Below are 57,121 nucleotides of genomic sequence, written 5' to 3'. Positions count from 1 at the left end.
GTCCACGTCCGCAGCACACCGGCCGTGAAACGCCGGGCCGTACGGGCCGCAAGGATGTCACGGTGGAACTCCTGGATCGCGACCTGAAGCCTGGCGTGTCCCTCGTCCCACTCGTCGTTCGCCCACGGCCAGGCGCAGCCGTCCGGAAAGACCTGGTCGAGAGTGGTCAGCCAGCCGTCCCAGCCCTCGCTATCGGCTTCTGCCACGGAAGCGGTGTCTGTCCGATAACCAGTCATTTTGGGAGCCCTATGAGGTCGATGTCGGCCATGTGACGGGATCACTCGAGTTAGTCATACTGCCGCTAATGATGTTGCTGTGCAAGTACGGATGCACGTGCAAACGCACAGCGTCGTATTGTGACCGGTAAACCGGAAGTGAGGCGCAGATGACCGCCATCTACAACGGAATGCCATCGTCCCTGTTGGGGCAGGTCGCGTGGCGGAAGAGCCGGCACAGCAATCCGAACGGCAACTGCGTGGAGCTCGCGGAGCTGCCCGACGGCCAGGTCGCCATGCGGAACTCGCGGCATCCCGGCGGTCCCGTTCTCATCTACGCCCGGCAGGAGCTGGCGGCCTTCGTGCTGTCCACCAAGGACGGCGAGTTCGACGATCTCATCCGTGGCTAGAGGATTTGGTCCTTGACTGATCACCCCACTTGCGCGAAAGAGCCGTGCGGGTATCGTGAACCTGGCGTAAATCGTCCGGTGCGCCCCATAAGGACTCATATGACTGCGGCCTCCACAGAGGGCGCGCCACGCCCCCGCTATCTCCACGCTCAGCTCCGTCGCAGTTCTTCGACAGTCCTCCGGATCCTCCTGGGCACACAGCTGCGCCGTCTGCGCGAGCGCAGGAGCATCACGCTGGAGGAGGCCGGCCGGGCCATCCGCGCGTCGCACAGCAAGATCAGCCGCATGGAGCTGGGCCGTGTCAGCTTCCGCGTACGGGACATCGGCGATCTCCTGACGTTGTACGGCGTGACCGACGAGGCCGACCGTGAGGCGCTGGTCTCGCTTGTCTCCCAGGCCAACACCCAGGGCTGGTGGCACAGCTACGACGATGTCCTGCCGTCCTGGTTCGAGACGTATGTCGGTCTTGAGCAGGCCGCCGGAAGCATCCGGAACTATGAGGTCCAGTTCATCCCGGGCCTGCTTCAGACCGAGGACTACGCGCGTGCGGTCGTCCGGCTGGGGCATCCCGCCGCACCCGCGGATGACGTCGAGCGCCGCGTCCGGCTGCGCATGGCCCGGCAGGAAGTGCTGACCCGGCCGGACCCTCCGCACATCTGGGCGGTCGTCGACGAGGCCGTCCTGCGCCGCTCGCTCGGCGGCCCGGACGTGATGCGCGACCAGATCCAGCGGTTGCTGGAGCTGGTCGCCCTGCCCCATGTGACCCTGCAGGTGGTGCCGTTCAGCGTCGGCGGCCACGCCGCGGCGGGCGGGCCGTTCAGCATCCTGCGCTTCTCCGAGGCCGACCTTCCCGACGTCGTCTACCTCGAACAGCTCACGAGCGCCGTCTATCTCGACAAACCCGAGGACGCCGATCGCTATCTCGCGGTCATGGAGAGCCTGTGCGTGGACGCCGAACCGGCACAGGAGACCGGCAGAATCCTCGCCCAGATCATGACGGAGCTCTGAACTGTGTCGTAGCATCCTGACCAGCCTCGTTACCGCATGTCCGTCATCCTGTCGCGGCCTTCGGCAGATGCCGCACCAAAAAAGACGTGTCAGGTGCGTATCGGGGGTTAAAGGAGTAGTACCACTGTGGCGAACGCGGGAAGGCGGTGATGACGTTGACGGGCAGCCTGCTGAGCCTGGAGTTCGATCGAAGCTCGATCACCCGGGTGCGGCATCTCGTCACTGAGTCGGCGCAGGACGCCGGGCTGAAGGGCGCCGCCCTCGAGGACTTCGTGCTGGCTGTGCACGAGGCGGTGACGAATGCGGTGCGGTATGCCTCGCCGCCGCGCGGCATCGCGATGTGGACGGAGCCGGGGCGGCTGGTATGCGAGATCACGGACATGGGGCCCGGCATCCCCACCGAGGTCCTGGAGCGTGAGGAGCCGGCCACCCGGTTCGACTTCGGGGGCCGGGGGATCTGGCTGATGGAGCGCCTGGCCGGCGCGGTCGTCCGTACCGGCCCCGAAGGCACGACGGTCAACCTACGCGCGACTCTCCCCTGATCGCTTGGTACGGCTTTGTTTTGACGCAGTTTGATCCATTTTTGTTTGGTTTCAATGGCTTCCGCTTATAGCGGAGTCGAGGGTCCGGTGTCCGAAACCACCCCCCACCACCGGCTCTCCCGCCGCTCTTCCCAGGGGTTAGCGCCGCGACGACCTGGGCACTTCTGATCTCATCCACCAGCCACGCGAGCCGTACGGCAGGCCGGACAGGCGGGCCGTATCGGCAGATTCGGCGCGACCGATTTCCGAGCTAACGGGGTCACGGGCCGAACCCTTGCTAGGCTGCAGGGAACCGTAGAACCGGGCGTTGTCTCACCCGGCAGGTGAGACCGTTGAGAAGTGGGGTCACACCGTGAAGAAGCTGCTCGTTCTCGCGCTGGTCGCTCTCGGGGGGCTGCTGGTCTGGCGCAAGGTGCAGGCTGACCGCGCCGAGCTGGACCTGTGGACCGAGGCGACCGGTAGCGAGAACTGACCATCCGGGATGGGTCGTGATCGTGGAAAAGGTGCGGGAATGACACCCGTCAAACTGGCCTGCCTGGACCTGGCGGGTACCACGATCGGTGACATCGCCATGGTCGAGAGGGCGTTCGCCGAGGCGATCGCCACGCAGGGCATCGTTCCCGGGACCAGTGCGTATGCACGTGCCATGGTGCATGTGCACAGGTCCCGGGGATGTCCCAAGATCGAAGTGTTCCGCGGCATCTTCCCCGGCAACGAGGCACAGGCGCAGGCGGCGAACCTGACGTTCGAACGTTCCTATGAGGGGGCGATCGAGCGGACGGGGCTCATCCCCCTGCCCGGAACCGTCGAGGCGCTCGACAAGCTCCGCAGCGCCGGAGTGAAGATCGCACTGATCACCGGTTTCAGCCGGTCCACCCTGGGCCGGGTCCTGAGCACGCTCCCCTGGGCCGACAAGCTCGATCTCGCCCTGTGTCCCCAGGACGCCGGGCGCGGCCGTCCCTATCCCGACATGGTCCTGACGGCGGGCCTGCGGGCGGGGATCGAGGACGTCCGGCACGTCGCCGTGGCCGGCGATTCGGAGAACGACATGCTCTGCGGCAGCCGCGCCGGCGCATCCATCGTCGCGGGCGTGCTGACCGGAGTCCACAGCCGTGAGCGCATGCTGAGCGGCGGCGCCACGCATATCCTGGACTCGATCGCGGACTTCCCCACATTGATCCTCAGCAGCGAGCTCAGCACCCAGAAGGTGGCCACCTCCGTCTGGTGACCTCGTCTGGTGACCTCGCACGCCCTATGAGGCCGCAGTACGGCGGGCCTTTACGGCCGTCGGCTTTCCTTGGCGTCGCCGGTGGTCGGAGGGCCATCATGAACCGGACCGCCGGCACGATGACATCCCCCGCTCGACGTCGGGCGGGGGACACCACGGCCCCGGTCCGGTCGGTTTGCCGCGTGGCTCACCCGCATCTCGGCGTGCTGGATGCGCCGAGTGGCGCGGAGACCGGGCCTGTTGCTACGGTGTACGGACCGAACAGCTGGCGATCTGTGCGTTCGCACAGCTCGTGTTCGCTCAGGGGCCTTAGCTCAGCTGGCAGAGCGCCTGCTTTGCAAGCAGGAAGTCAGGGGTTCGAATCCCCTAGGCTCCACCAGCCAAAACGCCGCTTCTCCGATCATGGGAAGCGGCGTTCGTGCCATTAACGTGCCATTAGCTCTTGCCGGCATCGCGTTCCGCCTCGACTCGCGCGCTGAGGGCATCGGCGATCTTCCGGTCGGCGTCACGCGTGGCGTGCTGGTAGATGAGCGCGGCCCGGTCGCTGTCGTGGCCCATCCGCGCCTTGAGGTCGGCCAGGCTCGCGCCCGACTGCGCGGCGAGCGTGTTGCCCGTGTGCCGCAGGTCATGGAAGTGCAGGCCCTTGACGCCCATCTCCTTGAGCGCTTCCGCCCACTTGGCCTCACGCCGGAAGTTGCCACCGCGGAGGAACGCACCACGCTTGCCGAGAAAGACGAACGCGTCGTCGCCCGTGCCGGTGAACTGGTCGAGGTGGTCGACGAGCGCCGGAACGATGGCCGAGGGGATGCTGACGATGCGCTTGCCGGCCCGTGACTTGGGCGGCGCGAGCACCATGTCTCCGCCGTCCAGCTCGATGAGCTGTTCCCGGACGCGGACCGTGCGCGCTTCGATGTCGATGTCCGAGCGCCGCAGCCCGATCACTTCGCCCCATCGCAGGCTCGCGAAGGTGGTAAGCAGGATCAGCGCCCGGAATCGCCGGTCCGCCATCCGGTCTGCCAGCTCGAAGACCTGGGCGACGGTGAGAATGGGCCGCTCCGGCGTCTGCTCGTTGTCCGCACCCTTGATCCGGCAGGGGTTCTGGCTGATCAGCTTGTCCTCTTCGACCGCCGTCATGAGAACGGCACGCAGCAGCCGGTACGCCTTGGCGGCCGTGGACACCGAGACACCTTTGTCTATGAGGGCGGCTCGCCAGGAGCGGACAAGCGCTGTGGAGAGTTTGCCGACCGGCACTTCGCCGAGGCCGGGAACGATGTGCCGCTCAAGGCGGCGGCGCTGCGCGCCGCCTCGCGGCCCGTCGCCCGCTCGGCGGCCGGGCATGCGGCCTGGGGGCCGGTCCCGGCCGCCGGCAGCTCGGACCGCCTGATCTAGGGACGTAACCAATGCGAGCCAACCAGTGGCATCGCTGCTGATGTCGATCTAGTCTTTTGTGGATCGTCAAAGCCTATGGCCTGCCCATGGAGCGACTATGACTAAGGACCTCGAAGTACGGCAACGAGAGACAGCCACCGCTTTGGATCAGGGGCAAACCGTTCTTCGAGGGCTTAAGGCGGTCCAGCGCCTCCGCGTGATATGGCTGCTGGCAAGTTTGGGAGCTACGGGGTTCCTTGGCTGGGCAATGCTCGTAGGTATATGGGCCAACTATCGTGATACCTTCAGCGTTATAGGAACGATCGCGGCTCTTGTATCAACGGCCGTAGCGTCCATATTTCTGCTAAAAGCAAGACCTGAAATCGATGAGGTCCGATACAAGCTTCACGAATTACAAGCGCAGCACCGCAATCTGGCGGCATCCCAGGAGGCGGATTCCCTGGTTGCCCTTCGGATCTATCGAGTATCCGCTCTTGATGACGTCCATGACCTGGAGCGCCGTGCTAGTCGCAACCGGCGCACAGCAAACCTGTTTCAGTGGGCAATCATCGTAGGCTCAGTTTCCGCCACTAGCCTTACTGGTGCTGCTGCCACTAATCCCAACACCCAGGATTGGTTCAGATGGCTCGCCGCGGCGATTAGCGCGGTGGTCAGTGTATCGGCGGGAGCTACGGGGTTCTTTAAGTTTCGGGAGCGCAGTTTTGGTCAACAGCAAACGGCGGATGCCATCAAGAAACACTATAAAGCTGTTGAGCTTGGCATAGGAGAGTATGAAGGCGATGACGAAAACGTTGCTCTGGGACGTTTCGCTCAAAATGTCGAAGCTTTAAAGGATGAGCAGCGCAAACGTGAGCTTCAATTGGAAGAGTCGACCGAAAGTCGAGAGAACCAGAAGGGATAGCGAAATCATCGCCTTCCGCCCTCCTCGCTGCTCAAGTATCCGGACGAGACCCGCCGACTCAAGGGCGCCTGTGGCGTCGCTTTGCGATCAACTTCGTTGACCCTTGACACGACGGTCTCGTCCTGGGGATCGGCAGATACGAGGAGGACGGGGGAAGACCAGGGAACGGAAGTTGCTGCCCCTCTCGCATGCCCGTGCGCCCGCTCGGCGGCCCGGCACGCCGCCTGGGGCCGGGTCCCGGCAGCGAGATGCGAGAGCGCACGGACAGGCGTCATTTGGGAGCTGGACGATCCGGACTTGTAGTTGATGAAAGCCGAGGATGCTCACTTCAGCCTCTACTGGTAGGTCTCGATTTTGTCACTGACCGATTCAGGCGCGACGCTTGGGCTCCACGGTGCGTAAGACTGACGCGCATGAGCAGCGAAGAACCCCTCCCCGGCTTGATCGCAGACGCAACAGACAGCGCCGACGCGATCCTCTACGAGGGACGAGGACACCTACTGGAACTAGATATGCCTTGTTCCGTTACGGTCACGATGGAATGGTTTCCGCGTCACCAGATTAAGGTTTCACTGACGTCGGATCAGTCAGAATCGAGATGGTTGCAGCTCCACAAGATTCGACCTTTCCGCGTTCGGCTAGAAGATTTAGATGGCTCGAACAACACCATCGAGGTATATCACCGTAGATCGGCGTGGAACATGGCCACAGCGTGGCTGGCCGAGAGAACAATCATGGGCCAAGCATCGTCACCCGTAAATCAGATCTCAGGATCCCTAGTCAACTTTGTCAGCACTCTGGGTTCTCCGCTGGCGACTACTTCACAGCGCGAGTCGTGGGCGTGGGCTGGCCGGCAGCAATGGGTTGTTGACGGGTGGGAAATAACGATCGATGCACGTCCCGATCTTTCCCCTGTGCTGGAGGGGCTGGGTGAATCTGGGGGATTCGCCCGGACCCATGCCATCCGTGTCAGAAAGGCCGATAGTACAGAGTTCGTAGAAGCGAATGTCGCTGAGGTGATGGAGGCGCTACACCTCTCGCTATCCTTTTTGATCGGGCGCTACTTTGCCCCGGTATATGGAGGACGGGATTCAAAGGGCGATAAGGTCTGGGAGGAATGGTCGTGCCCAAAGGTCGATCAACTTACGCAGGGTCGTCAAGAACTCTGGAACGTCAGCATGGGAGTCGAGCTAGAAGAAGTCGCTGTTCCTTTGATGCACAGCTTTCTTACCCCTTCCCGACGGTCGGCCATGAGTTTTCTAACGCAAGCTTATCTTGGTGCTAACGGTACCGCCCTCCTTGAGCAGCGAGTCCTGCTTGCTGTTGCTGCAATCGAACATCTCGCTTGGATTCGTCTCGTGCACGAGCAGGGCATGGATCCTAAAAAAGTCGACAGTGAAAAGGCCGACTGGCGCGTAAGAAGACTGTTGTCTGATGCGGGCATCAGTATCTTCGTTCCTAAGCATCTACCGGCCTTGGCGGCTTATGCTAAGGCGCAGGGCGGTGATGCAGCTAAGGCGGTCGCGGAAGTTCGCCATAATCTTACTCACCCAAAGAATCCGAGCGATATCTACCTTCATAAAGGACTATTGCGTGAATCTTGGCTGATACTATCCCATTGGCTCGGACTCCTGATCTTTTCCTGGGTCGGCTATAAAGGTCGAGTCATCGACACCTCCAACCTAAACAGATGGAGTGGTGATACCATCCCGATGCCACAGAAACCATGAATATCCCAGAGTGCAAGTAAGCCGCCGCTTCTTCATTAAGTCAGCGAGGGCTCCGTCGAGCCTATGAAGGCTGCGCTAGCGAAGTCATAAGCGTAGTTGGTCCGTCAAGTTATAACGATTGATAGGTCGTGCTGATATGGCCTATGTACAGCAGCGAGGCTCTCGCCGCCGATCCAGCCCGGATGATGAGTCCTGATAAGCCCAGCGAGGATTTCGATAGCATCGAGAACTGTATTCTGGCTCGGTGGGATGCCTTGGTGCACCGCAGAATTCCGAGGGTTTAGAATTTTTTCCTTCGTACCCGTGGGAATACTAATGCTGGCATCTTCCGCTGTCTTAAGCAAAGCGCCCAACGTTTTTTTGTGATTCGTGGGCAAGCCTAGTAGCTCCGTATATATCGCCTCGACTGCGGTGCCTATCTCCGATATTGCCTGGCGCCATTTACGTCGTTGTGCGGCCAATTGGGCGGCGCCATGTAATGTTACGGCCATTGGTGCCGTGATAGTCGGATTGTTGGTGAGTTCGACTATTCTAGCGAACTCACCCTCTTCAATAAGGCGTTCGCTCAACGGGTTGGCCCGTTCAGCTACTTCGATCGACAGCGGTCCTGCACTTGAATCGATTTTACTACGGCTGCCCTCCAACTCGGCCCAGCTAAGCATTTGTTCACTAGGGCGAGCGATTACACCGGGAATCGGATCGGTGAGATCTAGGGGTTGGTTGACAATCAGTTGGGTCCATGAGCAGAATCTTTTTACCCAGTCCTGCAATTCGCTTTTGAGTTCATCTGGAGCACTGGCTATGTGATCGCTGAAATCTGACCGCATCTCGCCAGTCCAGTCGTCGGTTGTGATCGTGAAGGCAAGTGCCTCGATGGATACCTGGAAGTTTTCCGGGTTGGTTGGAGAATAGGTAGTCCAGTCGCCCCACGATTTTCGATTTGGCATGCAATTTGAAGCTCTCTCGAACCCTAGGGGCGGGGCAAGCGTTGGCCCTCCTCCCTGGTCAGGATTCCTCCTTTTAATTGGAAGTGACAATGTGCCGTTCAGATTCTTCAGAATGATGTTGGTCGTTGTGCCCAGAAGTTGCGAGCTAATGATCGCTGCTACTTCCAGTGGCAATATAAAACGAAAAGTGGTCGGCTTCTGCTGCATACGCAATCCTCTCAACCCAGGCCGGGGAATAGACGGCCCACCCATCATGCTAGGAGAAGCGTCGTGTTTGACATTGTCCCGTCCTACTCGCTGGTCGAGTGTCCCGAACGTGCCCGCCGAGTCAAGGGCGCCTGCGGCGTCGCTTCGCGATCAGCTTCGCTGACCCTTGACACAGCGGTCCCGTCCTGGGGATCGGCAGCTACGAGGAGGATGGGGGCGGTCCAGGAGACGGACCGCGCCGGCCGCGCGTCTGGGCGGCCCGGAGGCGTGATCGTCGTGCCATTAGCGTGCCATTAAGGGCGGTCAACAGGGGGTACTCACGGTCACTCGCGGACTGCCTCTCGCCCAGGTCGCGGCCGTTTCCCCTGGTGATCAGGCCGATTTGCAAGCAGGATGTCAGGAGTTCGAATCTCCTAGGCTCCACCCAAGGTCAAAGGCCACCTCCCATGATCGGGAAGTGGCCTTTTTGATCTCGTACAGCAGCGAAATTCAGCAACGGCTACGAATCCCGTTGCTCACCGAGCGGACCTTCGGATCGCTGTGCTTCTCTGGCCGACCGCAGCTCTCCCGAGGGGGTGGGTACATGGCTGATCTTCTCAGTCCGCCTTGATCCACTATCTTGACGTGCACGCCATCCTCGCAGAGGATTCGGTCGGGGGGCGACATGGGAAGCGCGTTGATCCACATACTTGAGCTCTTCGGTTGGGTCGTGCCTGTCTCGATAACGGCTTGGCTCGTAGGCTCCGGTCGAATGATCAGCGCACATGGCCGCTTGAGGCGACCTGATCCGGACCGGATCACTGGCGTGGCGGTTCCTGTTGACGCGCAGCACAAAGCACGCATGCTGATCATGTCAGGACGGCGCATTGCCGCCATCAAAGAGATTCGCCAAGCCACTGGTCTTCCCCTCGCACCTGCCATAGATGTCGTCGAGGCGCTCCGTTGCGGAATTGAGTTACCCCCAGCGGTTGACCACAACGATTGACCGCATCAACCCACGACAACCGCCGACGCCCCCCGATCGCCGTGACGGCGAAACGGCACGCCAGCAGCACCCGCCGACGACATCCTTTACGAATCCAGTTGCTCACCGAGCCGCTTGAGCGCCTTGCGCGTCTCCTCTGACGAGACCTCGCTGTAGATGTTCATCGTGACCGAGATCTGGCTGTGCCGGAGGATCTGCATAGCCACACGCGGGTGAACGTCGAGAGCGACGAGGAGGGACGCGCAGGTCTTCCGGGTCGCGTGTACGTGAACCTTCCGCACCTTGGCCTTGGCGCAGGCATTGGCGAAGCTTCGCCGGAAGTTCGACGGCTCGACTGGCCGGCCGCTTGCTGTGGTGAACACGAGTCCCGTCTCGTGCCAGTTCTCCCCAGCCGCAGCGCGGGCCGCACGATGGTCGGCGAGGCGACCTCGGAGAGCCGCGGTGACGATGCCAGAGCAATGCCAATGATCGAGACGACCGTCAGCGAACGACACGACTGGCAGCAGCAGAGCCATGCAGTCCTCGGGCGTCTACTCAATCGCGCCCGCGATGAGGGACTACCCGTGATCGCATGGACGATCACGGATGCTGGAGCCGGACCCTTGATCGTGGGCAATTGCTACGCCCCCGACCCCATCCAGCGTCGTCACGACTTCGAGACCTGGGCTGAGATTCTGCAAGCCACGGCATGGCCGAACGGTATCCAGCGCGACGGCGTTCTTCGCCTGCATGCCCATTCCAACGGGTTCGACGGGGCTGTGTCCGTGTCGGTGTCAGCCGAGTTCGCGGCCGACGAGATGAGCTGACCTGTTACGAATTTCCCTACGTCGTCAAGCCGCCTTCGGCGGAGAGGGAGGGGGAGGCGACGTGGGGGAGGATGCCCGGGAGGGGAAGCGGGCTCGACGATCCAGGAGGAGAGGCGGCCCCCAGGGGGAGGGGGACCGCCGGGGATGGGATCGGCAAAGGGGGGCTGTTTCCTGAGCTGCTTACGGAGACACCGCGGGGGGATCGAGTGAGGGGGATGCACAGCGCAGCCCGATTGCCATTCACGGCCCGCAGTCAACAGAGGCACACGGACACAGGGTCTACCAGTTGGACCGCGCGCCCGCCCGCCGGCGGGCTGCGGCTCTTCGGCCGGTCCCGCCGTTGGCGGCGCGCACCACGCCGACAAGCGGCGTGGGCATGAAGATGGCGGCATTGGCTTGTGCCGATGGAGAGTTCTCTCCCAATGGTGAACGGGTCATGGCCATGAGCAGACACGAAGCCGAGGAGACCCGGAGACCGAACGGGGCGACGCTGGCGGGGAGAGAGAAGGAAGGGGCGAGGAAGAGGCGGGGAAGGCGCAGGGGAAGACCTTGGGGCGCTGCCCCAAACCCCGGGGCGCTCCGGCTCCGAGAGCAGGACCCGCGCACAGGGCGGGCCGTAGATGGTTGCGGTGAAGTCCTGATCGCTCGCCAGCCATCGACCCAGGCAAGCCCAGCAGCCCGACTCCTCCAGGTCAAGCCCAGCCGTGCAGGTAGGGCAACCAGCGGATGTGGAAGGTGACCGGGAACATGTACACAGTGAGAATGGGCCTGCCCTTCCGTCGCCGGCCCGCTGTCCTGCGGATGGGTCGAAGGCAGACGAGAGATCAGGACCGGGTGAAGATGTGCGGGAACGTGATGCTTATTCTCCCTGGCGGACAGCGCAGTCATGGGTGAGACTGTCGACTGGGACCGTCAGTAGGCGAGGTAAAAATGATGGAGTTACCCGACAACGACGTGGTCGAATGGCGGCGTTCGATCCCGAGAACGCTGCTGATACTGCTTCTCGGCATGGTCATGGTCGCCGTGTCCGCAGCCATCGCGTTCGACTGGTTGAGGACCGGATTGGGCATCCTCGCGACGATTGTTGGATGGCTGGGGATGGTCCTTTTCTCAGTCGCCAGCCTCGGATGGGTTTGGCAGCTCACGCGGAAGGATTCGGTCGTCATCCAGGTCGGCCCTCTGGGTTTCCATGATCGGCGCGTGTCGGCGGAGCCGATCCCCTGGGACAGTGTCGACGGGGTCACTACGCACACGAATCAGCGTCAGCGATTCCTGATCCTGCAGATGGCGCCAGAGGTTTGGCGGCGTTACTTGCATTCACGCCCGTTCTCGTTCCTGTCGCGGATTACCGCGATGTCGCACGGAGGAGTGGGCGTCAGTACGAACGGGCTGGACCGCTCATTCGACGAGCTTGTCGCCACTGCGAACAAATGGCACCATTCGGCGCGACCCAACTCAACGGATTCGTAAAGCACGACAGTGGGCCTGTGTACTACAGCAACCGGTACAGCAACGCCGCCTTACACGACCACACCGCACCGGCCCGCATCTACCGGCTGAGCGGGGCGGCGAGCTATCAACGAGGGGCCTGCCCTTCCCTTGTAAGCAGAAGGTGGGGTGCGTGACCAACTGCGTGACGACGACGATGGACAACTGCGGACACTGACGGACGGCAGTGGATGATCCTCGCAGGTCGAGCCCCAGTAAGACCAGTTCGAACACGTGTCGCCGTTGCCTGATAAGCAAGCGTGTCACGGCAGTGCGGGCCAGAATTGCAGGCGGTACGTCTCAAGTCCTTGGGGAGGCTGCTCGTCCGGGTAGCGCGCACCGGGGCCAGGGCGGACATTTGCGCGCACGAGCCAGTTCCGAGCTTGTTTGCGGAGGTCCATGAGTTTGCCGGAGGAACTGCCGAAGGGCCCGACCACACGCAGCTTGCCGGAAGTCAAGTACAGTTCTACCGTCTCACTTCTGGCCCACAGGGCGTCATCGGCCGGCGGTTCCCCATCCCAAAGTTCCAGCATGACCTCAACCCTGTGCCAGTCATCCGCCTCACTGGTGATGATGCCGACGTTCGCCGTGGTGATGAACCAGTCGGTCACGTTCGCCCGGTCCGAGAGTTCCCAGAGGTCCTCGGCCCCTTCCGGTACTCCGTTCGCTCCATCGAGGTCCATAATCATAAATTGTCGATACTCGACTGTGATCACGTCCGTGAGGCGTTCAGTCAGGCGGGGCATCGCTGTCCTTAACACGAGGAGGGGCAGGCTAGGCGCGACGATGCTATCCCTCGTCGATCGCGTCGTAGGACTCACACAGGAGCAGCTTGCATCGTGACTGGCTCTCGTCGAAAAGCGGAAGCCAGGTTTGAGGGCATGACGGAGCCGGGCACTTTGGGGGCACACGGCTCCGGAAAACGCTGGCAAGCGATGACAACGAATGGAAGCGTTTCCGCAGGTCGCTCCAGTTGTAGGGCGAGAGCATGCAGGTAGGGAGCGTGCGGAAATTGAACCCGGCCTACAGACCGACTGGTCCGCATCACCGCGCCCCGCCTAGCTCGGATGCGTGATCAACTGCGTGCCCAAACCGGTACTCAGCGAGGGGGCCGCGTACAGCAATCGGGCTGGTCATGATAGTGAGGGTGATGTGCACGAGCATGCGGTCATTCTGAATAAATTGGCGCAGAATTTTCGTCCAATGTCGTGGGATGTCGTCTGGTTCGAGGGACTAACAGCTGAGGACCAGTTGGTCGTGCTACGCGATCTCGCCAACTACTGCATTCAGGCTGGTGCCGTCGTCGAGGATGGGCCAGAGAGTGTCCTTTTTGCGGGGATACGGCTCACCCATACTCCGGCGGTACTGATAACTCGGGGGCGACTGGCTGAGCAACTGGCGAAGATTATCAATCTGCCACAGGACGAGCGCGCCAAGGCATTCCGTCTTCTGATCGCGCTTCTGACTGTCGCGGACGGGCGCCGACGTGAGCGCTACTGCGCCGGCGGATGCAGCCACGCATGGCACCAACTGAGGAACCAGCGCGAAACGGAACGGCCACTGCCCAATCATGAAGGGGTGTGGAACCCTAAAGGAGATGAAACCTGGTCGGCCTAGTGCTGCGTACAGCAACCGCTACAGCAACGCCGCCTCACACGGCCACACACCACCGGCCCGTAACTGCCTCTTCAGCAGGGCAACGAGCCCTCTACGTCGTGCCTGGCTCCCGTTTGCAAGCAGGAAGTCAGGGGTTCGAATCCCCTAGGCTCCACCCACTCAAGAGCCCAGGTCAGGAGCCGTTTCCCCCGCCTGGGCTTTGATCGTCAAATCGGCCTTCGGCTCTTCCGCGCCCCGTTGCGTGTCCCATTCCCTCTGGAATTGCCCTCGTGCGAGGCTGTCGAGTTGCTTGGCCACCTGGTGCTGTCGCCTGTCGCGCGTGCTCATCCCGCTCTGAGGAATTGCTCAAAGGCTTCCCGCGCCAGCGCGGACACACTCTTCCCTTCTTGCTCGGCGCGGGCCTTCGCGCGTTCGCGCAACTCCTCTGGAACTCTGAAGGAGACTCTTGGGGAATGTGTGCCCTCGCCTGTGAGCGATGGACGTCCGGGGCGGCCGGTAGGCACGGGTACGCGGCCCTCGTCGATCGCTCGATGAACGTCGCTGATTGCATCTCGTACGTACTCGTCCGTGATCAGGTTGCCTTTGGCGTCGTAGATCTCTTCAGAGTCGCTGTCGATATCGGAGTCGTGGTCCAGGGCCAGTTCGATGTCTTCGGGTGGCCAGGCTGCCTCGTGCTCAGTCATGGCGTCCTTCTCCGTAGCGCGGTTGGCATCACGTGGATGATCACTAAAGCTTTGTCGGTGAGGATGCCGATCACCTCCAGCTCTATGCCCCGATCATCGGGGCCGATCCAGACCCATCGGTCCTCCAGCGTCGGGTCGGTGGCCGGCACGATCGCTGGCGGCCCAGATCGGACGACATGTAAGGCATGCGCCTGTCCGATGCGGTGCTTCCGCGCCGACCGGTAGAAGCGCAACTTTTTCATGCCCATATTATGTCGGACACAACCGCTGTAGGTAGGGGCTTCCGGTCTGCAGCGCGCCACCCTTGAAACGGCGGTCGCGTCCTGGGTATCGGCGGCTACGAAGAGGACGGGGCGGACCAGGGGCTTGCGGCCCGTGCCCGCCGGCAGGACGCGAGCCTGATCGCCGTGCCATTAGCGTGCCATTAAGGGCGGTCACCAGGGGGCACTCACGGTCACTCGCGGGCGCCTCCTCGCCCAGGTCGCGGCCGTGTCCGCTGGTGATCAGGCCGATTTGCAAGCAGGAAGTCAGGGGTTCGAATCCCCTAGGCTCCACCCCACGTCAAAGGCCACCTCCCATGATCAGGAAGTGGCCTTTCTGATCTCGTACAGCAGTGAAATACAGCAACTGGTACGACTGAACCGGCCCGCCCTTGTCGAACTACGTCCCCGGCTCCCGCAGTTGAGAATCAACGAAGGCTTCGGCTTCTGACTGGCTCATGTTCTCGTGGCTCCGCACGAGGAACACAGCTTCCTTCCGGCGGCCAGAAGAGACGAGCTTGCGAACTCGTGTGCTCAGGTCGCCTTCCCAGGGCATCGGGAAGTCTGGTAGCACTTGACCGGCTTGCAGGGCCTTCGCTACATCCTCCGCTTCCCTTCGGGACACCTGACTCTCCTTGCGGATCAGCTTGACGGCATCCGCGTGCTTGCCCGCCTCAAGGAGGTCGTGGGCTCGGACCTGTACTCCAATGGGCGTGATGAGCCCCAGGTCGACATGAACCTGCAGCACCTCACGCCTGGATCTCCATGCACGGGTTCCCCACCCAAGGACCACAAGAAATAGGAGAAACAGGATCAGCTGTAACGGTCCCAGGTCGAACACGCGCTGATCATAGTAGGGGCGGCGCCCAAAGGCAGGTCCGGGATGCGGAAGGCCACTCGTCAGGAGTGGCCTTTTATCGTGTAAGCGACGTCTATGAACCGAGATGCTTGCCCAGGCGTTTCAGCGCCTTGCGGGTCTCCTCCGACGAGACCTCGCTGTAGATATCCCGTAGCCGGGCTTTGGCCAGGACGTCCAAGCCCATATAGCGGCGGGCTTCGGTCCACTCGTCAGGTACTTCGATCACTGGCTACACGACGTCTTCCACCACGATCAGTCGTAGCGTGGTGCATCCGCTGGGGGCACTTTCGGGGCACATGGCACCGGAAATTGCTGGCAAGCGATGACAACGAACGGAAGCGTCATCGCAGGTCGCTTCGGAGGCGGGGGCGAGAACGTGCAGGTAGAGAGGGTGCGGAATTTGTACCGGCCTACAGGCCGACTCGAGGACGGTGCGCGAGCGTGCGGAACCGCACAGGTCCTTGCACGGTGACGCAACGTTGAACCCGGGCTGCTCGGGACAGAATAAGGGGCATGAGTGCAGAGGTCGTTGCCGAGAACCTCAAAGTTGGCGATCTTGTTGAGCTGTCGACTCAGTTAGGTCCCCAGGTCGTCCGTTTGACCATGGTCGAACCGCGCGCGAACGGGCTAAAGTTCACCGGTCTTCGTAGCGACGGCGCTCGGTACTCCTTTGGAATGAAGTACGGGGAAACCGCGACTGTTCCAGAACCATAGAGATCAATTACAGCAGCTAGATACAGCAACCCTGGCTCACACAACCATACAGCACCGACTCTCAACTACCGACTGAACAGGGCAGGAAGCCCTCTACGTCATGCCTGGCTCCCGTTTGCAAGCAGGAAGTCGGGGATTCGAATCCCCTCGGCTCCACCGGCCAAAACGCCGCTTCCTCGATCATCGAAAGCGGCGTTCGTGCCATTAGCGCTTAACGATCTTGCCTTTCGGCTTCCACGCGGACCCTCAGCGCGTCGGCGATCTTCTGGTCGGTATCGCGGGTGGCGTGCTGATAGATCGACGCCGCCCGGTCGCTGTCGTGCCCCATCCGTGCCTTGAGATCGGCGAGGCTTCGCCCGTGACTGCGCGGCGAGCGTGTTGCCGGTCTGCCGAAGGTCGTGGAAGTGCAGGCCCTTGACGCGCCCATGCCCATTTCCTTGAGTGCTTCCGCCTACTTGGCCTCCCGACGGAAGTTGCCCCACGCAGGAACGCACCGGGTTTGCCGAGGAAGATGAACGCGTCTCGCCTTCGCCGGCGAACCGGTCAAGGGCGGCGCTCTGCGCCGCCTCGCGGCCCTGCGCCCGCTCGGCGGCCGGCCATGCGGCCTGGGGCCGGTTCCGGCCACCGCGGCTCGGGCCGCCGTGCCCACCCCTGTCCCTCGGAGTACACCGCCGCACCACCGCGAGGGCGAATCACTCATCATCCGGATCAGCCAGCAGCATCACGCGATCAGAGTCGACATCGAACCCGAGCACCGGGTGAACATCAACGCCTTCCGGCATCAGCAGCACCGGTTTCCGCAGGCGCCGCCCGATCACCCGAAACAGATCACACAAGATGTCCAGCCGCTCCTGACCTTGCAACTCTCGCAAGTCGACATCGAAGTCGATCGACTCCGCGCTGAACGGCCGAAAGACCGCCAGCACCTCCGGTACCGGCCAGACCCTCAACGCGACCGCTGCCCCACCAGCAGCCACCATCTCGGCGGCAGGCGGCAGGTCGAGCACCTCGCCATCCTGGGAGTACTCATACGCCCACCCCTGCGACCCGACCAGGTCAAGAAGCGCCTGCCAGTCATCAAGGCCTGTTCCCTCGATAACCACATCAGGCAGCACTCCGTACAGGTCCACGTCGAAGAAGTGCTTCACCTCAGCCCATAGCAGATCAGACACGGCACCATAATCGCCGCTCCAAGGGGCCTCCGGCGGGTGCCTCGGCTCCGGGTGATCGCCCGAGCAAGAGGGGGTTCGTAGCTGGCTGAGGTGGAAGCCTGATCACCCCGCCCGCCACGACCCAGGCGCATCCCAGCAGACCGGCTCCTTCGGAGAGCAAGCCCCGTCTGTGGCCGTAGGGCAACCAGCGGGCGGGGAAGCTCACCGGGAACATGGAGCACGTGAAGACGAGGCTTGCACCTCCGTCCCCGGCCCGCTGCCGCTGACTCGCCCACCCGCCCACCGGCCACTCCGCGTCAGTGACACCCTCCTGTGACAGGCGTGTGGCCCGGAACTGCCCATACGCAAGGGGGATGGCTCAGTGGGAACCCGCTGGGCGGTTAGCCGCCCATAGTCGGTCCGGCGTCGCCCCGCGGCGAGCCGGCCTCGGTAGACGTCGATCTTGTGGTCGATGAGCTTGAGGTTCGCCTGCACCTCAGCGAGCTTGGCGGTCACGTCGGCGCGGTGGGCCTCCAGGAGGGCAAGCCGTTCCTGCTCGTTGCCGTATCCGGCGGATACGAGCTGGGCCTAGCGCCGGATGGTCTTGATGGGCATGCCGGTGGCCCGCAGCCTGGTGCATACGACGATCCAGTCTCGAGATCGAGCTGGTGGTAGCGCCGCCAGCCGCCGTTGGTGCGGTCGACGGGGGCGACGACCCAGGCCGACACGTTCGTAGTAGCGGAGGGTGTGCACGCTGACCCCCGTGCGGCGAGTGGCCTCAGCGATGCCAGGCCCTCCTGAGGGTCGGAGCGAGCGGGCCCGGATTCCGGCTGTGGCTCGTGGGTGTTGCCCGTGATGCCTGCCAGCACGGGTGTGGCGACTGCTCTGCCAACCATTGGCGGCGGGTGCTGCCACCACGTGTGGTGCGCTCGGTTCCTGACTGCTGAGGCTTCATGGTTTCGGCTCGAATCGTCCGGACGTCTCCTGGCTCTAATCGGGCGGGCGGGCGTGTGGAGTGCCAGCATGGTTTATCAACCGATGGACCAACAGAGGCGGAGCGTCGTGGAATCTCTCGAAAAGCTGGGCGGAAAAATCGCACTGGCCGGGGTCGGGGCGCTGGCGTTAGTGGCGCTTGCATTGGGTGGAATTGCCGCGACGCACCAGTTCAGCGGGCCAGAGGTGACCATGGTGAAGGAGACGAAAGCGGTCAGCGGTCCGGGAATGCTGTTAACGAACGTGGTGTGTGGAAAGGGCCTGAGGGCCGTGGGCGGAGGCTATGCCTTTCGGGGGTCCCATGACCCGAGGAAGCCGGTGACGTTCCCGGTCAGCGCACCCAGCAGCACGAGCGACACTCCTGGTGCTGTTCAGAACGCCTGGGACTTTGTCGTGGTGAACTCCATGAGCGAGAAGATCAGCGTCGAGCTGTACGCGATGTGCGTCCCCGCGGGTTGACCGTAGGCCACCATCCACTCCGACCGGCTTCGTGCCGACCCCTACGACGTACGGCCGAGCCGCCTGGCCACGAAGGCGGCCGCGGGATGACGGCGCGGGCCGCCGTACAGTACGGCGACACAGCAAGCAACGTGTCCGTCGTCTCTTGGCCGCTCTTGACGAGCTCGAAGAGGCCGATGTCGAACCCGTAGAGCGTTTGATCCACCGGCTTCGCCAATAGCCCAGATGATCCCACCCCCTCGCTGTTAAGCCCTCCGGACGAGGCCCCTCCTGCGTGCCCGCTGCGTGGCCGATGGGGCGGTCGCCAAGGGGAAGCGAGGGGGAGTAACGGGAACGCGATCAGCGGCCCGAACAGCAGGAACGCAGGAGAAGCCAGATCGGCTTGCGTGTTCGCAAGCAGGAAGTCAGGGGTTCGAACCCCCCTACGCTCTGGAAGTGCAGGCCCTTAAGCCCATGACTCCTCGGATGGTGTTCGCGCGTGCCCGGGTTACGGCACCGTGTAGCCGCCGTCGATGGGCAGCGCTACGCCCGTGATGAATCCCGCCTTGTCGGAGCAGAGCCATACCACGGCGTCCGCAATCTCGTTCGCGCTGGCGATTCGCCCCAGAGGGTGGGCGGCGATGATCGACTTCATGGGTTCCTCGTTCGGGTCCACCGTTGCGATCATCGGAGTGTCGACCAGGCCGGGGCACAGAGCGTTGACGCGGATACCGTACGGCGCGGCCTCGAGCGCCGAACTCTTGGTCATACCGATCTCAGCGGCTTTGGTGGCCGTGTACCCGGAGAACCCGGGCACGCCTACCAGGCCCGCGCCGGAGGACATGTTCACCACTGAGCCGAAGCCCTGCGCCGTCATCTGCCTGAGCTCGTACTTCATCGACAGAAACACGCCGCGCACGTTGACGGCGATCATCCGGTCCAACATCTCGGTCGAGTAGTCCGTGGTGAGCTGGAATTCGCCGTCGTAGCCGGCGTTGTTCACGGCGAAGTCCAGCCGGCCCGTGTCCCCGACCGCCGCCTCCACCGCGGCCTGCACTGCGGATTCGTCGGACACATCGGTCACGACGTGGCGGGCCGAGCCGCCGTCGGCTTCGATCAGGCGCACGGTCTCCTTCAGGGTCTCCGGCGTGCGACCTGCGACGGTCACCAGCGCGCCCTCGGCTGCGAACGCCAGGGCTGTCGCGCGCCCGATACCGGATCCGCCTCCGGTGACGAATGCGGTCTTGCCTGCGAACTGCTTCATCATCTCGATCTCTCCGTGTGTTCTCTTGCGTCGTTGTTGGGTTGGGCGCTCAGTAGCGGGCGTCGCTGGACCGCAGCAGCGGGGACACGATCGACGGGCGCCCGTCCACGGTGGCTCCGGCGAACTGGAGCATCGCCGCCAACGTCCTGTTGTTGTCGGCTGGGAAGTTCAGCGTGGGAGCCGACACCTCATCCAACGCGCCGCGCTGGGTGTCGGTGAGGGTCACGTCCAGGGCGTGCACGTTGGCCTTGAACTGGTCCATGCGGCGGGCGCCGACCAGGGTCGAGGTGATCCCGGGGCGGCCCTGGACCCAGGCCAGGGCCACCGCGGCGGGACTGGCACCCACCTCGCGAGCGACGGCGTTGAGGGCGTCGATCACCACGTAGTCGGCCTCGCTGGGGGCTCCGACGAGCTGCGTGCGGGTGCTGTCGACCGGGCCGGTGGTGGTGCTGGAGTACTTGCCCGACAGGAACCCGCTCCTCAGCGGCCCCCACGCCATCACTCCCATGCCCATGGCCTGGGCCATCGGGATCAACTCCCCTTCCGAGGTCCGCTCGAGCAGGGAGTACTCCAGCTGCAGCGCGATGATCGGAGCCCATCCGCGCAGGCGCGCGATGGTGGCAGCCTCGGCGGTCGCCCACGCGGGCACGTCGGAGAACCCGACATAGCGGACCTTGCCAGCGCTGACGAGGTCGTCCAGTGCGCGGAGGGTCTCCTCGACCGGCGTGGCCGGGTCGAAATTGTGCAGCCAGTAGATGTCGACGTAGTCGGTTCGCAGGCGCCGCAGCGAGTTCTCCAGCTGTTGCACGATCGCCTTACGGCTGGGTCCGCCACCGTTGGGGTCGTTTGCGTAGAGATTGCCGAAGAACTTGGTGCCGATCACGACCCGGTCACGCAGTGCGTGCTGTCCGGCGAAGTAGTCGCCGATGATCTTCTCGGAGTGGCCGTTGGTGTAGATGTTGGCCGTGTCGATCGAGTTGCCGCCCCGGCCCAGATAGGCCGCGAGGATGCTCTTCGACTCGTCTGGGCTGCTACCCCACCCATGGTCCTCGCCGAAGGTCATCGTGCCCAGCGTGAACGGGCTGACACGCAGTCCCGAGCGGCCGAGCGTGACATAGGAATCGAGCGACATCGCGGAGCTCCTGTTGGTAAGTCTTAGAGACGCCGCGGAGGGCGTCCCTCTGTGCTCCTCCAGCCAACCCCGATGCCCGATGATCTCCTAGACCGATGCGCGCGGATCGTTGCACGATCCGCGCAACGTCGCTCGGATCATGTTGGACTGCCTTACTCGTTCCTGGTTCACTGACGTGATGCGACACCTGAACGAACTGCGCAGCCGGATCGCCCGACTCGCCGCGGGCAGCCCGCGCCCGTCGTGGATCGAGGGAATGACGGTGTTCTCCGCCGAGCGGGTGACCGAACCGCTGGGCACTGTCGCCGAACCCATGCTTTCCCTGGTCGCTCAGGGAGCGAAGCGCTCGGTACTCGGTGACCGCATCTTCGATTACAACGCGGGCCAGTATCTCGTCGTCACCGTCGACCTTCCCCTGACCTCGCAGATCACCCACGCCACACCCACCGAGCCGTTCCTGGCGTTCGGGCTTCCGCTTGAACCCGCGCTCATCGCGCAACTGCTGGTCGAAGCCGGCCGGTTCGTCGCCCGCCCGCACGACGGACCGGGCATCGCGACCAGCGAGGCCGATGAGAGGCTGCTCGACGCCGTCGTCCGGCTGCTGCGCCTGCTCGACGAGCCACGTGATGTTCCCGTGCTGGCGCCCGGAGTGCGGCGCGAGATCCACTGGCGGCTGCTGAACGGACCTCAGGCGGCCCTGGTCAGACAGATCGGCCTGGCCGACAGCCAGCTGACCCTCGTCGCCCGCGCGATCGAATGGATCAAGACCCACTACGACCAGGTGATTCGCATCGACGACCTCGCCCACGACGTCGGCATCAGCGTCTCCTCACTCAACCGCCATTTCCGCGCGGTGACCGCAATGAGCCCGCTGCAGTACCAGAAACAACTCAGGCTCCAGAAGGCCCGCCTCCGGCTCATCACGGCACCGCACGACGTCGCCGCGATCGGCCACGCCGTCGGTTACGACAGCCCGTCGCAGTTCAGCCGCGAGTACAAACGTATGTTCGGCGCCCCGCCCGGGCAGGACGCGGCACGCCTCCAGACCGTGGCGACCGTCCAGGAGTAAATGCTTGAGGGGAGCGGCCCGCAGCCACACTTTGCGAAGCAAAGCAGGAAGTCAGGCGAAAGCGGGCGAGATCGCGACGAAGTTCCCCCCGGTTCCAAGTTCCCCCCGGTTCCAAGTTCCCCCCGGTTGCAGGCTCCTCGCCCAGGCCGAGGCCGTACCTCCTGAAGATCAGGCCGATGCAAGCCGGAAGTCAGGGATTCGAATCCCTAGACTCCGCTCACTCAAAAGCCCAGGCCAGGGGCCGTGTTCCCCCGCCTGGGCTTTGATCGTTATTCGGCCTTCGAGCTCTCCGGCGGGCTCTGTGAGCTCAGGCGCGCTCTCCGTCGGCCAAGAAGGCGGCCAGTGCGGGGGCCAGGGCTTCGGCGGTGACATTGTGCGTCTGGTCGGGCAGGTCGCGCAGGCCGGCCTCGGGGAGGAGGTCGGAGATCGCGCGGGCGGCATTCGCAAGCCAGGACTCGCTCGCCCCGCCGTACATCACGAGTGTGGGGACGGAGACGGAGGACCAGCGGTCCCGCGGGAGGGCACGGCCGGTCATCGTGTCCGCCATGATGCGGCCGTCGTAGCCGAGGGTCGGGGCGACGGCCTCCAACGCGGCCCAGCTCGGATCGCCCTTCATTCCGGCGACGAACTCCGCGGGGAAGTTGGCCGTCGTGGTGAAGAACAGTTCCAGGGCCTCACCGCGGCGTCCCTCGGCCAGGAACGTGTCGAGGCGTTCCAGGTAGTCGTCGGGTACGGCCGGGCGGCTGTCGTCCACGACGAACGGGGGCTCGAACAGGGCCAGCCGGGTGATGGGCAGCCCCGCGGCGGCCGCGTCCAGGGCGAGCACCGCGCCCGAAGAGAAGCCGCAGACGTGGGCCGTTCCGCCCGCCTCGGCGATGAGCGCCGCCAGGTCCTCGATCTCGCGCTCCACGCTGTAGGGGGCGGTGTCGCCGCTGTCTCCGCGCCCCCTGCGGTCGTAGGCGTAGACCGTGTGGGACGCGCCGAGCAGATCGCCGAGCTGGGGTCCGAGCGGATTGAACGCCCGGTACGAGATGGCGCCGTCCACGAGGATCAGCGGCGTGCCCTCGCCGTGCCGTTCGAAGGCGATGGGGGTGCCGTCCTTGGCGGTGACGGTGGTCATGGCTTATCTCCAAATTCTCTGTGGGGATGCGTTCATCCGGTCGGCGGAGTTGCCCGTCACTTCCGGCCAAGCGGCGGAGAACCCCTCGTAGGTGACACGGCCTAGCAGCAGGGCCGAGGTCTCCAGCAGCTCCTCGTCCCGGCGTAACGAGCCGGTCGGCGGCCTCCGTGTGGCATCCAGCTCCAGCACTCCATGACGATCTTGCGCACGAGGACGGCCTTCCCTTGCGGGCCGGCGCACTCCCCGTCATATTCCAGGCGGTGCCTGGCTCGCCTGGCCCGATGGCTGCGATTGGGAGGTTAGTGAAAACGAGCGCTCGGGTCTTGTACAGAAGCGACAGCGGCTCCGACGGATCCCGATCGATCAAACGATCTGCGCGTCGCGTCGGGAATCTCCGCGCTCGTCCGGGCGATGGTGAAGGATCACCATGCGTGTGGCTGATGCTGTTCCTCGATGCCGCAACGGGCACTCGACCATCCGGATGACCTTGCCCATCCTCGAAGGGAACCCGCCGGAGTGCCTCAGTGGCAAGGAGGACCCCCTAGATTCCAGGATGCTCGGTGCGGAAAGTGATGTCGGTCACATGCCTGTGGTCGGTGTCACGTTCTGGGGGCGCTGGGGCTCTTAAGCGGTGACACAGCAGTACCTCACCGAATTCCGGAGCTGATGCATGGCGTTCCATCTCGCATACCGAAAAGACGGTCCAAGGCGTGTCACGAGTCGGATGCTGCTGACCACGGGGGCGGTCGTGGCAATGCTGGCCGTCACAGTGTCGCCGGCCTCCGCGCACCACTACTCCGGCGGTGGTTCGTCGCCGAGCTTCACCATCAAGCCCTACAGCTACAACAGTACGTGGATGACCCCGCTGAACCAGGCGTTGATCAACTGGAACGCGTCTCCGACCGCGGCGTACATCACCAAGTCGAGTTCGTCCCCCTCATATCTGGTGGCGGCGTCCTACTCCGCCACCTGGTACGGCCTGTATACGCCCTACATGACGTGGACCACCCGCTCCTTCCGCATCCAGCTCAACGCGCGGACGATAACCCGTGACGCGAGCAACTGGTCGAACTTCGTCACCAGTTCGTTCACCCATGAGTTCGGCCACCGGCTGAGCCTCAACGACATCAACGACGGCTCCCACTGTACTGACGCGATCATGAGCTACTGCCGCAACCGGAACACCATGACCAAGCCGCAGTCCCACGACATCAACGACGTCAACGCCTACTACTAAAGAGAGGACCGATATGAAGACGATTTCGCGGCGGCTTGTCGTGCCTCTCGCTCTCCTGGCATCGACGGCGTTTTTAGGAGCCTGTGCGAACTCCAACGGCGACAAAGTCATCACGTACCACGCTGACTATCCCGCGTACGACTCGGCGGACAACCTGTTCAATACGGCCGACCTCATCGTCGAGGCCACCGTGAGCACTCAGCCGGTCAGCGTCCAGGAGTTGAAGCCTGACACGGCCGGCGCCGATCCGAAACTCAACCCCGCGGCCGGAGCCCCAACGCCGCAGGAGCCGCCCGACCCGGTGGTGATCAGCATCTACAAGGCCTCTGTGACCAAGGTCTACAAGGGCGCCGCGCAGGTCGGCCAGTCGATCGACGTCCAGCAACTGGGTGGAACGCTCAACGGCATCACCTACCAGGAGGAGGAGGAGCACGCCCTCCAGCAGAACCAGGGCTACGTCCTCTTCCTCCAGACATATCCAGATGCCCCCGCAGCCCTGCTCAACCCGCTGCAGGGCCAGTACCCCCTGAACGCCACGGGAGAGCCTGTCAAATTGCAGGAGAACCCAGTCCCTCTAACATCGGACGATCTGAAGCGGCTCAGCGGCAACAAATGAGCCCAGCCGCCAACGCCCGGCCGAGCCGTACTGGCCGGGCGTTGGCGGCTCGATGTGGCCAACGTGCGGAAAGTACGGCACGGCAGCCCCGCTCGGCCGTCCCGCTGCTATCCACCCGTGGTGACATGCATGGCGACCGGCCGGTAGACCAGGCCATCGGTCCAGGTCACCGACTCGGGTGAGGAGATCAGGCGGAGAGTGGGGCGCTGAGTGACCAGGGCTCTGATCGCCTCAGTGAGCTCGACCCTGGCGAGGCTGGCGGCCAGGCAGCGATGCGCACCGTACCCGAATGCCACGTGCGGGTTCGGAGGGTGATCGGTGAAGCGGTGGATGTCGAACCGGCCGGGCTCGGGAAATGCCCGCGGGTCGTGGTTGGCCGCGTTCAGATTCGGCATGACGACCGTCCCCGCGCTCAGTGAGCCGCCGCTGGGGAGGTCGGTGTCCTTCGTCATCCGGCGCATGAAGGCACTGGCGGGCGGTCCGTCGAAGCGGAGGATCTCCTCGACGGCGGTGGCCGTCAGGGCCGGGTCCGCGACCAGCTCCGCCCACTGGCCGGGGTGGAGGAGCAGCCGGAAGACACCGCGGGCGATCATCGACGCCGTCGTCTCGTAACCGGCCGTGATGAGAGAGAACACGGTGTTGACCAGCTCGCCCTCCGACAGCCGGTCGTCCTCGTCCCTGGCCTGGATGAGCAGGTCGATGAGGTCCTCGCCGGGCTCGGCGCGATGCTGCGCGACCAACTCGGCGGCATAGGCCATGAATTCGGTGTAGCCCTCGTAGCGCGCCTGCTCGGTGGCCGTGGAGGTGGTCAGGAACATGTCCGTCCACCGGACGAACCGCTTGTAGTGGCCCATCGGCACGCCGAGCATCAAACAGATGACCTGGCCCGGTAGCCGCAGCGCGTACTCCTGGACCAGGTCGAAGTCCTCGCCCAGGCCGTCGAGGAGGTCTTGGGCGATCTTCGCGATGCGGGGGCGCCACGGTTCGATCTGACGCGGGGTGAATGTTCCGTGCATGATCCGGCGATAGCGGGTGTGCTCGGGCGGGTCCTGATTGATCAGCGCGTCTGGGTCGTCATCGATGCCGATGCCGCTCACCAAACGTGGCAGTCCCGGGATGCGAAGGTTGCGGCTGGAGTGGGGCGAGGCCAGCAGGGCGCGGACGTCCTCGTACCTGACGGCCACCGGGACGCGGTCGCCGCTGGGCATGGTCGCCGGCTCCAGTGTCCCCGACTCCTGCCTGCGGGCGAACTCCGGTGGCGGCGTGGCAAGTGGGCCTGGCACGATGTCTGGCCAAGTCCCGTTCGGATCCAGCTCGGTGGTCATCGCAACCCCTTCCGGCGTGGGGCGCCCACGGGACCGCCCACGCGGAACGTACGAAATGCCGTGCTGCCCGTCAACAGGCGAATCGGTTCCGCTCGGATTCGCTGTCATCACCTGCGCCTGTCGGCTGCCTGGCCAGGGAGGCATGGCGGATCGCCGGTGTCTACCCGAACTGCCGGGGACCGCGTTCCATCCGGCCATTCGGCGCAGCTACACGAAGGTGGAGGTTGCGGATCTCCACCTGTCAGCCGCGGACCATTTATATCTTCGCGACCGAGAAGAAGCGTAACCTCATATGTGTTCCCGCCTGAAGTCGGACGTGGACGGGCTGATTCGCCCGCGCAGGGGCGGCGTCCGCATGGCGTGCCGGCGTGCGGGTCGTCCTTCGCGTCGAGGCACTTACTCCGCACGTACCGCGCGGGACGGTCTCGCACGGGCATGGACTCCCACCTGACTGAACGATTGACAAGCGGGCGGCGGTCCAGGATTCTTCATTCCGAAGTCCGATGGGGGCGGAGTTTGGGTGGAATTTCACGTTCTCGGACCGCTCGGCGTCTCCCGTGACGGCCGGCTGGTTGCTGTCAGCGGAGCCCCCAAGCTTCAGCTCACCCTTGCCGCGCTGTTGTCCAAGGCCGGACAGCCGGTCTCGATCGACTGGCTGATCGCCGCCGTCTGGGGTGATCAGCCGCCCGCGTCCGCGCGGCGCAACATCCACCTCTACGTCCACCAGCTGCGGCGGATGTTCGGCGCCCATGTCCTGCCTGGACGGCCGGGCGGGTATGCGATCATCACCGACGCGCTCGACTCGGCGCGTTTCCGCAGCCTCGCCGCGCAGGGGAGCGCGGCCCTGGACCGGGGAGATCTCGAACCGGCCCGTGACCGGCTGCGCGCGGCGCTCAGCCTGTGGCGGGGGCCGGCGTTCGCGGGGTTCGCCGACTGCGCGTCCATCGCCGAGGAGGCCCGGCGGCTGGAGGAGTCGCGGCTCACCGCTCACGAGCGGCTGGCGGAGGCCGGGCTCGCTCTGGGCCGGCACATCGAGGTGGCCGCCGAGCTGGCCGACCTCACCCGGGAGCATCCGTACCGAGAGAGTCTGCGCGCGCATCTCATGCTCGCGCTGTACCGGTCCGGCCGTCAGGTGGAGGCACTGGAGGTCTTCCGCCGCACCCGCGACCTGTTGAACGCTCAGCTCGGCATCGAACCCGGCCCGGTGCTCCAACGTCTGCACGAGGCGATGCTCCGCGGTGACGAGGACCTCCTCCCGGCCCTGGGCCCGTCGTCGCGGATGCCCGCCACACCTCAGGAGACGGAAGGATGGGCCGCGGGCGACTGCCCGTACCGGGGTCTGATGGCGTTCCAGCCGGAGGACGAAGCATGGTTCTTCGGCCGCTCTCAGCAGGTCGAGCGGCTCCGCGAGCTGGTCGACCGGCTTCCGGTCGTCGGCGTGTTCGGAGCGTCGGGAAGCGGAAAGTCGTCCCTCCTGCGCGCGGGCCTGCTGGGGGCGATCTCCAGCGGTACGGCCGGGCCGTGGCGGGGCCTGGTCATGACGCCGGGCGAACACCCGTTGGACACGTTGGCCGACCTGGTGGCGAAGACGTCCGGCGGCGATCCCGAGGTGCTCCGCGCCGCCCTGTCAGGCGATCCCGGCGATCTGGGCGCCGTGAACGCCGCCCTGGACGGCGCCCTGGACATCGCGCTGCGTGGCGCGGCGAACGGTGGGCCGCAGACGCGCCTCCTGCTGGTGGTGGACCAGTTCGAGGAGACCTTCACGCTGTGCGCCGACGACGGAGAACGCCGCCGTTTCGTCGAGGCACTGCTGGAGCTGGCACTCGGCGCCGACCGTCGCACCGTTCTCGTTCTCGGCATACGAGCCGACTTCCTCGCCCACCTGACCCAGCATCCGGACCTGGTCGAGGCTCTGGGCGGCGAGGCCCAGATGCTCGTCGGACCGGTGTCGTCGGCCGACCTTCAGGAGATCGTCGTACGGCCCGCCGCCCAGGCGGGGCTCACCGTGGAACCCGACCTGCTGGCCACGGTGCTGGCCGACGCCGCCGAGGAGCCGGGCAGCCTGCCGCTGGTTTCGCACGCGCTGCTGGAGACCTGGCGGAACCGCACCGGCCCGAGTCTCACGCTGCCGGCCTATCAGGCGGCCGGCGGCGTACGCGGGGCCATCGCGCAGAGCGCGGAACGGGTCTTCGACGAGCTGGCCCCCTCGGAGCAGCGGGCCGCGCGCAGGATCTTCGTGAGACTGACCGCGCTGGGAGACGGCACAGAGGACACCAGGCGCCCCATCTCCCGGGGGGAGCTCGTCGGCGTGGCCGACCCCGAAGTCACCTCCGCGGTGCTGGACCGGCTGGCGGCCGCACGGCTGGTCGTCCTCGCGGAGGAGACGGTGGACGTGGCGCACGAAGCGCTGATCCGGGCCTGGCCCCGGCTTCACCGCTGGCTCACCGACGACCGCGAGAACCTGTTCGTCCATCGGCGGCTCACCGATGCCGCGCAGACGTGGCGGGAACTGGAGCGCGATTCGGGAGCCCTGTATCGAGGCGCCCAGCTTCTCGCCGCCCGGACCTGGGCGGAGGATCACCCGCAGGAGCTGAACGACGTCGAAAGCGCCTTTCTGCGGGCCAGCCGTACGCTGGAGGAGAGCGAGCGCACCGCGACGAGACGCCGCACCCGGCTCCTGCAACGCCTTCTGGCCGGAATGGCCGCGCTCTTCCTGCTCGCCCTGCTCGGCGGAGGCGTGGCCGTACGGCAGGGCCAGGAGGCCGGCCACCAGCAGATGGTCGCCCTGTCCGGGCAACTGTCCCTGAAGGCCCGATCACTCCTCGGCACCGATCCCGATCTGGCCGGTCTGCTGGCGATTGCCGCGTTCCGTCTCAATCCGGAGCCCGAGACGCGGGGCGCCCTGGTGAGCGTGTCGGCCGCGGCGCAACGCCGGATCGAGCTCAACGCCGAAGGGCCGGCGGTCTTCGGGGTGGCGTTCAGTCCGGACGGCTCACGGCTGGCCTCGGCAGGCACCGACGGAACGGTCGGCCTCTGGAACCTGCGCGGCCGCACCCGCGTCGCGACCTTCTCCGAGCACGTCGAACTCGCGGGGATGGGGGAGGTTCACGCCAGGGCGGTGGCGTTCAGCCGCGACGGCAGGCTGCTCGCCGCCGTCGTCAGGGGGGCCGCGCTCGAGGCCACCAAGGGCACGATCGTCGTGTGGGACCTGAGCTCCGGCCGGCCGGTGTTCCGGCGGTCACGGGAGAAACTCACCGACGCGATGGCGCTGAGCCCCGACGGGACGAAGATCGCCGTCGGGGCGGGCAAGGGTGCGATCGAGGTGTGGGACCTGCTGAGCGGGAACAAGCGGACCCTGAAGGGGCACCGGGAGGAGGTCGTGGCTCTCGCGTTCAGCCCCGACCGGGCATTTCTGGTGTCGGCCACGGGAGGAACGGACAAACCCCTCGTGTGGGATGTGGCCTCCGGGGCCGAGGTCGCCGCGATTCGCGCCGAAGGCGTCCACAGGCTGGGCTTCGATTCCGCCGACGGCACCCTCGCCACGGGATCGGCATATCACGGGGTGCGGTTCTGGCGAATCGCTCACGACGGTGTGACCTTCCTGTCCGCGCTGCCGGAGCAGTCGCCGTACACCTGGGACATGTCCGCGCCCGTCGCCGGTCGGATCGCCGTCGCCGACGAGGACGGCCTGATCACCGTCTGGGACATCGCGCGACGGCAGCCCATCGAGACCTATCAGGACAGAAGCCGCACGGAGGCGCTGTCCCTCGCTTTGAGCGCCGACGGCTCGATGCTCGCCTCGGCCGGATTGGGCCGGACCATCGTGATCCGCGAGCGCGCCCTCCCTCCGTTCAGTGGACACAGCCGGGCCGTGAACGACATCGAGATCAGCCCGGATGGGCGGGTCATCGCGTCGGCGAGCAGCGACAAGACCGTCCGGCTGTGGGACGCGCACGGAAACCCGATCGCCACGTTGGGCGACCATCCCGATCACGTCCGGGCCGTCGCGTTCAGCCCGGACGGACACCGGCTCGCCACCGTCACCCGCAGCCACACGGTCACCATCTGGGACGTAGACAGCAGGCGAAGACTCACCACGATCACGTACAGGGGGCTGGGCGCCTCCACCGACGTCGGCTTCGATCCGCGCGGGCGTTTCCTCGTCGCGACCGCGCTCGGCCGGTTCCGCTGGGACGTCCACGATCTGGAGAACCCGGCCGAGGCGCCGTTCCCGGGTCCTGGCTACCTCGTCTCGGCACTGGCGTTCAGCCCGCGCGACCCGCTGCTCGCCACCACCGGCCCCGCCGGAGACCTGGTCGTCTGGGACCTGGCCCACGACCGGGAGGTCCGCTCCCTCAGGACCAGGCAAGGCTCGGTGCTCGACGTGGCCTTCAGCCCCGACGGCAAGCTGATCGCCACGGCGGGCGCCGACCGGACCGTCAAACTCTGGGACACGCGGACCGGGGAGCAGTACGACACGCTGACAGGCCACACCGCCCCGATCCAGGTCCTCGCCTTCAGCAGGGACGGCCGGGCACTCGCGTCAGCGGGCGACGATCGCACGATCATCGTCTGGGACCTCGCGTCCAAGAGGCCGACGGTCACGCTCACCGGCCACACGGCCCCGATCAAGGGCCTGGCCTTCACCTCCGACGGAGACCTGATCTCCGGAGGAGACGACGGCAGGATCATCCGCTGGTCGCTCCAGCCTGAGCCGCTCGTGGGGAAGCTCTGCCAGGAGATCGGCCGCGACCTCACCCGAGGAGAGTGGGCCACCTACCTCCCCTCCGTGGACTACCGGCCCACCTGCTGAAGGCCTTATGTGCCACTTGACGTCCACCGCGGACTTGTCTCTCCCAGCGGTCGCGAGAGCCGTACAGGAGGCGTTGGTAGCGTCTGGGGCATGCGGCTTCATGTGGGATGCGCGATGTGGACCCACGCGCCATGGCAGGGGCGTCTCCTCCCTCATCCGCTCCCTCCCGGGGAGCGCCTGCGGTCCTACGCGACCTGGTGCAACGCGGTCGAGGGCAACACGACGTTCTACGCGACTCCGGCGAGGAGCACAGTGGAGTCGTGGGCGCGGCAGACCAGTCCCGACTTCCGCTTCGTCGTCAAGCTGCCCAAGACGATCACGCACGAGCGCCGCCTAAGCGGCATCGACGAGGAGCTCGGATCGTTCCTCGACGCGATCGAGCCACTCGGGCCGCGAGCCCACGCCCTCTGGGTCCAACTGCCGGGATCATTCGGCCCGGCCGACCTCGGCACCCTGACGGGCTTTCTGCACAGGCTTCCCCGGGCGTACAGGTACGCGGTCGAGGTGCGCCACCGCGCGTTCTTCGACGACGTACGGTCCGCAGGGCTTCTCGAGAGAGTCCTCGCAGGCGTGGACGCCGAGTGGATCCCGTTCGACACCATCACTCTCTTCCAGAGCCCTCCCACGAGCGACGCCGAACGCGACGCATGGACGAAGAAGCCGCGCGTGCCCCGCCGGTCGGTCGCTCTGACCGACCGCCCGATCGTTCGCTACCTGGGCCGTGACTCCACGGCGCGCACGATTGAGGGTTGGCGGCACTGGATCGGCACGGTCACCGAATGGCTGCGCGAGGGGCGCTCGCCGACCGTGTTCATCCATACTCCCGACAACGCCGACGCGCTGACGCTCGCCCGTCGTTTCCACGACGACGTGCGGGCCCGGCTGCCCGAGATCGATCCTCTGCCCGAGCCCATGCCGGCCGACGAGCCGCTGACCCTCTTCTGAGCGGCGAACCGGCCGCCGGTGTGCCGTCAGCGCTTCACGGCCCGCAGGACGACGAACCTGGGGTTGCTCGCGATGGTCTCGCAGTTGCCGAAGAGCCGCCGCAGCTTCACGTGGTAGCCGAGGTGCCGGTTGCCGACCACCCACAGCTCGCCCCCGCGGCGCAGTGCGGCGCGTGATCCGTTGAACATGCGCCAGGCCGTGGCGTCGGACGTCGCGCGGTGCGAGTGGAACGGCGGGTTGTTGAGCACCAGGTCAACCGTTCCCGCCGGCATGGCCGACATGCCGTCGGCCGCCAGGAACTCCGCGGTCGTGCCGGCTTCCACATTGGCCCGGAATGTGGCCTTCGCCGAGGCCAGCGCCTGATAGGACTCGTCGATGAACGTCACCTGAGCTTCGCTGCCGGCCAGTGCCGCGGCGAGCCCGACCACCCCGTTGCCGCAGCCCAGATCGACGACGTGTTCGCGCCCGTCGTGCGGCGGCAGGTTCTCCAGCAGGAAGCGAGTGCCGACGTCGAGACGGTCGGCGCAGAAGATGCCCGCGTGGTTGACGACGGTCAGGCCCGAGACGGCTCCGATGCCGGCAGGCAGCGCGTAGCTTCGCGGCCACGGGTTCGTGCCCCGGGGGAGCCGAGTGTCCGGTGAGCAGAAGATGAGACGCGCCTTCTTCGCCGCCAGCGACGTCCTCGTCGGCCCGAGGATCCGTTCGAACAGCTTCAGCGTCGAGGAGTGGATCTCGGTGACCATCCCGGCGCCGATGACCACGGTTTCCGAGTGGACGTGGGGTGCCAGGCGATGCAACTGGTCCTCCAGGAGCGCGAGGCTCTTGGGCACCCGGATCAGCAGCACGTCGATCCGCTCCGGCGGTGTGTCCCTGGTCGTACGGAGCCGCACCGCGTCCGCGGCGACCCCGTTGCGTGCCAGGTTCGCCCGGGTCGCCTCCTGGCCGAGGAAGGAGTCCGTGATCTGCACCGGACTGTGATCGGCGATCGCGGTGACCAGGGCGCCCCACCGATCGCCCAGCACGACCACGGTGCCCGAGAGGTCCGCCGGTTCGCCGTCGATTCCGTCGAGGTGCCGCAGCAGGTACTCGTCGGCGGCGTCCCAGGCGCGAAGCGGGTCGCGGGGATCCTCGGGGAAGCGGGTGAGGTCGAACTCACCTCTTGACGTCGTCAAACGGTTCATCGCGCCTCAGGCTAGCGAGTAACGCCCCCCACCGGCCAAATCCCGACCTCGAAGAGCCGACGCGTACGCCGAGCGGCTAAGACCGGTCGCGGACGCCCCGGATCCCCTCGGGCGGTCGCTCGATCACGCCGGGGCCCCGCCGTTCGACGGGAGCCGGAGGCCTGATCGGGCAGGGGTCATGGCTTGAAGTGGCCGGCGTGGTCGGCCGCCCACTCGGCGAACGTGCGCGGCGGGCGACCGGTGACCTTCTCCACGGCATCGGTCACGGTCCTGCCGCGCTCGTTGGACGTGCCGTACAGCCGGAGGAGCATCTCCACCAGGGCCGCGTCACCGATCCCGGGGGCGCTGGCGGTGAACGCGTGGAAGATGAGCCGCTCCGGCGGCCTGCCCTTCACGACCCACTCCTCTCGCGTCTCCTCGGGCGTGAGCTCCTCGAATCTCAGGTCGCGGCCGGTGGCCTCAGCGATGATGCGGACCTTGTCGCGGGGGGTCAGCAATTCCGGCCCGGTGAGGTGATACGCCTTGCCCGCGTGGCCGTACTGGGTCAGCGCCACCGCCGCCACGGCGCCGATGTCGAACTCGTCGATCGCGGGGCTCTTCCGATCGCCGTACGGCTCGCGCACGACGCCGTCGGTGCGTAGCGACTCGCCCCAGTCGGCCAGCGTGTTGGACATGAACTCCACCGGCCGCAGGAGCGTCCACGCCAGGGAGCTGGCCTGGACGGCACGCTCCAGGCTGCCTTCCTCCCAGCCGCCCAGGACGGTGACGCTGCGAACCCCGGCCTTAAGAGCCAGGTCCACGATCTCCTGCCCGTTGCTCAGAGGCCGGTAGCCCCTGCTGAAATTGATCAGATGGGCGGCGGTGACGCCCTCGAAGGCGGGCGCGAGGCCGGCGACGTCGGCGAGGTCGCCCGCGACCACCTCCACGCCCTCAGGCAGGCGGGCGGCGTCCGGGTTCCGGGTCAACGCCCGCACCTTCCGGCCCGCCCGCAGCAGGTGCTGGACGACGTGGCCACCGACGGTTCCGGTGGCGCCGGTAACGAGAATGGTCATGCGATGCTCCTCGTGAAATCCAAGGGGATGGCCCCCGCTCAGCGGCCGCACGGAGCGGGGGCTGCCGCTTCAGGGGCTGCCGTTTCATCCGCGTGGCTTACGTGCCGCATCCTTAGAGCCGCACGGGCCGCCGAGTGTGACATCGGTCCCGGTCCGCGTCTCCTGTACGGCTTTTCCGGTCCTGTACGGCTTCTCCGGCTGAGATCCCGGTCACACTTCGGGGGCGGATGTCACAACTGGGCCCGTTTGCTGCTCTTAAGGGGCATCCAGGACCAGCGAGGAGGCCCACGATGTCCGATGCCCCGCCGAATAGCGCGACGCAGGCGTTCGCCGACCATCGGGAGCTGCTGTTCTCCATCGTCTACAACATGCTCGGCAGCGTCGCCGACACTGAGGACGTGCTGCAGGATGCCTGGCTGTCATGGGCGTCCAGAGATCCGGCGCAGATCGAGAACCCCCGGGCCTACCTCGTCCGGATCGCGGTGAACCAGGCCCTGGCCCGCCAGACCGTTCTCAGCCGCCGCCGCGAGACGTACTTCGGGCCGTGGCTGCCGGAGCCGCTCGTGACCTCCGACGACGCCGCCGACGAGGCCCTGCGGTCGGAGTCGGTGTCGATGGCGCTGCTGGTGGTCCTGGAGACGTTGACCCCGCTCGAACGCGCCGTGTTCGTCCTGCACGAGGTGTTCGGCTACGCCCATACCGAGATCGCCGACATGCTCGGCCGCAATCCGTCGGCGGTCCGGCAGCTCGCCCACCGCGCCCGTGAGCACGTCCAAGCGCGACGTCCCCGCTATCAGGTGGATCCGGGCACGCAGCGGCGGGTGACCGAGCGGTTCGTGGCCGCCGCGTTCGGCGGCGACCTTGACGCCCTGCTGGAGATCCTCGCGCCGGAGGTCACCCTGTGGACCGACGGCGGCGGCAAGGCGGTGGCGGCCGGTCCGCTGCCCATCCACGGCCGTGACAAGGTCGCCCGGCTGCTCGTGGCCCGCACTGCCCGCCCCCTGGAGGGACTGGACATCCAATACCGGAGGATCAACGGCGACCCGTCCGCGGTGGTGTTCGTCGCGAACTCGCCTTTCGCCGTCCTCGTGGTCGACCTCACTCCAGACGGCGAGAGCGTGCGGGATATCTACACCGTCACCAATCCCGACAAGCTCTCCCGAATCCACTGAACCTGTCACTGCCAGGGGTTCTCGTGGTCCTGGTCGAGGTGTCGCACCATGACCCGGCAGAGTTCGGGGCGGCGCTCACGGCCGCCGTCGGGGTGGCGGACAGGCCTGGGCTGTAGACCGTGAGCGATGGATGGACCACCTGCGCCGGCTTCCCGTGCTCAAGTCCAATGGGCCGAGCGGAGGGCGCCGGACGGGCGGCGCCCCGCTCGGGGAGGAGGATCAGAGCTGGCCGCTCTCGATCGCCTGCTTGATGGCCGCCTGCGTCTGCTGGTGCGAGGCGACGCCGTTCGCCACGACGAAATCGATCAGTGAGTCGTCCGCGTCGAAGGTGAGGTTCTCGGTGACCTCGGTCGATCCGTCACCGACCTCCTCGAAGATGATCTTCTGGTGGGTGACGACGTTGGGCTGCGACCAGGTGTCGGTCTCGTAGAAGAAGCCGTTCTGGTGAATGCGCTGCTGCGCGTACGTCTTCAGGGTCACGAGCGTGCCCTGGTACGGGATCTCCTCGACGGCCGTGAAGTTGATGTATCGCGTGTTGTTCTGCGTCGAGTCGCTGTGGGTGACGACCCGCTTAAGGAACGCGGCCCTGCCGATGTGATTGTTGATGTTCGAGTACGCGGTGAACACGTGCTCGATGGGGGCGTCGATCGTGACGGAGATGCTGGTCCTGGTCCGGGTCCGCCCCGAATGCGGAAGGGGTGGCGGCGAGGCGTCATAGAACTTGTAGGTATCCCACGCGGCCTGCCACTCCTGAGCGATTTCGGCATCGCTTTGCGGGGTATCGGCGCCGGCCGGGCCGGAGAAGGTGGTGAGAACGAAGGCGGCCGCGAACAACTGTGCCGCGAGAAGTCGGAGGAGCTTCTTCACGTATACCTCAAGAAGAGACAGTAGGTGCCACTGATCTTCTATCGCATGTAGCACCAATTGAGAACAGATCGCGGGTCACCGTCGATGGTCTCCGGGGGGTCAGGCCGGCTTGGCTACAAGCGGATCGTCGCACCGGTCGAGGCGTCGCTTCTCCTCGTTAATGAGGTGTCTTGAGTCCCCCTGATCGTTAGGATCCCGTGCCATGACGGGCAACAGGACGGCCGGTTCCGGTGTCGCCGCGCCAGCCGCGAGGCGAGGGCCGCGATAGCTCTGGACGGCTTCGGCGAGCGGATCGAGGAGCACCGGCGGGAGCTGCACGTGCACTGCTACCGGATGCTGGGCTCATTCGACGAGGCCGAGGACCTGGTGCAGGAGACGTTCCTGCGGGCGTGGCGCCGGCGGGACACGCTGCGGAGCGACACCGGTCTGCGGGCCTGGCTGTACCGGATCGCCACGAACGCCTGCCTCGACCACCTCAGGGCACAGCCTCGGGAGCCGCAACCGCGGTCGGCGCCCGTCCTGGCCGATCCCGCCGTCGACCCGCCGGCCTCGGACGCGGTCCCCTGGCTCCAGCCGTACCCCGACGTGCTTCTGGACGCGGCCGACGCGGTGATCGAGCGGGAGACCATCGAGCTGGCGTTCCTGATCGCGATCCAGCACCTGCCGCCCCGGCAGCGTGCGGTGCTCATCCTGCGCGACGTGCTCGGCTGGTCGGCGCAGGAGACGGCCGAGTCGCTGGAGCTGACCGTCGCCGCGGTGAAGAGCGCTCTCCAGCGGGCCAGGCCGACGGTCAAGGAGCATCTGCCGGCCCGGCGGCTGGAGTGGACGGCGCCGGCCGAGCCCACTCCGGAGGAGCGCACCACGCTCCAGCGCTACATCGACGCCATCGAGCAGGCCGATCCGGGCGCCCTCGCGGGAGTGCTGCGGGCCGACGTGTGGCAGGCCATGCCGCCGCAGCCGATCTGGATCCTGGGGCGCGAGGCGTTCGTCGCCGCGTGGACGCCGGCCATGGTCGGCCCCGAGGCGTGGGGCGACTGGCGGATGCTCGCCACCCGGGCCAACCGGCAGCCCGCCGCCGCGGCCTACCTGCGCAAGGCCGGCGAGTCCGGCCACCGGCCCTCGTGGCTGGCCGTCCTGCGGGTCGAGGACGGCCTGGTCACCCAGATCACGACGTACGGCGAGGACGTGTTCCCCCGCTTCGGGCTCCCCGCGGCGCTCTGAACCTCCGAAGCTTCCTCGCCCCTCTGAGGGGACCGATTCCTTTTCCGCGCGTCCTTCGTCTTAGGGACGGCATCCGAGAGAGAGGAACCATCATGGCTGATCTTCAGAAGGACGTACGGGCCGCCGTCGACGAGCTGGTCGAGTCGGGAGCGGAGCGCGGCGTGCAGGTCGCCGTCTACCGGCGCGGCGAGCTCCTGGTGGACGCGGTGGCGGGTGTCGCCGATCCCGCGACGGGCCGTCCCTTCACCTCCAGCACGCCCGCCTACGGCGCCTCCACCGGCAAGGGCGTGACCGCGACGATCGTCCACATGCTGGCCGAGCGCGGGGCGTTCGACTACGACACCGTGATCGCCGACCTGTGGCCGGAGTTCGCCGCCCACGGCAAGGACAAGGCGACCGTACGGCACGCGCTCACCCACGCGACCGGCGTGCCGGGTGTGCCCGTCGGCACCACCCCGGAGGATCTGTGCGACTGGGACAAGATGTGCGCCGTCATCGCCGGCGCCGCGCCCTGGTGGGAGCCGGGCACCCGGTTCGGCTACCACCCGCAGACCTTCGGCTACATCCTCGGCGAGGTCGTCCGCAGGGCGACCGGCAAGGGCATCTCGCAGGTGCTCCGGGAGGAGCTGACAGAGCCGCTCGGCCTGGACGGCGAGCTGTTCTTCGGCGTCCCCGAGTCCGAGCTCGGCCGGCTGGCCAGGATCGAGGACGCCGCGCCCGCGATGGACCTGCCCGAGGAGCTGCTGGCCCAGATCCCGTTCTTCAGGGAGGTGGACGGCTACACGGCCGCGCCCAGGGCCGCGCTGCCGGACGCCGCCTTCAGCAACCGCGCCGACGTGCTGACCTCCGACATCCCGGCGGGCGGCACGATGACCGCCCGCGCGGTGGCCCGCATGTACGACGCGCTGCTGCAGGGCGAGCTCGTCTCCTCCGACCGGTTCCGTGAGCTGTCCTCTCCGGCTGTGACCGGCCAGGACGAGGTCGTCGGGGGCCCGTCCACCTGGGGGCTGGGCTACTCGATCGGCCTGGTGAGCCGGCCGACCGTCTTCGGGATGGTCGGCAGCGGGGGCACCGCGGGATTCGCCGACACGGCCACCGGCATCTCCGTCGGCGTGATCAAGAACCGTGCTTCGGCCGGTGATTTCACCACCGTCGAGCGGATCGGCCGGATCCTGTTCCAGTAAGCGGTCAGCAAGCGCCGCGAAGGCCGGGGTGTCGGCCACCCCGGCCTCCGCGATCAGGCGGCACGAAGCTCAGCCGCCGCTGGTGACAAAAGGGGCGCGGGGCCGTACGACATGGGGCTTGGCCGGCGTGGCAGCATGGCCTTCTCTCTCCGGCGCGGAAGGTGGACTCATGGGTGTGACTCGCGTGCTGACCGGCCTCTGGAGGCCCTGTGGCTGAGCGGAGGCACGGCCTGCGGGCACCGGACACTGAGACGACCGTCGAGTTCGAGGACTGGGACGGAGACGACCTGTCGGGGCAGAGCCACACGCGCGTGGCGTTCCTCGACGTCGACATGACCGAGGTGACGAACAAGGGCGCGGTGTTCACCGAGTGCGCCTTCCGCGGGGTCCGGTTCAACGCCTCCACGCACTCGGACGCCGCGTTCGTCAACTGCACCTTCACCCGATGCTCCTTCTTCGACACCACGTTCACTCAGTGCAAGCTCGTCGGAAGCATGTTCGACGGTTGCTCCTTCGATCTGCTGAAGGCCGTGGGCGGTGACTGGTCATTCGTCGGGCTTCCCGGCGCGAACCTGGGCAGGGCGTCCTTCAGCGGCGTCCGGATGCGCGAAGCCGACCTCACGGGCGCGCGCTGCGAAGGGGCCACGCTCCGCGATGTCGACCTGTCCGGGGCCTGGTTCCGCGGTGCCACGCTCTCTCGGTGCGACCTTCGCGGCAGCGACCTGTCCTCCCTGGACCCGCTCACAGTGGAACTGAAGGGCGCGGTGATCGACACCCACCAGGCCATCGCCATCGCCACCGCACTGGGGCTGAAGGTGTCCTGACAGTGATCGATGGCACACTGTCAGAGGGCGTGGACGGAAACTTATGCTTGCGATGGAAGGTAACGTCGGGGAAGACATATGAAGCGACTCCCTCGCGCGGCCTCTCCGAGTAGGTGATCGGTCCAGCCACGATTGGAGCGTGTGCGGCGGCCTATGGATGGGAGTGATCGCATTCTGCGGGAGATCCGTCCGGACGGCCGGCCAGAGCCGGTCGGTGAGGAGCCAGGGCCGTTGGGCCAGGACATGCCGTTGAGCCGCGAGACAGCGTCGGCCGGCAGGGACTCGGCGCCATCCAGCGGGAAAGCCGATTCCGCGATGAGCGACGCGGTGATGACGGATGCGGTCATGACCGACCCGGCGATCGCCGATGCGGTCACGGACGTGCAGGCCATGCTGGACGTCATCTCGGTCCAGGCCGTCTGGTGCGTGCCCATCCGGAACGGGCTCGGGGATATCACCGACTTCGAGGTGCGGGCCGCCAGCCCGGACGCGATCGACGTGCACGGCCGCTCCGGCAAGGAGCTCATCGGGGTGCGAACCCTCGCGATGTACCCCTCCGTGCTGGACACCCCGCTCTGGCAGAGCTACCTCCGCGTCATGAGAACGGGTGAGCCCGAAGAGGTCATCCGCTACGAGCACATGGAGGCCGTGCGGGGCATCCCGCACCGCTCGATCTACACGGTCAAGGCGTCGCGGCTCCGCGACGGCCTGCTGCAGGTCTGGACCCGCCACGACGACGAGGAGCGGCTGGCGGCCCGGCAGGCCCACACCGAGCGACTGGGCAGCCTGGGCTGGGGCCGCTGGGACTTCGTCACCGGTGAAGCCGAATGGTCCCCACAGCTCTACCTCATCCACGGCCGCGATCCGGCCGACGGGCCTCTCGAGTTGGAGGGCTACCGCGCCATCACGCACCCCGACGACTACTCCGTCGTCGAGAACGCGGTGGCGGAGCTGACCACCGCCGACGGGCCCTACGAGTTCGAGTTCCGGATCAGGGTCGGCGGCGCCTACCGGTACATCCGGGCCACGGCCGAGCTGAGCCGCGACGCGACGGGCCGGCCCATCGAGATGCACGGGGTGCTCCAGGACGTCACGGACTGGCGGCGGACCGCCGACCAGCTCATGACCGTCCGGCAGAGGCTGGAGGAGGAGTCCCAGCTCACCTCCCACCTTCAGCACATCATCATGCCCGTGCAGGATGAGCCCGTCGTGCTGCCGGGGATGCGGGTGGCCGCGCGGTACGACCCCGCCGAGACGGCGCCCCTGGGCGGCGATTGGTACCAGGCGATCGCCCTCAACGACGACGAGGTCCTGCTCGCGATCGGTGACGTGGCCGGGCACGGCGTCGCCGCCGCGTCGGCCATGGCCAAGCTCCGCCACGCGATCACGGGCCTCGCCTTCGCCCACCACGACCCGGCGGAGACCCTCGTCGCGCTCAACCGGCTGCTGCGCCGGATGCGTCCCGATGTGCTCGCCACCGCGATCGTGGCCCGCTACCAGCCCCGCAGCCGCACGCTCACGTGGACGCACGCGGGTCACCCTCCGATGCTGCTGGTGCGGGGCGACAAGGTTCGGCGGCTGCTTCATCCGGGCGTGCTGCTCGGCGTCTTCGACGAGGTCGCATACACCACCGCGTCCGTACGGCTGGAGCCCGGCGATCTGCTCCTGATGTTCACCGACGGCCTCATCGAGCTTCCCGGCCGCGACCTGTTCGACGGTCTCGACATCCTCAGCAGCACCATCGAAGAGACGATGAGGACGGCCCCCGGCGACCCACTGACGGCGGTTACGGACGTCCTGACCCCCAGTAACACCAGCGACGACACCTGCATCCTGGTCGCCCGCATAACGCCGAACAACTTGGAAGTGTCTTGATGTCAGATCTGCACATCACGACTGCCACGACTGAGTTCGCCGCCGTGAGCAGTCAGAACACCGGAGTGTTGACCGTACGAGGGACACTTGACTACACCACTCACCAGCACGCCGCCGAGTTCTTCGACGTGGCCTTCGACCGGTTCGGCCCGCACCTGGTGGTGAACCTGCTTGAGCTGGACTTCCTCGACTCCCGGGCGACCGGTCTGCTGGTGAGTTGCTGGAAGCGCGCCGTCGACGACGGCGGGTGGCTGGCGCTGGTCGCTGTGGAGCGTGGCGCGGCCCGGGTCCTGTGGATAACCGGTCTGGCGTCCCACGTCCCGATCTTCGCCACCGTTGACGACGCACTGGCGGCGGCCCCCCCGCAGGACTGAACGGCCCAGAAAGCGCGCGGCGCCCGGCTTCAGCGCGGGACTGGACGGCCCGGCGCTGGGCGGCCGCTCCCAAGCGCAATCTCCGCACATGTCCACGGACGCCCTATCGGCGACCGGCCAGGGTCAGGCCCTCGCCAACTCCTGCTCAGGCAACATCGGGGAGAGATAGCCGAGCCCGGGTGATGGGTAGCCCTCCAAGGGAGGAATCCGGTCAAGGGGGGCGAAAACGATGAAACGTGTCGTTATCGGCGCGGCGACCCTGGCGGGGGCCGGAGTGGCGATGGCGCGATGGCTCGCGTCGCGGCATCGCCCGCCAACCCCGGTCAAAGACCCGCAGGAGCACACCCGGTGGCTCGGGGTCACAATCAACCGCCAGCCGGAGGACATCTCACGGCAGGGCCGCCTGCCGCAGCCGCTGGCGGGTCTCGATGTCGAGGTGCGGATGAACAAGGCCCCCGGTGATCGCGGCACCGAGCTCTACGCCCGGCCGCGCGAGCCGATGCCGATCGGCGCCGCCGCCGTCATGGCGCGTCTCCGCGGTGACGACCCCCGCCAGATGGTACGGAAAGCCCTTCGCGAGGCGAAGTGCATCATCGAGACCGGAGAGCTGTTGGAGCCGGACCGGCCGTTCGCGACGACGCGGCCGACGATTCCGGGTCGGGTGCTCGATGTGGCGATAGGGCGCGCACCAGGGGAGGGCCGGCTGTGAAGGCACTGTGCTGGCAGGGCGTCAACGAGCTGTCGGTCGAGCGCGTGCCCGACCCGGAGATCCTCAACGCCCAGGACGCGATCGTCAGGGTCATCGCCACGACCACGTGCGGGTCCGATCTGCATCTGCTGGGCGGCTACATCCCGGCCATGCGTGCGGGTGACGTCATCGGCCACGAGTTCCTCGGCGAGGTCGTCGAGGTCGGCCCGGAGGTCCGCCGTCACAAGGTCGGGGACCGCGTCGTGGTCTGCTCGATCATCGGCTGTGGCCGGTGCTGGCAGTGCCAGCACGACATGTGGTCGCTGTGCGAGAACAGCAACCCCAAGTCCGGCCTGACGGACGAGCTCTGGGGAGGCAGCACCGCCGGGATCTTCGGCTACTCCCACGCCATGGGCGGATTCAGGGGCAGCCACGCCGAGTACGCCCGGGTCCCCTTCGTCGACTACGGCGCGTTCAGCGTGCCCGACGGCGTGGACGACATCAGCGCCATGTTCACCTCGGATTCGGCGCCCACGGGCTGGATGGGCGCCGACCTCGGCGGGGTTAAGCCGGGCGACGTGGTGGCCGTGTGGGGATGCGGCGCGGTCGGCCAGATGGCCGCGCGCGCGGCCATGCTGCTCGGCGCCGAGCGGGTCATCGCGATCGACCGGTTCCCCGAGCGCCTCGCGATGACGTCGCGCCACGTCGGGGCCGAGGTCATCGACTACACCACCACCGACGTCACCGCCGAGCTCCGCGAGCGCACCGGTGGCAGAGGGCCCGACGTCTGCATCGAGGCCGTCGGCATGGAGGCGCACAGCCCGGGCGTGGAGTATCGCTTCGAGAAGGCCAAGCAGCAGCTCCGGATCGAGTTGGACCGCCCCTTCGCCGTACGCGAGGCGATCTTCGCATGCCGTAAGGGCGGGTCGGTGTTCATTCTCGGCGTCTTCGCGGGAGCGGTCGACAAGTTCCCCCTCGGCGCGATGATGAACAAGGGCCTGACGGTGCGCGGGGCCCAGCAGCACGGGCACCGGTACATCCCGATGCTGCTCGACCGGGTGGCGAGGGGCGAGCTCGTGACGTCCTACCTCGCCACGCACGAGATGTCGCTCGACGACGCGCCTCTGGGCTACGACCTCTTCAAGAACAAGAAGGACGGCTGCGTCCGGGCGGTGTTCCGGCCGGGCATGTAACGGGCACGGCCGGCCTCCCAGCAACGGCCGGCCTCGGGAAAATGGCCGGCCTCGGGGCATGCGGGCCGTGCTGGGGACGCGGTTATCGCATGCCCCGTGGTTCCGCCTGCCGCGCCGTACGACCGCCGCCGTACGACCGAAGGCCCTACGACCGGCCGCCCGTGCGTCCACCGCCTGGCCCACGACCGTCCGCGTGGCTCATGCCTGGCGGGAAGTCGCCCGCCACCTCCCAGCCGGGAGGTGGCGGGCCTCTTGGTGTGTCAGCGGGCGGCTGGGGCGGCCAGCCGTTCCGCCTCTTCGTGCAGGGCCTCTACGAGGAGGAACTCAAGCCGGAGCTCCTCGTCCACGAGACCGTCTAGGACGTCCATCCGGGCCTCCTTGACACCAATGACGCCCCGGGAGTCACAGCGGTTCACCGAAGATGGCTGCGAATTCTGATATATCCCCAGACGGTTGGTCTCGGCCCAAATGCGGTGGGTCCCAGGAGTGCCGTGCCGGCCCGATGAAGAAGCTGCGCTCGTCGCGACCAGACACGACCGAGAGCGTATGCCGGCTCGCTCACACGAGCTGTTGAAGTTCGCAGGCGGAGATCGGGGACTTTGCCCTATGCTGGAAAACTCTGTTCTCACATTACGGGCTCATAGATCACCCAATAATAGGAGTTTACTACAGCGATGGAGCGACGTCAATCCGGAACCGTCCGTGCCGACGCCATCGAGGCGGAGCAGTCCTACGTCTCCATGCTCTACACCCGACTGGACACCGTACGGGACCGCACCGACCAGGCACTTCGATCGGTCCAGGCCAGAGGCGCGTCGGGCACGCGGCAGGCCACCGTCGAGCGGGAGGTGTCGGCCGGTGAGCACGCGCGACGCCTGTCGCAGCTCTCGGCGGTGGAGCGCGGCCTGTGTTTCGGGCGCATCGACGACAGCTCCGGCACCACGCTGTACATCGGCCGGATCGGCCTGCGCGACGACGACCACGAATCGCTGCTGATCGACTGGCGCGCCCCGGTCGCGCGCCCGTTCTACGTCGCCACGCCCGGCGACAGCGGGACGCTCGTACGGCGCCGCCACCTGCACATCCGCAACCGTACGGTCGTGGACATCGACGACGAGGTCTTCGACCTGGACCAGATGAGCGAGTCCGATCGCCGGACGCTCGTCGGCGAGGCCGCCCTGCTGGCCGCCCTCCGGCGCGGGCGGACGGGCCGCATGGGCGAGGTGGTGGCGACCATCCAGATCGAGCAGGACCGGGTGATCCGTTCGGGTCTTCCCGGAGTGCTCGTCGTCCAGGGCGGCCCTGGCACGGGCAAGACGGTGGCCGCGCTGCACCGGGCGGCCTACCTGCTCTACGCCCACCGCTCCACGCTGGAACGGCGCGGCGTGCTGGTGATCGGCCCGAACTCACTGTTCTCCCGCTACATCGGCCAGGTCCTCCCCTCGCTCGGCGAGACCGAGGTGGTGCTGTCCAGCGTCGGCGAGCTCCACGCCGGCCTGCACGCCACAGAGGAGGACGGGCCGGCCGCGGCGGTCGTCAAGGGCGACCTCCGGATGGCGGAGGTCGTCGAGGCCGCCGTCCGCGACCGTCAGTGCGTCCCCGATGGTGACCTGGAGGTGGCCATCCCCATCCGGACGTCGCTGCGGGGCGGCGTCGAGGTGGTGGTCGAGGAGATGACCCTGCGGGTGGACCACGCCTCGTGCGTCCGCGCCAGAGAGCGCGCCCGCGACCTCCGCAGGCCGCACAACCTGGCGCGCCACACCTTCGTCGGCCAGGTGCTCCGCGGTCTCGCCCGTGACGAGGCCAGGCAGCTCGACCTGCCGATGGACGAGGAGGATCCGCGATACGCCGCGAAGGTCCTCTGGCGGCATCAGGCGGTTCGGGAGGCCGTCGAGAGGCTCTGGCCGCGTCTCACGCCGGAGCGGCTCGTCTCCGAACTGCTCTCCGACGAGGACCTGTTGCGCTCGGCCGCCACGCCGTACCTGTCGGACCCGGAGATCGCGGCGCTGCTGCGCCCACGCGGGGCGGCGTGGACGGTGGGGGACGTCCCGCTGCTCGACGAGGCCGCCGAACTGCTCGGTGAGGACGACACCGAGGAGCGGGCCCGGGCGGTGCTCGCCGAGAAGGAGCGGCGCGAGGAGGAGCTCTATGCCAGGGAGGTGCTGGAGATCACCGACCTCGCCGAGCTGATGGAGGAGTCCGCCGATCCGGCCGCGTTCGTCGCCGAGCGGCACCGCGACGGCGGGCCGTACGTGACCACGGCGCAGCGCGCGGCCCGGGACCGGCACTGGGCTTACGGGCACGTCATCGTGGACGAGGCGCAGGAGCTCTCGGCCATGGCGTGGCGGGTGGTGATGCGGCGGGTCCCGAGTCGCTCGCTCACCGTCGTGGGGGACATCGCGCAGACGGGGTCGGCGGCGGGCGCCCGGTCATGGGGCGAGATGCTCGACCGCTACGTGAAGGGCCGCTGGCGGGAGGAGCGCCTGCTGGTGAACTACCGGACACCGGCCGAGATCATGGCGGTGGCCGCCGACGTGCTGAAAACGGTGGCCCCCGACCAGGAGCCTCCGAAGTCGGTCAGGTACGGCGAGGCCCCGCCACGCGCCCTCCGCGCCGCCGAGACCGGCCTGCGCACGCTGGTGGAGTCGGAGCTGGCCGCGATCGGGGAGGGCCGTGTCGCGGTCGTGACGCCCGACGTGCGGCACGCGGAGATCGCCGCGATGTTCCCGGAGACGCCCGATCCGCTCGACTCCGTGGTGGCCGTGCTCACGGTGAGCCGGTGCAAGGGGCTGGAGTTCGACGCGGTCGTGGTGGCGGACCCGGGAGGCATCCTGGCTCAGTCGCCCAAGGGCGGCCAGGACCTGTACGTGGCGATCACCAGAGCGACCCGCCGCCTGACCGTCGTCCACGAAGCGGAGCTGCCCGAGATGCTCGCACGGCTCGCCTGACCCCCCACCCCGGCGTGATCATGCATGGATTCCCGCTGTCCCTGTCGCACCTGCGCCGACACGTGCCGTGATCATGCACACTGTCCCGCAGTCACAGCCGGGCTGCCCGCATGCTGACTGCGATCATGCACAGAGGGTGTCTCGGGCCGTACAACCGGAGCGCATGATCACCAATGATGTACGGCCGGCCATGCCTGCGGCCATATCTGGGAACCCTTGCATGATCACGCTCAGTGTTGGGGGGAACGGGGGACAGGTCAGGCGAGCCGGATGACGCCCTTCTTCACCTTGATCTTCTTCCGGGGGAGTGAACGCGTGGCCGGGCCGTTCACGACGTGGCCGTCGGCGATCGAGAACCGGCTCCCGTGGCACGGGCAGTTGATGGTGCCGCCGCTGATCGTCGCCACCGTGCAGCCCTGGTGCGTGCACTTGGCGGTGAAGCACTTGAAGACGCCCTTGGAGGGCTGGGTCACCACGTATTTGCCCTTGAGGATCTTTCCGCCGTGCAGCGGGATGCTCTTGGTCTTGGCGAGCACCACCCCCTGGGCGGTCTCCTCGCTCTCCTCGGAGGCCTCGGCGGGAGTGGCGACCGCGACGCGGGTGAACAGCGCCACCGTGCCGGCGAGCACCGCCTTGGAGAAGAGCGCCCGGCGGCTCGTGCGAGGAGCGGCGGGAGCGGCGTTGCCGAGGGGGGCCGCGGTGGCGGTGTCGGGGGCGGTGGTGTCGATGGCGGTGGTGTCGATGGCGGTGGTGTCGATGGCGGTGGTGTCGGGGGTTGCCGTTGCAGGGGTGGCCCGGTCGGGCAGGGGGGACTCTGACATGACGGGCTGGGACATGCCGTGCCTTTCGCGTCGCAGACGGATCCATCTACGAGAACGGATCACAGTGGCGACCGGTTCACGGCAGATTGCCCCGAAACAATTCACATCACGTCACAGCCGTTCCTGGCGGGGGAGCACGACCTCTCTCAGCAGGAGGAGGATGGCGGCGGCGAGCGGGATGCCGAGCAGGGCCCCGACGATGCCGAGCAGCGCGCCGCCGAGCAGCGCGCCCACGATGGTGGCCACCGGCGGGACGTCGACCGACGACTTGAACACGCGGGGAGAGATGACGTAGTTCTCGATCTGCTGGTACACGATGAAGAAGACCACGCACGCGATCCCGGCCTGGGGCGACGTCAGGAACCCCACGCCCGAGGCCACCACGGCCCCCAGGACCGCGCCCACCATCGGGATCAGGTCGGTCACCGCGACGAAGATGGCGAGCGCCAGAGCGTACGGCACCCTGAAGATGGCCAGGAAGATGAAGGTCACCACGCCGGCGATCAGCGAGATGATCAGATTGCCGGCGACGTAGCCGCCGATCTGGTTGATGACCTCGTCGGTGAGCAGCCGGACCCGGGTGCGCCGGGACCGCGGCACGAGGCGGTAGCCAGCCTCCTTGATCGAGCTCAGTGACCCGAGGAAGTACAGCGTCAGCACCAGCACGGTGAGGCCGCTGAACAGCGCGCTGATGACGACGCCCGCCACGCCGAGGAGCCCCCCGAACATCTGCGTGGCGAGGCTGCCGCTGGAGACGTACTGCTGGAGCTTCTCCAGGAGCTGGTAGCGCTCGTCGACCGAGCGGATCAGCGGATGGTTCTGCATCTGCTGCACGAACTCGGGAAGGTGCTGGACGAAGCCCGTGGTCTGCTCGGTCAGCGGGGGGACGATCGCGAGCCCGAAGGCCACGAAGAACGCGATGACCGAGCCGAACACGATCGTGATGGCGAGCCGCCGGGAGAGGTTGCGCCGCTGGAGCGCCTCGACGGCCGGGTTGAGGCCGATGGCGAGGAACAGCGAGACGACGATCAGCACGATGGCCGACCCCGCGCTGGCGACCGCCTGGACCAGTAGCCAGGCGGTGAGGACACCCAGCGCGGCCGTCAGGCCGAAGAGGAAGGGATTGCTCCGCAGTGGGCGGCCGGGCCGTCCGAAGGGCTTCTCCTCGTCCCGCTGCGGCTTGTCCCGCCCAGGTCTGTCCCGGTCAGGTCTGTCCTGGTCGGGCTCGTCAGCTCTGCTCGCGGGCCGGTCGGCGGCGCTGTCTCCGTGGGTCACCACGGGCCATGGCCCGACTTCATGGGCGGCCTCAAGCGCTGCCTCAGTGTCGGCCTCACTGTCGGCCTCACTGTCGGCCTCACTGGCGGCCTCATCGTCAGCCTCGGAGGGGCGGGCTCCGCTCGCGGCCGGGCCGTACGGCCTGACCGGGTCCTCGTTGCCGGCCATGCCCGAGGGCCCGCCGTTCTGGATCAGCTCAGGGGAAAGCACGCCGAACGCATCGACGCGGTGGGAATCGCCAGTCTCGGGCACGCCCCCACGGCTGCCCGCGAAATGCCCAATTAGTCCTATATATGCGTTTGGTAAGGAGAGAAAGGTCACCCCTACATGCGTGTACGGCCAGCGCCTGGTGGCGCCGGCCGTACACAACAACAGGCCATGTCGTGCTAGGAGAGCTTGCCCGAGATGTCGTTGCTCTTCTTGCCCACCGTGTCGGCCTTCTTGTTCACGGTTTCGGCGGCTCTGTTTACCGTGTCGGCGGTCTGCTCGGCCCGGTCTCCGACCCACTTGCTGGCGTCGGCGCCGGTGTGCCGCAGGCTGTCCTTCATGGTGTCCGTCCACCGCTGGGCGTTGTTGCGGTACATCGCCACGCCCACCGCACCGATCGCGGCACCGGCGAGCAGCGCCAACACCGGCCAGCGGCGCCGGGCCTTGGCCCTCGGCGGCACGTCCACCTTCCTGGCCAGGTCGGCCAGGAACGCGCTCACCATCGGCGCGATCTGGTCTTCGACCGAATGCGCGGCCTGGTCAATCTTCGGCGCCGCCCACACCCGGGCATCCTCAACGCGGTGCGTCGCGACGTCGCGGGCGGTCTCCGCCACCGGACTCACCTTGTTGCCCGCCTTTCTGGCCTGGACCTTCACCTGGCCCAGCCACGACCGCGGAATGATCACCTCGGCGCGGCGCCTTTTCTTCATTGTCAGGGACACGATCAACCTCCCCTGTAGACGGGGCCCCGTGACGACCCCTTCCCGTGTGGTTGCGGCTCAACCATGGGCGGTGCTTAGAGTCATGCTCGATACCCTGTTCACCGGACAACTAACACCCGTACACAAGGGGGCGGCCTCCGTGGCTGAAAACCTCATCGCCAATCTGCGGACCAACCGTGGCACGATCCGCGTCAAGCTCTTCCCGAACCAGGCGCCGAAGACGGTGCGGAACTTCGTCGAGCTCGCCGAGGGAACCCGGGAGTGGACGCACCCGGAAACCGGCGCCAAGACGACCGACAAGCTGTACGACGGCACGATCTTCCACCGGGTCATCGGCGGCTTCATGATCCAGGGCGGCGACCCGCTCGGCCAGGGCATCGGGGGCCCCGGCTACGACTTCGACGACGAGATCCACCCGGAGAACCAGTTCAACCGGCCCTACCTGCTGGCCATGGCCAACGCGGGGAAGCGGTTCGGCAGGGGCACCAACGGCTCCCAGTTCTTCATCACGGTCTCGCCGACCCCGCACCTCAACCAGGGGCACACCATCTTCGGTGAGGTCGTCGAGGGCACCGAGGTCGTCGACGCGATCGCCAAGACCGAGACCGACGGCCGCGACCGCCCGGTCAACGACGTGGTCCTCGAAGAGGTCACCATCGAGCGTTCCTGAGCCAGGGTCGTGAGAGGCGGCGGCCGGGGCGTCGTCGGCTTATAGGCTGGGAGCCGTGGAAATGCCACTTGGAAGGACTCCATGACCTCCCAGCCCCCGCCACCGACGCCTCCCCCGGCGGAGCCACCGGCGCACCCCGGGTCGGAGGCCGTGCCGACCTGCTTCCGGCACCCCGACCGCGAGACCTACGTGCGCTGTCAGCGCTGCGAACGTCCCATCTGCCCTGACTGCATGCGCGACGCGGCGGTGGGCCATCAGTGCGTCGAGTGCGTCCGTGAGGGCAACCGCGCCGTACGGCCGGCACAGGCGGTGTTCGGCGGCGCCGCCGTCACGACCCCGCGGGTCACCTGGACGCTGCTCGTCATCAACGTGCTGGCCTACGCCGCCGAGTTCGTCCAGCCGGGGCAGGTCCTCGGCAGATTCCAGATGTGGTCGCTGGGGGTCTACGTGGGCCAGTGGTGGCGGCTCATCACGGGCGCGTTCCTCCACGCGCCGCCTCCGAGCCTGTGGCACATCCTGTTCAACATGTGGGCGCTCTACGCCATCGGCCCGGAGCTGGAGCGGCGGCTCGGCTCCGTCCGGTTCGCCGCGCTGTACCTGCTGTCGGCGCTCGGCGGCTCGGTCGGCATCTACCTGTTCGGAGACCAGGCGGTCGGCGCCTCAGGCGCGATCTACGGGCTGTTCGGCGCGCTGTTCGTCGTCGCCAGAAGGCTCGGCTACGACGCTCGCGGCGTGCTCTGGCTGATCGGCATCAACGTCGTGCTGACGTTCGTCGTCGCGAACATCAGCTGGCAGGGCCACCTGGGCGGTCTCGCCACCGGCACACTGGTCGCGGCGGCGTTCGCGTACGCTCCGTCACGGAACCGCACCGTCGTCCAGTTCGCCGCGGCCGCCGCCGTCCTTCTGGTGCTGGTCCTGCTCGTGATGCTCCTCCCGCCCACGGCATACCAGGGGTTGCCTGCGATTACGGGCTGAGATCAGCGCTGCCCACAGGCTGTGGATAAAGGCTGTGGAAAGATTGGGCCGAGGAACCGCCGACGTTGAAGCGGCGGCGGTACGGGGCCCGCTATCCGCCCGTTCGCCTGCGGACGGTCAGCGCCACTTCGTGGACAGCACCACGCCGAAGATGATGAGGCCGAAACCGATCAGCAGGTTCCAGTTGGCCAGCGCCTGGATTCCCGGCGTGTGCGGAGCGATGTAGTACACCGCGATCCAGATGATGCCGATCAGCCACGCGGCGACCATGACAGGGGCGAGCCAGCGCGGGCTGACCTTCACCGTCTGCGTCTTCTGCGGCGGCGTGTAGACGGCCTTCTTGCGGGTCTTGGGCTTGGGCACTGGAGTTCTCCTGGTGGGCACCCGCGCGGAATGCGGGTTCTGTCAGTAGCGTAGTCGTTGTTCGGGCGGAGTCCGGAGCAAGGATAGTGGGCGCGGCCGTTCCGCCGCGATCCCCTGAAAGCGCGACCCCACTGACCAGGGACGATGCCCGCTTACTTACGGCAAGACGCCCGAATTGCCGTATTCTGGTGTGTCGGCTTCTTCAGGAGAGGCCGCGCTTCTTCGCGCCATGGTTGGACGCATGACCGATATTCGCGTGCTCGTCGTGGACAATCACGACAGTTTCGTACACACGATCGTCCAGTATCTCCGCGAGCTGGGCGCCGACTGCGACGTCCGGCCGCGCGACCATGTCACCGTGGACGACGCCGGCGGGTTCGACGGGGTCCTCGTCTCCCCCGGGCCGGGAAGTCCCGAGGCCGCCGGGGTCAGCGTCCCCCTTGTCCGTCACTGCGAGGAACGCGGCATCCCGCTGCTCGGCGTGTGCCTCGGCCACCAGGCGATCGCCGTGGCGTACGGCGGGACCGTCGCCCGCGCCCCCGAGCTGATGCACGGCCGTACGAGCCCGGTCGCGCACGACTCGCGCGGCGTGTTCACGGCCATCCCCTCGCCGGTGACGATGACGCGCTACCACTCGCTCGCCGTCGTTCCCGACACGGTCCCCGACGCCCTGGAAGTCAGCGCGACCACGCCCGACGGCGTCATCATGGGCCTGCGCCATCGGACCGCGCCCATCGAAGGCGTGCAGTTCCACCCCGAGTCGGTCGTGTCCGAACACGGTCATCGGCTTCTCGGCAACTGGCTCGCCCAGATCGTGTAACGCTTCCCCCCGCCCCGACGACTACCAGATGAGGGCCTCCGCCATTGCCCCCGAGTGGCGGAGGCCCTCTCTGCGTGCCTGTCTCCTTCGGGCTGGCGGAGGCCCCTCTCTTCGTGCGTGCGCAATGGCGGCCCGGATATAGCAAGAGGGCCCCTCCGGGTGGAGGGGCCCTCTTCGGTTGGGTCGAGGAGAACGGCTAGTTGCCGAAGGGGTTGTCGCCGTCGCCGATGTCCACACCGCCGTCGCCACCGTCGCCGCCGTCGGTCGGCTGGTCTGTCGGCGTCGGATCGGTGGGCTGGTCGGTCGGCTGCTGCTGCGGCCCGCTGGACACCTTCAGCGTGATCGTGGTGCCCGGCGTCAGCTTGGCGCCCGCCCCCGGCGACTGGTCGATCACATTGCCCGGAGGCACGTCGTTGCTCGGCTGCTCGACCACCTTGACGTGGAAACCCGCCCCTTGGAGCGTGTTCTTGGCGTCATCCAGCGTCTGTCCGATGACGCTCACGAGCTCGATGGTGTCCTTGGGCACGTAGAGCCGGACGAGGGTGTCCTTCGAGACGTCCTCGCCCACCTTCGGGTTGGTGTCGTAGACCTTGTTCTGCGGCTTGCTCGAGACCTTCGGCACGATGGTGACCTTGAGACCGAGGCCCTCCAGCTCGGCCTTGGCCTCCTCCGGCGACTTCCCGAGGATGTCATCAGGGATCTTTATGGTCTCTGGACCCTTGGAAAGGACGACGGTCACGGTCGAGTTTGGCGCGACCTCGGTGTCGGCCACAGGGTCGGTGCTGACGACCGCGCCCTTCGGCACGTCGGCGCTGAACTCCTCGGGGCCGAAGGCGACCTTGAGCTTCGCGCCCTCGATCGCCTTCTGCGCCGCCTCCTTGGTCTGGTTGGTCACGCGCGGGACCGTGACGTTCGTGGCGCTCGGCGACCCCCCTGAGCTCAGGAAGGCGTAGCCCACGCCGACGAACGCCCCGATGACCAGGAGCGGGACCAGGATCCAGGCCGCGGTCTTCAGCGCGGTGTTGCCGCCGCCGCCGCCGCTCCGCCGCCGCCCGTCGTAGCGCCCGCCGCGCTCCTCGGGGCCGTAGTCGTACTGCGGGATGGACCGGGTGCCCTGGGTCGGCGGGCCGCCGGCCGTCGTCATCGTCCGCGTGCGGTCCGCTCCGCCGTACGCCCCGTAATTGTTGGCCATCGCCATCGTCTGCGGGTCGACCGGCATGCCGGACATCGCCCGCTGGATGTCGCCGCGCATCTCGGCGGCGCTCTGGTAGCGCTGGACCGGGTCCTTCGCCATGGCCTTGAGCACGATGGCGTCGGCCCACTTGGGGATCTCGGGGTCGATCCGCGACGGCGGGATCGGGTCCTCGCGGACGTGCTGGTACGCGATGGCCACGGGGGAGTCGCCGGTGAAGGGCGGCTGACCGGTCAGCAGCTCGTACAGCACGCACCCGGTGGAGTAGATGTCGCTGCGGGCGTCGACGCGCTCGCCGCGGGCCTGCTCGGGGGAGAGGTACTGCGCGGTGCCGATCACCTGGGCGGTCTGCGTCATCGTCGCCGCGGAGTCCGCCATCGCTCGCGCGATGCCGAAGTCCATGACCTTGACCTCGCCGTTGGTCGTCAGCATGATGTTCGCCGGTTTGATGTCCCGGTGGACGATGCCGCCGCGGTGGCTGTAGTCGAGAGCCCGCAGGATGCCGTCCACCAGCTCCATCGCCCGCTCGGGCAGCAGCCGCCTGTCGGCGCGCAGCAGGTCCCGCAGGGTCCGCCCGTCGACGAACTCCATCACGATGTACGGCACGGGCGTGCCGTCCATCATGTCCTCGCCCGTGTCGTACACGGCGATGATGGAGGGATGGTTCAGCGAGGCGGCGGACTGCGCCTCCCGCCGGAAGCGCGCCTGGAAGGTGTGATCTCTCGCGAGGTCCGAGCGGAGCGTCTTGATCGCGACAATACGGTCCAGCCGGATGTCCCGGGCGCGATACACCTCGGCCATGCCGCCACGCCCGACGACGCCGTCGAGCTCATAGCGTCCGCCGAGAAGTCGTGGCTGAGTCATTTCCTGCACTGTCCCTTGCCGTTCATCTTGGGGTGCCGCCGGTGTCCATCATCGACCCCTTTCCCCATCACGTCCCCTCATTCGGAGGGCTCGTGTCGGTCGGGGACTCCGTGGGGGCCGGAGTCTCACTTGGCGTCGCGGTCGGGGTGGGCGTCGGAGTGGGGGTAGGAGTCGGGGACGGAGCCGGTGTGGGCTTCCTGGTGGATGGTGCCGACGTGCCTACGGTAGCCGACGGCGGCGCGGAGGGCAGGTCCGACGTCACCGGAGCCGTGTGACGCGGCGCCTTCGGAGTCGGTGTCCTCGACGGCCGGGCCGAGGGAGACGCGGGGGCCTGCGTCGCGGTGTCACCCGTGTCCTGCGTCGTGTCCGCGGACCGCGTCGCGATCAACGCCAGCACTCCGAGGCCGACGGCGGCGGCGCATCCCGCGGTGGCTAAGAACACGGTCGCCGGGCGGCGGCGGCCACGCCTGGTAGGCGAGGGAGGGCCGGGACGCCGGGGGCCCGCCGGCCCCGAGGTCGGCGCCGCCCCAACGCTGTATCCCTGGTCGTAGCCCTCACCCGACGCCGTGCCGTACCCACTGGCCGGAGCCCCGGAGCCGGCCCGGGTGTCGCTGTCGAAGTAGGGCAGGGCCGCGGTGCCGGATCCGGACGCCGTCGCCGGGCGGGCGTCGCCGACGGCGAAACCGGTGGGGTCGGTCAGGGTGCCCAGTGCCGTGGCGCCGGTCCCCGCGAGGGCGTCCCGCAGCATGAGTGTCCGGTCCACCAGTTGGGGGCCGGTCGCCGGGCGCGTCCCGGGGTCCTTGGCCAGCATGGCGAAGACCAGAGCCTGCACCGGCGCGGGCACACTGCCCGGAAGCGGCGGCGGCGCGTCGTTCAGGTGGTGGAGCGCCAGCGCCACCGGCGTCTCGCCCGTGAACGGAGGACGGCCCGCGAGGCACTCGTACGCGACGACGCCGAGTGAGTAGATGTCGGTCGCGGAGGTGAGGGCGCTGCCCGACGCCTGTTCGGGGCTGACGTACTGCGCGGTGCCGAGCACGGTGCCGGTCTGCGTCATCCGCGCGGCCTCGAGCGCCCGCGCGATGCCGAAGTCGGTAATCTTGACGTCGCCGGTCTCGGTGATGAGCAGGTTGCCCGGCTTGATGTCGCGGTGGATGACCCCGGCCTGGTGGGCGGCGTGCAGCCCCCTGGCGGTCTGGTGGATCACATCCAGCGTGACCGCGGGGCTCAGCGAGCCGTTGCGGGCCAGGATGGCCGACAGCGGCTCACCCGTGACCAGTTCCATGACGAGGTAGGCGAGGCCGTCGCTCTCGCCGTAGTCGAAGACCTGGGCGATCCCGGGGTCGGTCAGCCCCGCGGTGATGCGCGCCTCGGATCGGAACCGCTCACGGAACGCCGGATCGGCGGCGACGTGGCGGCGCAGCAGCTTGACCGCGACCTCCCGGCCCAGGAGTTCGTCGGCGGCCCGCCACACCTCGCCCATACCGCCGGCGGCGATGGGCGAGGTGAGCCGGTAGCGGCCGCCGAGGACCGAGTTAGGCGAGGTCACTGCCCGAGCACCGCCTGCATGACGTCGTGCGCGATCGGGGCGGCGACCTGGCCGCCGGTCGCGTCGTTCCCGGCGCTGCCGGACTCGACGAAGACCGCGACGGCCACCTTCGGGTCCTCGACCGGGGCGAAGGCGATGAACCAGGCGTGCGAGGGCTTGCCCGGGGCGGTCTCCGCCGTACCGGTCTTGCCGGCGACAGTGATGCCCGGAAGCTGGGCGGCGGTGCCGGTGCCGTGCTGCACCACGTTGGTCATCATCTTGGTGAGCTCGGCGGCGACCTCGGGGGTGACCGCCTCGCTCAGCTCGTCCGGACGGGTCGAGTCGATCTCGCCGCCGTCCGGGCCGACGATCTTGTTGACGAGGTACGGCTTCATGACCGTGCCCTGGTTGGCGATCCCGGCGGCGACCATCGCCATCTGGAGGGGGGTCATCTGGTTGCTCTGCTGGCCGATGGAGGTCTTCGCCAGGGCCGCCTTGCCCTCATCGGGGCCGATGTCGCTCGGGGTGACGAGCAGCGGGATGCTGAGGGGCGCCCCGATGCCGAACTTGGCGGCCTGCTCCTTCATCTTGTCGTAGCCGAGGTCCATGCCGATCTTCGCGAACGGCGTGTTGCAGGAGATGGTCAGCGCCTCGACCATCGTCGCCTGGCCGCCGCAGGACTCCCCGTGGTAGTTGTGCAGCGCGATCGTGGTGCCCGGCAGGGGCAGCGCGTCGGGGGCGTCGACCGTGGTGTCCGCGTTCCGGGAGCCGTCGTCGCTGAAGAAGGCCGCCGAGGTGACGGTCTTGAACGTCGAACCGGGAGCGTAGGTCAGGTTGATGGCCCGGTTGAGCAGCGGCTTCTGGTCGTCCTTGTCCAGCTTGTTGTACGCCTTGTTGACTTTGGCCTTGTCGGCCAGGGCGAGCGGGTTCGGGTCGTACGACGGAACCGAGACCATCGTGAGGATCGCCCCGGTCTTCGGATTGAGCGCTACGACCGCGCCCCGTTTGCCGGTGCT

The 57,121-nt window shown here is 67.0% G+C and carries 54 protein-coding genes and 1 tRNA gene (2 of these 55 running past the window's edge); 30 read left to right on the top strand and 25 right to left on the bottom strand.

What is annotated here, in order from left to right; genetic code table 11:
• Window positions 1-206, bottom strand: the start of a protein-coding gene (locus N5079_RS16540) for an ATP-binding protein (RefSeq protein ID WP_261584710.1). The gene continues 331 nt to the left of window position 1, outside the view; 206 of the gene's 537 nt are visible here — the first part of the coding sequence; the start codon lies at window positions 204-206; the stop codon falls past the left edge of the window.
• Window positions 207-385: 179 nt separating this feature from the next.
• Here N5079_RS16540 and N5079_RS16535 point away from each other — a divergent pair, with 179 nt between their 5' ends.
• The 6 genes from N5079_RS16535 to N5079_RS16510 all read left to right on the top strand — a co-directional run bounded on the left by N5079_RS16535 (window position 386) and on the right by N5079_RS16510 (window position 3,782).
• Entirely contained in the window at window positions 386-625 is a 240-nt protein-coding gene (locus tag N5079_RS16535; RefSeq protein WP_261584709.1) for a DUF397 domain-containing protein, read from the top strand.
• A 99-nt stretch (window positions 626-724) separates the two neighbouring features.
• A complete protein-coding gene (locus N5079_RS16530) occupies window positions 725-1,633 on the top strand; it encodes a helix-turn-helix domain-containing protein (RefSeq protein ID WP_261584708.1) in 909 nt (302 codons plus the stop codon).
• Window positions 1,634-1,782: 149 nt separating this feature from the next.
• Window positions 1,783-2,175, top strand: a complete 393-nt coding sequence (locus tag N5079_RS16525) for an ATP-binding protein (protein ID WP_261584707.1) — start codon at window positions 1,783-1,785, stop codon at window positions 2,173-2,175.
• Between the two features lie 352 nt (window positions 2,176-2,527).
• The gene (locus N5079_RS16520) at window positions 2,528-2,647 is read left to right on the top strand and encodes a DLW-39 family protein (protein ID WP_211264163.1); all 120 of its coding nucleotides are present in this window, start codon (window positions 2,528-2,530) and stop codon (window positions 2,645-2,647) included.
• Between the two features lie 39 nt (window positions 2,648-2,686).
• A complete protein-coding gene (locus N5079_RS16515) occupies window positions 2,687-3,403 on the top strand; it encodes an HAD family hydrolase (protein ID WP_261584706.1) in 717 nt (238 codons plus the stop codon).
• 303 nt (window positions 3,404-3,706) lie between these two features.
• Window positions 3,707-3,782: transfer RNA gene (locus tag N5079_RS16510), tRNA-Ala, on the top strand.
• A 56-nt stretch (window positions 3,783-3,838) separates the two neighbouring features.
• Here N5079_RS16510 and N5079_RS16505 read toward each other — a convergent pair.
• Window positions 3,839-4,582: a tyrosine-type recombinase/integrase gene (locus N5079_RS16505; protein ID WP_261584705.1), complete on the bottom strand. Its 744-nt coding sequence runs from the start codon at window positions 4,580-4,582 to the stop codon at window positions 3,839-3,841.
• 307 nt (window positions 4,583-4,889) lie between these two features.
• Here N5079_RS16505 and N5079_RS16500 point away from each other — a divergent pair, with 307 nt between their 5' ends.
• Both N5079_RS16500 and N5079_RS16495 read left to right on the top strand, forming a co-directional pair.
• Window positions 4,890-5,693 carry a DUF4231 domain-containing protein gene (locus N5079_RS16500; protein WP_261584704.1) on the top strand — a complete coding sequence of 268 codons (804 nt, stop codon included), beginning with the start codon at window positions 4,890-4,892 and terminating at the stop codon, window positions 5,691-5,693.
• Window positions 5,694-6,106: 413 nt separating this feature from the next.
• Window positions 6,107-7,423, top strand: a complete 1,317-nt coding sequence (locus tag N5079_RS16495) for a hypothetical protein (protein ID WP_261584703.1) — start codon at window positions 6,107-6,109, stop codon at window positions 7,421-7,423.
• Between the two features lie 104 nt (window positions 7,424-7,527).
• On the opposite strand, the gene N5079_RS16490 is transcribed toward N5079_RS16495, so the two are convergent.
• The gene (locus N5079_RS16490; protein WP_261584702.1) at window positions 7,528-8,577 is read right to left on the bottom strand and encodes a DUF4145 domain-containing protein; all 1,050 of its coding nucleotides are present in this window, start codon (window positions 8,575-8,577) and stop codon (window positions 7,528-7,530) included.
• 751 nt (window positions 8,578-9,328) lie between these two features.
• Here N5079_RS16490 and N5079_RS16485 point away from each other — a divergent pair.
• Window positions 9,329-9,562, top strand: coding sequence for a hypothetical protein (locus tag N5079_RS16485; RefSeq protein WP_261584701.1), 234 nt, complete (start codon window positions 9,329-9,331; stop codon window positions 9,560-9,562).
• Window positions 9,563-9,648: 86 nt separating this feature from the next.
• Here the strand turns inward: N5079_RS16485 and N5079_RS16480 are convergent, their stop codons facing one another.
• Entirely contained in the window at window positions 9,649-10,077 is a 429-nt protein-coding gene (locus tag N5079_RS16480; RefSeq protein ID WP_261584700.1) for a tyrosine-type recombinase/integrase, read from the bottom strand.
• Between the two features lie 48 nt (window positions 10,078-10,125).
• Between N5079_RS16480 and N5079_RS16475 the strand changes: the two genes are divergently transcribed.
• A complete protein-coding gene (locus tag N5079_RS16475; protein WP_261584699.1) occupies window positions 10,126-10,368 on the top strand; it encodes a hypothetical protein in 243 nt (80 codons plus the stop codon).
• Window positions 10,369-11,301: 933 nt separating this feature from the next.
• Window positions 11,302-11,838 (top strand): STM3941 family protein, encoded by a 537-nt coding sequence (locus N5079_RS16470; protein WP_261584698.1) that lies wholly within the window; start codon window positions 11,302-11,304, stop codon window positions 11,836-11,838.
• 281 nt (window positions 11,839-12,119) lie between these two features.
• Here N5079_RS16470 and N5079_RS16465 read toward each other — a convergent pair whose 3' ends face one another.
• Window positions 12,120-12,602 carry a hypothetical protein gene (locus tag N5079_RS16465; RefSeq protein ID WP_261584697.1) on the bottom strand — a complete coding sequence of 161 codons (483 nt, stop codon included), beginning with the start codon at window positions 12,600-12,602 and terminating at the stop codon, window positions 12,120-12,122.
• A gap of 325 nt (window positions 12,603-12,927) precedes the next feature.
• On the opposite strand from N5079_RS16465, the gene N5079_RS16460 reads away from it, so the two are divergent.
• Window positions 12,928-13,473: a DUF5958 family protein gene (locus N5079_RS16460; protein ID WP_261584696.1), complete on the top strand. Its 546-nt coding sequence runs from the start codon at window positions 12,928-12,930 to the stop codon at window positions 13,471-13,473.
• Between the two features lie 323 nt (window positions 13,474-13,796).
• On the opposite strand, the gene N5079_RS16455 is transcribed toward N5079_RS16460, so the two are convergent.
• The 6 genes from N5079_RS16455 to N5079_RS35545 form a co-directional block, all read right to left on the bottom strand.
• Window positions 13,797-14,156: a ribbon-helix-helix protein, CopG family gene (locus tag N5079_RS16455; protein ID WP_261584695.1), complete on the bottom strand. Its 360-nt coding sequence runs from the start codon at window positions 14,154-14,156 to the stop codon at window positions 13,797-13,799.
• On the bottom strand, window positions 14,153-14,398 hold the full coding sequence (locus tag N5079_RS16450) for a hypothetical protein (RefSeq protein WP_169983936.1): 246 nt from the start codon (window positions 14,396-14,398) through the stop codon (window positions 14,153-14,155). Before N5079_RS16450 ends, N5079_RS16455 begins: the two co-directional genes overlap by 4 nt.
• Before the next feature lie 418 nt (window positions 14,399-14,816).
• On the bottom strand, window positions 14,817-15,257 hold the full coding sequence (locus tag N5079_RS16445; RefSeq protein ID WP_261584694.1) for a hypothetical protein: 441 nt from the start codon (window positions 15,255-15,257) through the stop codon (window positions 14,817-14,819).
• A gap of 91 nt (window positions 15,258-15,348) precedes the next feature.
• Window positions 15,349-15,501: a hypothetical protein gene (locus N5079_RS16440; protein WP_261584693.1), complete on the bottom strand. Its 153-nt coding sequence runs from the start codon at window positions 15,499-15,501 to the stop codon at window positions 15,349-15,351.
• Window positions 15,502-16,681: 1,180 nt separating this feature from the next.
• A complete protein-coding gene (locus tag N5079_RS16435) occupies window positions 16,682-17,161 on the bottom strand; it encodes a hypothetical protein (RefSeq protein ID WP_261584692.1) in 480 nt (159 codons plus the stop codon).
• Between the two features lie 567 nt (window positions 17,162-17,728).
• Window positions 17,729-17,893, bottom strand: a complete 165-nt coding sequence (locus N5079_RS35545) for a hypothetical protein (protein WP_410007795.1) — start codon at window positions 17,891-17,893, stop codon at window positions 17,729-17,731.
• Window positions 17,894-18,202: 309 nt separating this feature from the next.
• Between N5079_RS35545 and N5079_RS16425 the strand changes: the two genes are divergently transcribed.
• Entirely contained in the window at window positions 18,203-18,592 is a 390-nt protein-coding gene (locus tag N5079_RS16425; protein ID WP_261584691.1) for a hypothetical protein, read from the top strand.
• Between the two features lie 487 nt (window positions 18,593-19,079).
• On the opposite strand, the gene N5079_RS16420 is transcribed toward N5079_RS16425, so the two are convergent.
• Together N5079_RS16420 and N5079_RS16415 are read right to left on the bottom strand one after the other, a co-directional pair.
• Complete coding sequence (locus tag N5079_RS16420) at window positions 19,080-19,838, bottom strand: SDR family NAD(P)-dependent oxidoreductase (RefSeq protein ID WP_261584690.1); 759 nt, start codon at window positions 19,836-19,838, stop codon at window positions 19,080-19,082.
• A gap of 46 nt (window positions 19,839-19,884) precedes the next feature.
• A complete protein-coding gene (locus N5079_RS16415) occupies window positions 19,885-20,967 on the bottom strand; it encodes an aldo/keto reductase (RefSeq protein ID WP_261584689.1) in 1,083 nt (360 codons plus the stop codon).
• A gap of 178 nt (window positions 20,968-21,145) precedes the next feature.
• On the opposite strand from N5079_RS16415, the gene N5079_RS16410 reads away from it, so the two are divergent.
• Window positions 21,146-22,036 (top strand): AraC family transcriptional regulator, encoded by an 891-nt coding sequence (locus N5079_RS16410; RefSeq protein ID WP_261584688.1) that lies wholly within the window; start codon window positions 21,146-21,148, stop codon window positions 22,034-22,036.
• A 307-nt stretch (window positions 22,037-22,343) separates the two neighbouring features.
• Here N5079_RS16410 and N5079_RS16405 read toward each other — a convergent pair whose 3' ends face one another.
• Window positions 22,344-23,156, bottom strand: a complete 813-nt coding sequence (locus N5079_RS16405; RefSeq protein WP_261584687.1) for an alpha/beta fold hydrolase — start codon at window positions 23,154-23,156, stop codon at window positions 22,344-22,346.
• A gap of 724 nt (window positions 23,157-23,880) precedes the next feature.
• Here N5079_RS16405 and N5079_RS16400 point away from each other — a divergent pair.
• Window positions 23,881-24,393, top strand: coding sequence for a hypothetical protein (locus tag N5079_RS16400; protein WP_261584686.1), 513 nt, complete (start codon window positions 23,881-23,883; stop codon window positions 24,391-24,393).
• Between the two features lie 13 nt (window positions 24,394-24,406).
• On the top strand, window positions 24,407-25,009 hold the full coding sequence (locus N5079_RS16395) for a hypothetical protein (protein WP_261584684.1): 603 nt from the start codon (window positions 24,407-24,409) through the stop codon (window positions 25,007-25,009).
• Window positions 25,010-25,116: 107 nt separating this feature from the next.
• Here the strand turns inward: N5079_RS16395 and N5079_RS16390 are convergent, their stop codons facing one another.
• Window positions 25,117-26,334 (bottom strand): cytochrome P450, encoded by a 1,218-nt coding sequence (locus N5079_RS16390; protein ID WP_261584683.1) that lies wholly within the window; start codon window positions 26,332-26,334, stop codon window positions 25,117-25,119.
• A gap of 520 nt (window positions 26,335-26,854) precedes the next feature.
• Between N5079_RS16390 and N5079_RS16385 the strand changes: the two genes are divergently transcribed.
• Window positions 26,855-31,147, top strand: a complete 4,293-nt coding sequence (locus N5079_RS16385; protein WP_261584682.1) for a BTAD domain-containing putative transcriptional regulator — start codon at window positions 26,855-26,857, stop codon at window positions 31,145-31,147.
• A 90-nt stretch (window positions 31,148-31,237) separates the two neighbouring features.
• Window positions 31,238-32,092 carry a DUF72 domain-containing protein gene (locus tag N5079_RS16380; RefSeq protein WP_261584681.1) on the top strand — a complete coding sequence of 285 codons (855 nt, stop codon included), beginning with the start codon at window positions 31,238-31,240 and terminating at the stop codon, window positions 32,090-32,092.
• Window positions 32,093-32,118: 26 nt separating this feature from the next.
• Here the strand turns inward: N5079_RS16380 and N5079_RS16375 are convergent, their stop codons facing one another.
• Together N5079_RS16375 and N5079_RS16370 are read right to left on the bottom strand one after the other, a co-directional pair.
• Window positions 32,119-33,273 (bottom strand): methyltransferase, encoded by a 1,155-nt coding sequence (locus N5079_RS16375; protein ID WP_261584680.1) that lies wholly within the window; start codon window positions 33,271-33,273, stop codon window positions 32,119-32,121.
• Window positions 33,274-33,449: 176 nt separating this feature from the next.
• Window positions 33,450-34,325, bottom strand: a complete 876-nt coding sequence (locus N5079_RS16370; RefSeq protein ID WP_261584679.1) for an NmrA family NAD(P)-binding protein — start codon at window positions 34,323-34,325, stop codon at window positions 33,450-33,452.
• A gap of 290 nt (window positions 34,326-34,615) precedes the next feature.
• On the opposite strand from N5079_RS16370, the gene sigJ reads away from it, so the two are divergent.
• Entirely contained in the window at window positions 34,616-35,497 is an 882-nt protein-coding gene (gene sigJ, locus N5079_RS16365) for an RNA polymerase sigma factor SigJ (RefSeq protein WP_261584678.1), read from the top strand.
• A gap of 219 nt (window positions 35,498-35,716) precedes the next feature.
• On the opposite strand, the gene N5079_RS16360 is transcribed toward sigJ, so the two are convergent.
• The gene (locus N5079_RS16360; protein ID WP_261584677.1) at window positions 35,717-36,364 is read right to left on the bottom strand and encodes a hypothetical protein; all 648 of its coding nucleotides are present in this window, start codon (window positions 36,362-36,364) and stop codon (window positions 35,717-35,719) included.
• A 180-nt stretch (window positions 36,365-36,544) separates the two neighbouring features.
• On the opposite strand from N5079_RS16360, the gene N5079_RS16355 reads away from it, so the two are divergent.
• The 8 genes from N5079_RS16355 to N5079_RS16320 all read left to right on the top strand — a co-directional run bounded on the left by N5079_RS16355 (window position 36,545) and on the right by N5079_RS16320 (window position 46,671).
• Window positions 36,545-37,585 (top strand): RNA polymerase subunit sigma-70, encoded by a 1,041-nt coding sequence (locus N5079_RS16355; RefSeq protein WP_315967852.1) that lies wholly within the window; start codon window positions 36,545-36,547, stop codon window positions 37,583-37,585.
• A gap of 92 nt (window positions 37,586-37,677) precedes the next feature.
• Window positions 37,678-38,769, top strand: a complete 1,092-nt coding sequence (locus N5079_RS16350) for a serine hydrolase domain-containing protein (RefSeq protein WP_261584676.1) — start codon at window positions 37,678-37,680, stop codon at window positions 38,767-38,769.
• Between the two features lie 209 nt (window positions 38,770-38,978).
• Window positions 38,979-39,593 (top strand): pentapeptide repeat-containing protein, encoded by a 615-nt coding sequence (locus N5079_RS16345; protein WP_261584675.1) that lies wholly within the window; start codon window positions 38,979-38,981, stop codon window positions 39,591-39,593.
• A 315-nt stretch (window positions 39,594-39,908) separates the two neighbouring features.
• Window positions 39,909-41,468, top strand: coding sequence for a PP2C family protein-serine/threonine phosphatase (locus tag N5079_RS16340; protein ID WP_261584673.1), 1,560 nt, complete (start codon window positions 39,909-39,911; stop codon window positions 41,466-41,468).
• Window positions 41,469-41,512: 44 nt separating this feature from the next.
• Window positions 41,513-41,842 carry an STAS domain-containing protein gene (locus N5079_RS16335; RefSeq protein ID WP_261584672.1) on the top strand — a complete coding sequence of 110 codons (330 nt, stop codon included), beginning with the start codon at window positions 41,513-41,515 and terminating at the stop codon, window positions 41,840-41,842.
• 229 nt (window positions 41,843-42,071) lie between these two features.
• Entirely contained in the window at window positions 42,072-42,551 is a 480-nt protein-coding gene (locus N5079_RS16330; RefSeq protein WP_261584671.1) for a hypothetical protein, read from the top strand.
• Window positions 42,548-43,723, top strand: coding sequence for a zinc-dependent alcohol dehydrogenase (locus N5079_RS16325; RefSeq protein WP_261584670.1), 1,176 nt, complete (start codon window positions 42,548-42,550; stop codon window positions 43,721-43,723). Before N5079_RS16330 ends, N5079_RS16325 begins: the two co-directional genes overlap by 4 nt.
• A 674-nt stretch (window positions 43,724-44,397) precedes the next feature.
• The gene (locus N5079_RS16320) at window positions 44,398-46,671 is read left to right on the top strand and encodes a HelD family protein (RefSeq protein WP_261584669.1); all 2,274 of its coding nucleotides are present in this window, start codon (window positions 44,398-44,400) and stop codon (window positions 46,669-46,671) included.
• Window positions 46,672-46,928: 257 nt separating this feature from the next.
• On the opposite strand, the gene N5079_RS16315 is transcribed toward N5079_RS16320, so the two are convergent.
• The 3 genes from N5079_RS16315 to N5079_RS16305 all read right to left on the bottom strand — a co-directional run bounded on the left by N5079_RS16315 (window position 46,929) and on the right by N5079_RS16305 (window position 49,696).
• Complete coding sequence (locus N5079_RS16315) at window positions 46,929-47,492, bottom strand: Rieske (2Fe-2S) protein (protein ID WP_261584667.1); 564 nt, start codon at window positions 47,490-47,492, stop codon at window positions 46,929-46,931.
• A 111-nt stretch (window positions 47,493-47,603) separates the two neighbouring features.
• Window positions 47,604-49,019: an AI-2E family transporter gene (locus tag N5079_RS16310; RefSeq protein ID WP_261584666.1), complete on the bottom strand. Its 1,416-nt coding sequence runs from the start codon at window positions 49,017-49,019 to the stop codon at window positions 47,604-47,606.
• 134 nt (window positions 49,020-49,153) lie between these two features.
• Window positions 49,154-49,696: a DUF5324 family protein gene (locus tag N5079_RS16305; RefSeq protein ID WP_261584664.1), complete on the bottom strand. Its 543-nt coding sequence runs from the start codon at window positions 49,694-49,696 to the stop codon at window positions 49,154-49,156.
• Window positions 49,697-49,835: 139 nt separating this feature from the next.
• On the opposite strand from N5079_RS16305, the gene N5079_RS16300 reads away from it, so the two are divergent.
• Window positions 49,836-50,366: a peptidylprolyl isomerase gene (locus tag N5079_RS16300; RefSeq protein WP_261584663.1), complete on the top strand. Its 531-nt coding sequence runs from the start codon at window positions 49,836-49,838 to the stop codon at window positions 50,364-50,366.
• Window positions 50,367-50,597: 231 nt separating this feature from the next.
• Window positions 50,598-51,341, top strand: coding sequence for a rhomboid family intramembrane serine protease (locus N5079_RS16295; RefSeq protein ID WP_315967847.1), 744 nt, complete (start codon window positions 50,598-50,600; stop codon window positions 51,339-51,341).
• A 117-nt stretch (window positions 51,342-51,458) separates the two neighbouring features.
• On the opposite strand, the gene N5079_RS16290 is transcribed toward N5079_RS16295, so the two are convergent.
• Window positions 51,459-51,704 carry a cell division protein CrgA gene (locus N5079_RS16290; protein WP_261584661.1) on the bottom strand — a complete coding sequence of 82 codons (246 nt, stop codon included), beginning with the start codon at window positions 51,702-51,704 and terminating at the stop codon, window positions 51,459-51,461.
• Window positions 51,705-51,945: 241 nt separating this feature from the next.
• On the opposite strand from N5079_RS16290, the gene N5079_RS16285 reads away from it, so the two are divergent.
• Complete coding sequence (locus N5079_RS16285; protein WP_261584660.1) at window positions 51,946-52,524, top strand: anthranilate synthase component II; 579 nt, start codon at window positions 51,946-51,948, stop codon at window positions 52,522-52,524.
• A gap of 196 nt (window positions 52,525-52,720) precedes the next feature.
• On the opposite strand, the gene pknB is transcribed toward N5079_RS16285, so the two are convergent.
• The 3 genes from pknB to N5079_RS16270 all read right to left on the bottom strand — a co-directional run.
• The gene (gene pknB / locus N5079_RS16280; RefSeq protein ID WP_261584659.1) at window positions 52,721-54,580 is read right to left on the bottom strand and encodes a Stk1 family PASTA domain-containing Ser/Thr kinase; all 1,860 of its coding nucleotides are present in this window, start codon (window positions 54,578-54,580) and stop codon (window positions 52,721-52,723) included.
• A 67-nt stretch (window positions 54,581-54,647) separates the two neighbouring features.
• A complete protein-coding gene (locus N5079_RS16275) occupies window positions 54,648-56,126 on the bottom strand; it encodes a serine/threonine-protein kinase (RefSeq protein WP_261584658.1) in 1,479 nt (492 codons plus the stop codon).
• Window positions 56,123-57,121: the 3' portion of a peptidoglycan D,D-transpeptidase FtsI family protein gene (locus N5079_RS16270; protein ID WP_261584657.1), read on the bottom strand. It continues 459 nt past the right edge of the window; only the last 999 of its 1,458 coding nucleotides appear in the window; the start codon falls outside the window, past its right edge; its stop codon occupies window positions 56,123-56,125. Before N5079_RS16270 ends, N5079_RS16275 begins: the two co-directional genes overlap by 4 nt.

Origin of the sequence: Planotetraspora sp. A-T 1434 (assembly GCF_025420585.1) — a bacterium.
GTDB lineage: Bacteria > Actinomycetota > Actinomycetes > Streptosporangiales > Streptosporangiaceae > JAOEGB01.
This window is presented reverse-complemented; position numbering and strand designations above follow the sequence as displayed.

Excerpts from the sequence above, each read along its gene's own strand:
- N5079_RS16535 (WP_261584709.1), top strand. The coding sequence starts at position 386 with ATGACCGCCATCTACAACGGAATGCCATCGTCCCTGTTGGGGCAGGTC.
- N5079_RS16530 (WP_261584708.1), top strand. The coding sequence starts at position 725 with ATGACTGCGGCCTCCACAGAGGGCGCGCCACGCCCCCGCTATCTCCAC.
- N5079_RS16525 (WP_261584707.1), top strand. The coding sequence starts at position 1,783 with ATGACGTTGACGGGCAGCCTGCTGAGCCTGGAGTTCGATCGAAGCTCG.
- N5079_RS16515 (WP_261584706.1), top strand. The coding sequence starts at position 2,687 with ATGACACCCGTCAAACTGGCCTGCCTGGACCTGGCGGGTACCACGATC.
- N5079_RS16500 (WP_261584704.1), top strand. The coding sequence starts at position 4,890 with ATGACTAAGGACCTCGAAGTACGGCAACGAGAGACAGCCACCGCTTTG.
- N5079_RS16495 (WP_261584703.1), top strand. The coding sequence starts at position 6,107 with ATGAGCAGCGAAGAACCCCTCCCCGGCTTGATCGCAGACGCAACAGAC.
- N5079_RS16490 (WP_261584702.1), bottom strand. The coding sequence starts at position 8,577 with ATGCAGCAGAAGCCGACCACTTTTCGTTTTATATTGCCACTGGAAGTA.
- N5079_RS16485 (WP_261584701.1), top strand. The coding sequence starts at position 9,329 with ATGATCAGCGCACATGGCCGCTTGAGGCGACCTGATCCGGACCGGATC.
- N5079_RS16480 (WP_261584700.1), bottom strand. The coding sequence starts at position 10,077 with ATGGCTCTGCTGCTGCCAGTCGTGTCGTTCGCTGACGGTCGTCTCGAT.
- N5079_RS16470 (WP_261584698.1), top strand. The coding sequence starts at position 11,302 with ATGGAGTTACCCGACAACGACGTGGTCGAATGGCGGCGTTCGATCCCG.
- N5079_RS16465 (WP_261584697.1), bottom strand. The coding sequence starts at position 12,602 with ATGCCCCGCCTGACTGAACGCCTCACGGACGTGATCACAGTCGAGTAT.
- N5079_RS16455 (WP_261584695.1), bottom strand. The coding sequence starts at position 14,156 with ATGACTGAGCACGAGGCAGCCTGGCCACCCGAAGACATCGAACTGGCC.
- N5079_RS16450 (WP_169983936.1), bottom strand. The coding sequence starts at position 14,398 with ATGAAAAAGTTGCGCTTCTACCGGTCGGCGCGGAAGCACCGCATCGGA.
- N5079_RS16420 (WP_261584690.1), bottom strand. The coding sequence starts at position 19,838 with ATGATGAAGCAGTTCGCAGGCAAGACCGCATTCGTCACCGGAGGCGGA.
- N5079_RS16415 (WP_261584689.1), bottom strand. The coding sequence starts at position 20,967 with ATGTCGCTCGATTCCTATGTCACGCTCGGCCGCTCGGGACTGCGTGTC.
- N5079_RS16410 (WP_261584688.1), top strand. The coding sequence starts at position 21,146 with ATGCGACACCTGAACGAACTGCGCAGCCGGATCGCCCGACTCGCCGCG.
- N5079_RS16405 (WP_261584687.1), bottom strand. The coding sequence starts at position 23,156 with ATGACCACCGTCACCGCCAAGGACGGCACCCCCATCGCCTTCGAACGG.
- N5079_RS16400 (WP_261584686.1), top strand. The coding sequence starts at position 23,881 with ATGCTGCTGACCACGGGGGCGGTCGTGGCAATGCTGGCCGTCACAGTG.
- N5079_RS16395 (WP_261584684.1), top strand. The coding sequence starts at position 24,407 with ATGAAGACGATTTCGCGGCGGCTTGTCGTGCCTCTCGCTCTCCTGGCA.
- N5079_RS16390 (WP_261584683.1), bottom strand. The coding sequence starts at position 26,334 with ATGACCACCGAGCTGGATCCGAACGGGACTTGGCCAGACATCGTGCCA.
- N5079_RS16380 (WP_261584681.1), top strand. The coding sequence starts at position 31,238 with ATGCGGCTTCATGTGGGATGCGCGATGTGGACCCACGCGCCATGGCAG.
- N5079_RS16375 (WP_261584680.1), bottom strand. The coding sequence starts at position 33,273 with ATGAACCGTTTGACGACGTCAAGAGGTGAGTTCGACCTCACCCGCTTC.
- N5079_RS16370 (WP_261584679.1), bottom strand. The coding sequence starts at position 34,325 with ATGACCATTCTCGTTACCGGCGCCACCGGAACCGTCGGTGGCCACGTC.
- sigJ (WP_261584678.1), top strand. The coding sequence starts at position 34,616 with ATGTCCGATGCCCCGCCGAATAGCGCGACGCAGGCGTTCGCCGACCAT.
- N5079_RS16350 (WP_261584676.1), top strand. The coding sequence starts at position 37,678 with ATGGCTGATCTTCAGAAGGACGTACGGGCCGCCGTCGACGAGCTGGTC.
- N5079_RS16340 (WP_261584673.1), top strand. The coding sequence starts at position 39,909 with ATGAGCGACGCGGTGATGACGGATGCGGTCATGACCGACCCGGCGATC.
- N5079_RS16330 (WP_261584671.1), top strand. The coding sequence starts at position 42,072 with ATGAAACGTGTCGTTATCGGCGCGGCGACCCTGGCGGGGGCCGGAGTG.
- N5079_RS16320 (WP_261584669.1), top strand. The coding sequence starts at position 44,398 with ATGGAGCGACGTCAATCCGGAACCGTCCGTGCCGACGCCATCGAGGCG.
- N5079_RS16315 (WP_261584667.1), bottom strand. The coding sequence starts at position 47,492 with ATGTCAGAGTCCCCCCTGCCCGACCGGGCCACCCCTGCAACGGCAACC.
- N5079_RS16295 (WP_315967847.1), top strand. The coding sequence starts at position 50,598 with ATGCGCGACGCGGCGGTGGGCCATCAGTGCGTCGAGTGCGTCCGTGAG.
- N5079_RS16285 (WP_261584660.1), top strand. The coding sequence starts at position 51,946 with ATGACCGATATTCGCGTGCTCGTCGTGGACAATCACGACAGTTTCGTA.
- pknB (WP_261584659.1), bottom strand. The coding sequence starts at position 54,580 with ATGACTCAGCCACGACTTCTCGGCGGACGCTATGAGCTCGACGGCGTC.